Source organism: Enterococcus sp. RIT-PI-f (assembly GCF_001297065.1).
In the GTDB taxonomy this organism is placed as follows: domain Bacteria; phylum Bacillota; class Bacilli; order Lactobacillales; family Enterococcaceae; genus Enterococcus_D.
This window is the reverse complement of the sequence record NZ_LHOX01000010.1, coordinates 57,672-115,342: the sequence shown is the minus strand read 5'-3', so window position 1 is coordinate 115,342 and position 57,671 is coordinate 57,672. Positions and strand designations below refer to the sequence as shown.

At 43.1% G+C, this 57,671-nt stretch carries 56 protein-coding genes and 2 other annotated features (2 of these 58 cut by a window edge); of the genes, 26 read left to right on the top strand and 30 right to left on the bottom strand.

Annotated features, from left to right (window positions below; all coding sequences use genetic code 11):
- From AEQ18_RS03660 to AEQ18_RS03650, 3 genes are all read left to right on the top strand, one after another.
- Nucleotides 1-883, top strand: the final stretch of a protein-coding gene (locus AEQ18_RS03660; protein ID WP_054115009.1) for a SpaA isopeptide-forming pilin-related protein. The gene continues 2,255 nt to the left of window position 1, outside the view; 883 of the gene's 3,138 nt are visible here — the last part of the coding sequence; its start codon lies off the left edge, out of view; the stop codon is at nucleotides 881-883.
- A gap of 1 nt (nucleotide 884) precedes the next feature.
- Nucleotides 885-3,128, top strand: coding sequence for a pilin N-terminal domain-containing protein (locus AEQ18_RS03655; RefSeq protein WP_054115008.1), 2,244 nt, complete (start codon nucleotides 885-887; stop codon nucleotides 3,126-3,128).
- Nucleotides 3,129-3,267: 139 nt separating this feature from the next.
- On the top strand, nucleotides 3,268-4,164 hold the full coding sequence (locus tag AEQ18_RS03650; protein ID WP_160316049.1) for a class C sortase: 897 nt from the start codon (nucleotides 3,268-3,270) through the stop codon (nucleotides 4,162-4,164).
- A 49-nt stretch (nucleotides 4,165-4,213) separates the two neighbouring features.
- On the opposite strand, the gene AEQ18_RS03645 is transcribed toward AEQ18_RS03650, so the two are convergent.
- Nucleotides 4,214-5,161, bottom strand: a complete 948-nt coding sequence (locus AEQ18_RS03645) for a Gfo/Idh/MocA family protein (RefSeq protein ID WP_054115006.1) — start codon at nucleotides 5,159-5,161, stop codon at nucleotides 4,214-4,216.
- A 12-nt stretch (nucleotides 5,162-5,173) separates the two neighbouring features.
- A complete protein-coding gene (locus tag AEQ18_RS03640) occupies nucleotides 5,174-6,049 on the bottom strand; it encodes a MurR/RpiR family transcriptional regulator (protein WP_054115005.1) in 876 nt (291 codons plus the stop codon).
- A gap of 206 nt (nucleotides 6,050-6,255) precedes the next feature.
- Between AEQ18_RS03640 and AEQ18_RS03635 the strand changes: the two genes are divergently transcribed.
- From AEQ18_RS03635 to AEQ18_RS03600, 8 genes are all read left to right on the top strand, one after another.
- Nucleotides 6,256-7,278: a Gfo/Idh/MocA family oxidoreductase gene (locus tag AEQ18_RS03635; protein ID WP_054115004.1), complete on the top strand. Its 1,023-nt coding sequence runs from the start codon at nucleotides 6,256-6,258 to the stop codon at nucleotides 7,276-7,278.
- A 15-nt stretch (nucleotides 7,279-7,293) separates the two neighbouring features.
- On the top strand, nucleotides 7,294-8,643 hold the full coding sequence (locus AEQ18_RS03630; protein ID WP_054115003.1) for a PTS sugar transporter subunit IIC: 1,350 nt from the start codon (nucleotides 7,294-7,296) through the stop codon (nucleotides 8,641-8,643).
- Between the two features lie 4 nt (nucleotides 8,644-8,647).
- The gene (locus AEQ18_RS03625; protein WP_082348591.1) at nucleotides 8,648-9,106 is read left to right on the top strand and encodes a heme-binding protein; all 459 of its coding nucleotides are present in this window, start codon (nucleotides 8,648-8,650) and stop codon (nucleotides 9,104-9,106) included.
- Nucleotides 9,103-10,080, top strand: a complete 978-nt coding sequence (locus AEQ18_RS03620) for a Gfo/Idh/MocA family protein (protein WP_054115002.1) — start codon at nucleotides 9,103-9,105, stop codon at nucleotides 10,078-10,080. The genes AEQ18_RS03625 and AEQ18_RS03620 overlap by 4 nt, the downstream gene beginning before the upstream one ends.
- Nucleotides 10,081-10,093: 13 nt before the next feature.
- Nucleotides 10,094-11,527, top strand: coding sequence for a 6-phospho-beta-glucosidase (locus tag AEQ18_RS03615; protein WP_054115001.1), 1,434 nt, complete (start codon nucleotides 10,094-10,096; stop codon nucleotides 11,525-11,527).
- 24 nt (nucleotides 11,528-11,551) lie between these two features.
- Nucleotides 11,552-12,598: an NAD-dependent epimerase/dehydratase family protein gene (locus AEQ18_RS03610; protein WP_054115000.1), complete on the top strand. Its 1,047-nt coding sequence runs from the start codon at nucleotides 11,552-11,554 to the stop codon at nucleotides 12,596-12,598.
- Nucleotides 12,599-12,757: 159 nt separating this feature from the next.
- Entirely contained in the window at nucleotides 12,758-14,083 is a 1,326-nt protein-coding gene (locus AEQ18_RS03605) for a dihydrolipoyl dehydrogenase family protein (protein WP_054114999.1), read from the top strand.
- 370 nt (nucleotides 14,084-14,453) lie between these two features.
- Nucleotides 14,454-15,998 carry an AbgT family transporter gene (locus tag AEQ18_RS03600; protein WP_054114998.1) on the top strand — a complete coding sequence of 515 codons (1,545 nt, stop codon included), beginning with the start codon at nucleotides 14,454-14,456 and terminating at the stop codon, nucleotides 15,996-15,998.
- A gap of 441 nt (nucleotides 15,999-16,439) precedes the next feature.
- Here AEQ18_RS03600 and AEQ18_RS03595 read toward each other — a convergent pair whose 3' ends face one another.
- On the bottom strand, nucleotides 16,440-16,799 hold the full coding sequence (locus AEQ18_RS03595) for a hypothetical protein (RefSeq protein WP_054114997.1): 360 nt from the start codon (nucleotides 16,797-16,799) through the stop codon (nucleotides 16,440-16,442).
- Nucleotides 16,800-16,972: 173 nt separating this feature from the next.
- Between AEQ18_RS03595 and AEQ18_RS03590 the strand changes: the two genes are divergently transcribed.
- The 8 genes from AEQ18_RS03590 (at nucleotide 16,973) to trpA (ending at nucleotide 25,288) form a co-directional block, all read left to right on the top strand.
- A complete protein-coding gene (locus AEQ18_RS03590; protein WP_054114996.1) occupies nucleotides 16,973-18,235 on the top strand; it encodes a glycosyltransferase in 1,263 nt (420 codons plus the stop codon).
- A gap of 50 nt (nucleotides 18,236-18,285) precedes the next feature.
- Nucleotides 18,286-18,498 (top strand) — a binding site (T-box leader).
- A gap of 49 nt (nucleotides 18,499-18,547) precedes the next feature.
- Nucleotides 18,548-18,819, top strand: a binding site (T-box leader).
- A 62-nt stretch (nucleotides 18,820-18,881) separates the two neighbouring features.
- On the top strand, nucleotides 18,882-20,270 hold the full coding sequence (gene trpE, locus AEQ18_RS03580; protein ID WP_054114994.1) for an anthranilate synthase component I: 1,389 nt from the start codon (nucleotides 18,882-18,884) through the stop codon (nucleotides 20,268-20,270).
- The gene (locus AEQ18_RS03575; protein ID WP_054114993.1) at nucleotides 20,267-20,854 is read left to right on the top strand and encodes an anthranilate synthase component II; all 588 of its coding nucleotides are present in this window, start codon (nucleotides 20,267-20,269) and stop codon (nucleotides 20,852-20,854) included. Before trpE ends, AEQ18_RS03575 begins: the two co-directional genes overlap by 4 nt.
- 3 nt (nucleotides 20,855-20,857) lie before the next feature.
- Nucleotides 20,858-21,907 carry an anthranilate phosphoribosyltransferase gene (gene trpD / locus AEQ18_RS03570; RefSeq protein ID WP_082348589.1) on the top strand — a complete coding sequence of 350 codons (1,050 nt, stop codon included), beginning with the start codon at nucleotides 20,858-20,860 and terminating at the stop codon, nucleotides 21,905-21,907.
- A gap of 23 nt (nucleotides 21,908-21,930) precedes the next feature.
- Nucleotides 21,931-22,689, top strand: a complete 759-nt coding sequence (trpC, locus tag AEQ18_RS03565) for an indole-3-glycerol phosphate synthase TrpC (RefSeq protein ID WP_054114992.1) — start codon at nucleotides 21,931-21,933, stop codon at nucleotides 22,687-22,689.
- Nucleotides 22,686-23,348, top strand: a complete 663-nt coding sequence (locus tag AEQ18_RS03560; RefSeq protein WP_054114991.1) for a phosphoribosylanthranilate isomerase — start codon at nucleotides 22,686-22,688, stop codon at nucleotides 23,346-23,348. Before trpC ends, AEQ18_RS03560 begins: the two co-directional genes overlap by 4 nt.
- The gene (trpB, locus tag AEQ18_RS03555) at nucleotides 23,329-24,522 is read left to right on the top strand and encodes a tryptophan synthase subunit beta (RefSeq protein ID WP_054114990.1); all 1,194 of its coding nucleotides are present in this window, start codon (nucleotides 23,329-23,331) and stop codon (nucleotides 24,520-24,522) included. Before AEQ18_RS03560 ends, trpB begins: the two co-directional genes overlap by 20 nt.
- A 1-nt stretch (nucleotide 24,523) precedes the next feature.
- Entirely contained in the window at nucleotides 24,524-25,288 is a 765-nt protein-coding gene (gene trpA, locus AEQ18_RS03550; RefSeq protein ID WP_054114989.1) for a tryptophan synthase subunit alpha, read from the top strand.
- Nucleotides 25,289-25,318: 30 nt separating this feature from the next.
- Here the strand turns inward: trpA and AEQ18_RS03545 are convergent, their stop codons facing one another.
- Nucleotides 25,319-25,807: an AmiS/UreI family transporter gene (locus AEQ18_RS03545; protein WP_054114988.1), complete on the bottom strand. Its 489-nt coding sequence runs from the start codon at nucleotides 25,805-25,807 to the stop codon at nucleotides 25,319-25,321.
- A 93-nt stretch (nucleotides 25,808-25,900) separates the two neighbouring features.
- Nucleotides 25,901-26,242, bottom strand: coding sequence for a helix-turn-helix domain-containing protein (locus AEQ18_RS03540; RefSeq protein WP_054114987.1), 342 nt, complete (start codon nucleotides 26,240-26,242; stop codon nucleotides 25,901-25,903).
- Between the two features lie 204 nt (nucleotides 26,243-26,446).
- On the opposite strand from AEQ18_RS03540, the gene AEQ18_RS03535 reads away from it, so the two are divergent.
- Nucleotides 26,447-26,689 carry a LexA family protein gene (locus AEQ18_RS03535; RefSeq protein ID WP_054114986.1) on the top strand — a complete coding sequence of 81 codons (243 nt, stop codon included), beginning with the start codon at nucleotides 26,447-26,449 and terminating at the stop codon, nucleotides 26,687-26,689.
- Nucleotides 26,690-26,766: 77 nt separating this feature from the next.
- Here the strand turns inward: AEQ18_RS03535 and AEQ18_RS03530 are convergent, their stop codons facing one another.
- Complete coding sequence (locus AEQ18_RS03530; protein ID WP_054114985.1) at nucleotides 26,767-27,723, bottom strand: DNA/RNA non-specific endonuclease; 957 nt, start codon at nucleotides 27,721-27,723, stop codon at nucleotides 26,767-26,769.
- Nucleotides 27,724-27,915: 192 nt separating this feature from the next.
- On the opposite strand from AEQ18_RS03530, the gene mgtE reads away from it, so the two are divergent.
- Nucleotides 27,916-29,274, top strand: a complete 1,359-nt coding sequence (gene mgtE, locus AEQ18_RS03525) for a magnesium transporter (RefSeq protein ID WP_200908890.1) — start codon at nucleotides 27,916-27,918, stop codon at nucleotides 29,272-29,274.
- A gap of 169 nt (nucleotides 29,275-29,443) precedes the next feature.
- Here mgtE and AEQ18_RS03520 read toward each other — a convergent pair whose 3' ends face one another.
- The 4 genes from AEQ18_RS03520 to AEQ18_RS03505 form a co-directional block, all read right to left on the bottom strand.
- Nucleotides 29,444-29,797, bottom strand: coding sequence for a DUF2200 domain-containing protein (locus AEQ18_RS03520; RefSeq protein WP_054114983.1), 354 nt, complete (start codon nucleotides 29,795-29,797; stop codon nucleotides 29,444-29,446).
- 74 nt (nucleotides 29,798-29,871) lie between these two features.
- Entirely contained in the window at nucleotides 29,872-30,159 is a 288-nt protein-coding gene (locus tag AEQ18_RS03515; RefSeq protein WP_054114982.1) for a hypothetical protein, read from the bottom strand.
- Nucleotides 30,156-30,431 carry a hypothetical protein gene (locus tag AEQ18_RS03510; RefSeq protein WP_054114981.1) on the bottom strand — a complete coding sequence of 92 codons (276 nt, stop codon included), beginning with the start codon at nucleotides 30,429-30,431 and terminating at the stop codon, nucleotides 30,156-30,158. The genes AEQ18_RS03515 and AEQ18_RS03510 overlap by 4 nt, the downstream gene beginning before the upstream one ends.
- A 35-nt stretch (nucleotides 30,432-30,466) precedes the next feature.
- A complete protein-coding gene (locus AEQ18_RS03505) occupies nucleotides 30,467-30,835 on the bottom strand; it encodes a hypothetical protein (protein ID WP_054114980.1) in 369 nt (122 codons plus the stop codon).
- Between the two features lie 496 nt (nucleotides 30,836-31,331).
- On the opposite strand from AEQ18_RS03505, the gene AEQ18_RS03500 reads away from it, so the two are divergent.
- The 3 genes from AEQ18_RS03500 to AEQ18_RS15670 all read left to right on the top strand — a co-directional run bounded on the left by AEQ18_RS03500 (nucleotide 31,332) and on the right by AEQ18_RS15670 (nucleotide 33,926).
- On the top strand, nucleotides 31,332-32,123 hold the full coding sequence (locus AEQ18_RS03500; protein WP_082348594.1) for a WxL domain-containing protein: 792 nt from the start codon (nucleotides 31,332-31,334) through the stop codon (nucleotides 32,121-32,123).
- A 28-nt stretch (nucleotides 32,124-32,151) separates the two neighbouring features.
- A complete protein-coding gene (locus AEQ18_RS03495) occupies nucleotides 32,152-33,219 on the top strand; it encodes a DUF916 and DUF3324 domain-containing protein (RefSeq protein WP_235505481.1) in 1,068 nt (355 codons plus the stop codon).
- A gap of 560 nt (nucleotides 33,220-33,779) precedes the next feature.
- Entirely contained in the window at nucleotides 33,780-33,926 is a 147-nt protein-coding gene (locus AEQ18_RS15670) for a hypothetical protein (RefSeq protein WP_160316048.1), read from the top strand.
- Between the two features lie 320 nt (nucleotides 33,927-34,246).
- Here AEQ18_RS15670 and AEQ18_RS03490 read toward each other — a convergent pair whose 3' ends face one another.
- The 18 genes from AEQ18_RS03490 to AEQ18_RS03405 form a co-directional block, all read right to left on the bottom strand.
- Complete coding sequence (locus AEQ18_RS03490) at nucleotides 34,247-35,098, bottom strand: sce7725 family protein (protein WP_054114977.1); 852 nt, start codon at nucleotides 35,096-35,098, stop codon at nucleotides 34,247-34,249.
- A 4-nt stretch (nucleotides 35,099-35,102) separates the two neighbouring features.
- On the bottom strand, nucleotides 35,103-35,783 hold the full coding sequence (locus AEQ18_RS03485; RefSeq protein ID WP_054115028.1) for a hypothetical protein: 681 nt from the start codon (nucleotides 35,781-35,783) through the stop codon (nucleotides 35,103-35,105).
- Between the two features lie 188 nt (nucleotides 35,784-35,971).
- On the bottom strand, nucleotides 35,972-38,257 hold the full coding sequence (locus AEQ18_RS03480) for an AAA family ATPase (protein ID WP_054114976.1): 2,286 nt from the start codon (nucleotides 38,255-38,257) through the stop codon (nucleotides 35,972-35,974).
- A gap of 17 nt (nucleotides 38,258-38,274) precedes the next feature.
- Complete coding sequence (locus tag AEQ18_RS03475) at nucleotides 38,275-38,745, bottom strand: DUF6530 family protein (protein ID WP_054114975.1); 471 nt, start codon at nucleotides 38,743-38,745, stop codon at nucleotides 38,275-38,277.
- Nucleotides 38,746-38,923: 178 nt separating this feature from the next.
- A complete protein-coding gene (locus AEQ18_RS03470) occupies nucleotides 38,924-39,772 on the bottom strand; it encodes a DegV family protein (RefSeq protein ID WP_054114974.1) in 849 nt (282 codons plus the stop codon).
- 93 nt (nucleotides 39,773-39,865) lie between these two features.
- On the bottom strand, nucleotides 39,866-41,128 hold the full coding sequence (locus tag AEQ18_RS03465) for an LCP family protein (RefSeq protein WP_054114973.1): 1,263 nt from the start codon (nucleotides 41,126-41,128) through the stop codon (nucleotides 39,866-39,868).
- 228 nt (nucleotides 41,129-41,356) lie between these two features.
- Nucleotides 41,357-42,208, bottom strand: a complete 852-nt coding sequence (pheA, locus tag AEQ18_RS03460) for a prephenate dehydratase (protein ID WP_054114972.1) — start codon at nucleotides 42,206-42,208, stop codon at nucleotides 41,357-41,359.
- 1 nt (nucleotide 42,209) lies between these two features.
- Nucleotides 42,210-42,716, bottom strand: a complete 507-nt coding sequence (locus AEQ18_RS03455) for a shikimate kinase (protein WP_054114971.1) — start codon at nucleotides 42,714-42,716, stop codon at nucleotides 42,210-42,212.
- Nucleotides 42,713-44,002: a 3-phosphoshikimate 1-carboxyvinyltransferase gene (gene aroA / locus AEQ18_RS03450; protein ID WP_054114970.1), complete on the bottom strand. Its 1,290-nt coding sequence runs from the start codon at nucleotides 44,000-44,002 to the stop codon at nucleotides 42,713-42,715. The genes AEQ18_RS03455 and aroA overlap by 4 nt, the downstream gene beginning before the upstream one ends.
- Before the next feature lie 9 nt (nucleotides 44,003-44,011).
- Entirely contained in the window at nucleotides 44,012-45,097 is a 1,086-nt protein-coding gene (locus tag AEQ18_RS03445) for a prephenate dehydrogenase (protein ID WP_054114969.1), read from the bottom strand.
- A gap of 43 nt (nucleotides 45,098-45,140) precedes the next feature.
- Nucleotides 45,141-46,307 carry a chorismate synthase gene (gene aroC / locus AEQ18_RS03440; RefSeq protein WP_054114968.1) on the bottom strand — a complete coding sequence of 389 codons (1,167 nt, stop codon included), beginning with the start codon at nucleotides 46,305-46,307 and terminating at the stop codon, nucleotides 45,141-45,143.
- An 18-nt stretch (nucleotides 46,308-46,325) separates the two neighbouring features.
- Nucleotides 46,326-47,384 (bottom strand): 3-dehydroquinate synthase, encoded by a 1,059-nt coding sequence (aroB, locus tag AEQ18_RS03435; protein ID WP_054114967.1) that lies wholly within the window; start codon nucleotides 47,382-47,384, stop codon nucleotides 46,326-46,328.
- Between the two features lie 30 nt (nucleotides 47,385-47,414).
- Nucleotides 47,415-48,434 (bottom strand): 3-deoxy-7-phosphoheptulonate synthase, encoded by a 1,020-nt coding sequence (aroF, locus tag AEQ18_RS03430; protein WP_054114966.1) that lies wholly within the window; start codon nucleotides 48,432-48,434, stop codon nucleotides 47,415-47,417.
- A gap of 50 nt (nucleotides 48,435-48,484) precedes the next feature.
- The gene (gene aroE, locus AEQ18_RS03425; RefSeq protein WP_054114965.1) at nucleotides 48,485-49,354 is read right to left on the bottom strand and encodes a shikimate dehydrogenase; all 870 of its coding nucleotides are present in this window, start codon (nucleotides 49,352-49,354) and stop codon (nucleotides 48,485-48,487) included.
- A gap of 408 nt (nucleotides 49,355-49,762) precedes the next feature.
- On the bottom strand, nucleotides 49,763-50,521 hold the full coding sequence (locus AEQ18_RS03420) for an ABC transporter ATP-binding protein (protein WP_054114964.1): 759 nt from the start codon (nucleotides 50,519-50,521) through the stop codon (nucleotides 49,763-49,765).
- Nucleotides 50,521-51,405, bottom strand: a complete 885-nt coding sequence (locus AEQ18_RS03415; protein WP_054114963.1) for an ABC transporter permease — start codon at nucleotides 51,403-51,405, stop codon at nucleotides 50,521-50,523. Before AEQ18_RS03415 ends, AEQ18_RS03420 begins: the two co-directional genes overlap by 1 nt.
- Before the next feature lie 68 nt (nucleotides 51,406-51,473).
- On the bottom strand, nucleotides 51,474-52,529 hold the full coding sequence (trpX, locus tag AEQ18_RS03410; protein WP_054114962.1) for a tryptophan ABC transporter substrate-binding protein: 1,056 nt from the start codon (nucleotides 52,527-52,529) through the stop codon (nucleotides 51,474-51,476).
- Between the two features lie 373 nt (nucleotides 52,530-52,902).
- A complete protein-coding gene (locus tag AEQ18_RS03405) occupies nucleotides 52,903-53,481 on the bottom strand; it encodes a hypothetical protein (RefSeq protein ID WP_054114961.1) in 579 nt (192 codons plus the stop codon).
- 154 nt (nucleotides 53,482-53,635) lie between these two features.
- On the opposite strand from AEQ18_RS03405, the gene AEQ18_RS03400 reads away from it, so the two are divergent.
- Entirely contained in the window at nucleotides 53,636-54,022 is a 387-nt protein-coding gene (locus AEQ18_RS03400; protein ID WP_054114960.1) for a DUF1622 domain-containing protein, read from the top strand.
- Between the two features lie 108 nt (nucleotides 54,023-54,130).
- Entirely contained in the window at nucleotides 54,131-55,828 is a 1,698-nt protein-coding gene (gene efbA, locus AEQ18_RS03395; RefSeq protein WP_054114959.1) for a fibronectin-binding protein EfbA, read from the top strand.
- 85 nt (nucleotides 55,829-55,913) lie between these two features.
- On the opposite strand, the gene AEQ18_RS03390 is transcribed toward efbA, so the two are convergent.
- Together AEQ18_RS03390 and AEQ18_RS03385 are read right to left on the bottom strand one after the other, a co-directional pair.
- The gene (locus tag AEQ18_RS03390; protein WP_235505479.1) at nucleotides 55,914-57,077 is read right to left on the bottom strand and encodes an MFS transporter; all 1,164 of its coding nucleotides are present in this window, start codon (nucleotides 57,075-57,077) and stop codon (nucleotides 55,914-55,916) included.
- Between the two features lie 176 nt (nucleotides 57,078-57,253).
- Nucleotides 57,254-57,671: the 3' portion of a hypothetical protein gene (locus AEQ18_RS03385; RefSeq protein ID WP_054114957.1), read on the bottom strand. The gene runs 326 nt beyond the window's last position; the window shows 418 of its 744 coding nt (coding positions 327-744); the start codon falls outside the window, past its right edge; it ends in the stop codon at nucleotides 57,254-57,256.

Here is a 57,671-nt window from a genome sequence, read left to right as displayed (position 1 = left end):
TGAAACAAGTGGCCCTTGGACAATTTCTGTCAAAGAAGGTCAAGTCACTATCAATGATGGTGAAGTTGACGTAGATGCGAACGATCACTTCACTTACACGATCGAGAATAGCTTTGTACCATTGAACTTGAATGTAACAAAGGTGAGTGCAACGGATGAAAAAACGCCACTAGCTGGTGCAAGATTCGCGCTTTCTAGTCAAGGTTCAAATACGAAGTACGGAGTAAGTAATGAGAATGGAAAACTATCATTCACAGGATTGATGCCTGGAGACTATCTACTTGAAGAAACCGTAGCGCCAAATGGCTATCAAATCAGTGCGTCAACATGGACCTTCACGATTGATATCAACGGACAAGTTACAGATGAGCAGAACGAATTCAGCGTAGATTCTGATGGCATCACCATCAACAAAGAAGTAACCAATCCGCTGAAAGCTTTTGATCTAGTTGTCAAAAAAGTAAATGAAGTTGGAAAAGCAATTGAAGGTGCAACCTTCACCTTAACAAATCAGGAAACCCAAGAATTGCTTGAAGCAACTGTTCAAACCAATACCTTCACATTTGTTGGATTGACACCTGGTATCTATGAATTAGAAGAGACCGAAGCACCAGAAAACTATATCGGTTTGAGAGAAACCATTACGGTTGAGATTGCTGAAAATGGCGAAGTATCCGTTAGCGAACAAGCGAACAAGGTTGAAACAACCTTGAATCAAGAGGGCAATAACAAAGTCATTTTTGAGGTAGAGAATATTCATGTCAATTCGTTACCAGCAACAGGGGGACCTGGTATTTGGGCCTTCTTGATGGTCGGTGGGTTGATTATCGGTGGAGCGTTTATTAAAAGAAAAGGACTAGTAACTAAAGGAGGAAGAAATTAACATGAAAAAGATGATGAAATATCCAATATTATTGTTCTTCCTTGTTTTGGGTTTGATCACTGTATCTGAGCTGACTGCGCAAGCAGCCAGTGCAGATACACAAAATATCTTGCTTCATAAACGTATTTTCCGTGATCGGGATTACGCGGAACAATTCGATGATGCGAAATACCAAAATACAGGGGATGTTGTTAGTGGAGCCAGTCATAACAATATTGAGATGTTGACTTTGTCCAGCGGGCTGAACGGGGCGACATTTGCCTTGGTCGATGCAACTGATTACTACTATGCTAAAGTAGCAGAAGTTGGCCATGATCAAGCTGCAGAAGAACTTGATCAGAAGTTGACCCGTACGTTGGTTAGAAAGCATCTTGTAGAATCATCTGACAATTTTATAATCGAAGAGGGGTATCCAGAGGTATCAATCGTTGACTCGGGCACAACGGCCAATGAATCTTCATTACCTGTTCACGTGGATCGTTCAGAATTTGAAGATGAAAATGGCTTCTTATACTTCGAAGATGTACCTAAGAAGTCAAATGGAAAAAATGCGGTCTATATGATCGTTGAAACAGCGGTAGAAGAGCAAGAGAATGTCGATCTTCAGGAGTGGGCATCTAAGATGATGGTGTCATTCCCAGTCATTCAAGATTCCGGGGAAGAATTCGATTCAGATATTTTACACTTGTATCCAAAAAATATTGGTTACGTTCGGGATCCTTGGTTTATGAAACTCGGCCGCAACATTGACGGTGAGTATGCACCGTTAGAAGGGACTGAATTTGTCTTTTACCGCCTAAATGAAGCTGGTGAGAGAGAATACTTTATTCCTGATTTAACAGAGGATATGAGCTTAGACCATCAATGGATTTCTGATGTTGAAGCAGATAGTCAAGGAAATGCTGTCTATGAAAGTTTGCTTGATAAAGGTATCGAGATCTATCGTTCAGATGAATATGGTATCGTCTCCATGGATGGGGTCTTGATACCTAGTGGCACTTACTACTTTGAAGAAGTGAAATCTGTTCCAGGGTATTTGCCGACAGAAGAAACGTTCCAAATCGAAGTAGAGATTCCAAGTAGTTGGTGGAATGAAGAAACAAATGACTATCAACCAGTAATGATCAACGGCCAAGCAATGGCCGAGCCAGAGCCGGATTGGGCAACAGTCTTTAGCGATGGTTTCAGTTTTGAAAAAGCATTAGAAGCCGCTTATATTAACGAGTCAGGTTATGAAGGTGATGGCTTACCATATGTCTTTAATGACCAAGTACCTTTATTCGAAAAAAGTTTAATGGAAGATAAAGAAGTGTTCGCCTATGGTGAAGTGATTAATTACCAAATCGACACGTGGATTCCATTGTTCCCAGAATTCTACCAATATGTTCAGATCAAAGATTATTCTGACGGAAGTTTAGCCGTGATCGAAGATTCGATCAAAGTCAAAATTGGCGCTTCTCAAGAGTATTTGACAGCCAGCGAGCTGGAAGCAATGATGGATATCACTATTTTACCTGATAACGCTGGATTTATTGCGACCCTTGATTTGGACTATATTACAGAAGAACGCCATTTCAATGGGCAAGAAATGATTATTGAGTATCAAATGTATATCGTTGAAGGTGCAAATGCCGACCAAGCGCTGGACAATCATGCGGAATTGATCTTCAAACATTCTGATTATGAGTACGAAGAAATTACCGAAAAGAAAACCGTCTATACTGGTGGTCGCACATTTACCAAAGTTGATATGGATGATACAGAGCAGACCTTGGCTGATGCGAAGTTTATGATTCAAGATGAAAATGAACAATATCTGACCATCATTGATGGTGTTGTTTCTTGGGCTGAGACTTCAGATGAAGCAGTTGTGATGATCTCTGATGAAAATGGCGCCTTCGAGATTCAAGGTTTGAACTATGGTGACTACCAATTGGTTGAAACTGAAGCACCGGAAAATTACCAACTATTGACAGAGCCAATCACGTTCACTATTGAAAAAAATAGTTATCAATTGAATGGTGAAGCAACGATTTCCTTAGCTGTCGGCAATAAAAAAATCACCGACACAGATGATCCAAGTGATGAGCCAAAAACCCCTTCAGATAATACGCCAAATGAAGATACTAAAGAATCAGGATTTTTACCGCAAACGGGTGAAATCACCAATATTTTCTTGGTTCTACTAGGCTTGTCTCTTGTCTGGGTAGCTGTGAAATACTTTAAAAAGAACACAGAAAACTAATTTCCACGCATCATCAAAAAGATAGAGCTAGTTGATTGAAAGAGGCGAAGCCACTATGCGCATGAATATATACGATTAGTGGCTTCGGAAAGGAGAAAGCATGAAAACGAGACAATCACGCAACAAACAAAGAATTCGAGTGAAAAAAAACCAACTGTTTGCGACACTTCTTTTCTTAGTTGGCTTTGCGATCTTTACTTATCCGTTTTATCAGAATGCTTTCTCTCAATATCTTGATCAACAAGTGATTCGGCAGTTCCAAAAAGAAAGTGCCGCAAAAAATCAGGCTGAGTTGGCAGCCATTCAAGCAGAAATGGTTGCTGAAAATGAGCGGAAACAAGCGGATACAGACCTTTTAGCAAAAGAACTGGCGGCATCAGAAGCGCTTCTGGCCAATGGTGCAAGCGACACAACCTCCAATTCAACCCAAGATTTTTTTGTGGAACATACGTTAGGTGTCTTAACGATCCCCGCAATCAACGGTGAAATGCCCATCTATGACCGCGGCACTGAAACATTTTTAAATAGGGGGGCGGCATTACTCAATGGGTCGTCCCTGCCTGTTGGTGGCGAAAGCACCCATGCGGTGATCATGGCCCATCGCGGCATGCCAGAAGCTGAATTGTTTTCCAAATTGCCAGAAATAAATGAGGGCGAACTCTTCTTTATTGAAATCAATGGAGAAAAATTGGCCTATGAAGTGGATCAAATCAAAATCATCGAACCTACAGAAATCGATGACCTCCAGATCGTGGAAGGTGAAGATTATGTGACGTTGATGACTTGTACACCTTATATGGTCAACTCTCATCGCTATCTGGTCAGAGGGAAGCGCACAACTTATTTAGAAGAACATGCACAGTTAAAAGACACTGTTCGTTGGAAAACTTGGTTGAAAATCATCGGAACGATCGTCGGGATCCTCGCTATAGCGGGTTTAGTTGTTTTTTGGCTCAACCGAAAACAAAGAACCCCGCAAGGAAGCACCAAACAAAACCACAGGTACGTTGGTAAGACATTCCCCAATGTCAAATAGAAAAAAGGTCAAGCTGGGCACTTAAACTGCCCAGCTTGACCTTTTTAGTTTATAATAATGCTTTTAACTGATCTGAAAGAGCGATACTGGCAAGACTATCGTTGAATGGCATCAATGGGTGTTCGATCTGGCCTTCTAATAAAGCTTTTGTGACGGCTTCGATCTCAGAATGAAAATCATCCACATTATAGCCGATATCATAAACAGTTTCCTGCCCATCTTTAGTCAACACGAACATTTCCGGGCGATGGAAATTCGGAATCGTGATGTATCCTGTTGTGCCAACGATTTCGGCGGTGGTGTCTTTGGTCGTATCAAAGCCGGTTTCAATGAAGGCCTCAAACTGATCGTTGTAGAATCGGGCGTAGACATAGGTGTCGACACCGTTCTCTAAAATCGTGCGATCCAAAACTTCAGCAGATAATTGATTTGATGGTGCGAAGTCTTGAATAAATGCCAGATTATAGATACCCATGTCTAACAAGGCACCGCCTTGTTTAGGCAGATAATGATAGGAGGCATGTTCTTGCGGCAAGTCACGACGAAATGTCGTAGAGACGCGCTTGATTTCACCAATCAGGCCTTCTGCGATCAAGGCTGTCAATTTGCGATACGCTGGTGTGAAGCGTGGTTTCATGGCTTCCATAAAGAAGACCTGTTCTGCCAACGCTTTTTCCTTCACTGCTTGCATTTCTTGCGCCGTCATGGTAGCTGGTTTTTCACATAAAACAGCTTTTTTGGCTGTCAGCGCCTTGATGATCCATTCATAGTGATAAAGATGCGGTAGTGCAATATAAACGACATCAATCGTTGGATCATCCAGCAAGTCTTGATAATCATCAAAGGCCTTTTCACAGGGGAACTTTTCCCTAAAAGCATTGGCTTTCTCCATGGTTCTACAAGCGACCCCATATAACTGTGCATTTTCAACATGCGTTAAACTTTCAGCAAAGCGTGCAGCAATATTGCCCGCCCCAATAATTCCCCAATTGATCATCATCATTCTCCTTTATTCTTCCCGCGGATATTCAGAGAGAATACCCAACTCTAATATTTCTTGTTTTCTGCGTAATTCAACGATATTTTTTTGATATTCTTTGGCATACATGATGGCAAATAAGGCATCTAGAATATATTCAAAGGCCACTTGCGAAGAAAATGTGCCGACTTTCAAGAAATCCAATTCATCATGAGAAGCTACGATGGCATGAGTGGCCAATTTGTTGATTTTCGCTTTCGGATTGCCTGTGATCACGATTGAAGGGACACCCACTTCAGCCATCAGTTTCAAGATCTTTTGATACTGGGCATTCTTGCCGCGATACGTGATAAAAATCGCGCAATCATTGGGACACAGATTTGCGGCATTCCATGCATCGTCGCCATACTCATCGGCGACGATCAAATATTTATTGATCTTGACCAGTTTATTTTGAAAACTGCGGGCGCGAATCTGGGAATCGCCCAATGCAAATAGAAAGACTCTTTGGGCTTGCTCAATCAGTTGTGCCGTCTGTTCCATTTCAACACTATCAATTTGTGCGTGGGTCTTATGAATGGTATTGATCGTCAAGTCTGCCATTTTCTTCAGGATGTCTGTGGTGGGATCCGTTGAAGCGAAGGGGAAATTGGCATCGACAAAGCGTGGATGAAACATTTGGTTGTGCGCCATTTCCGCAATGCCTAATCGGAAGTTTTTGAACCCATCGTAGCCCATTTTTTTCGCTAATCGAATGACAGATGAGTGTGACGTATAGGTATGTTTGGCTATTTTTTCGACATTTAGCGAAGGAATATCTGTCAAATTTTGCAGAATATAATCAGCGATCCTTTTTTCTGTATCGGTCAATCCATCTTGCAATCGTAATTTATCGATCAGTAACATCTAACCACCTCACTCTTTATGATAGCTTACTTCGGTGCAAATCAGAAGCAGAATTTGTTTACGCAATGAAATTCTGGTCAAAATGTTCAGACTTTTTCGTGTTTTTTTAAATAGCCTGTTCAAATCAACCCGATCAACGAGAAACCCTTTTCATTTTGACGAATATAGCCAATAATGAGGGCATCAAAAGATTTGGAGGGACATACATGTTAACAATTGCTTACATTGGCAATGGGAAAAGTGCCAATCGCTATCATTTACCTTTTTCTACGAAACTGAAAGACAAGATCAATGTCAAAACGATTTATTCTCCTGTAGAAGAAAAGAATTGGGCTAGGATCGAAGGGGTCAATTACACGACGGATATCAATGACATTTACGGCGATCCGGAGATTCAGCTAGTCGTGATCTCTACACCCAGTCATTTACACTATCCTCTTGGGAAAGAGGCGTTGCTGCATGGCAAACATGCATTGATCGAAAAGCCATTTGCAGAGACGTCGGCACAAGCCAAAGAGTTATTTGCACTCGCAAAAGAAAAGGGACTGTTGGTACAGTGTTATCAAAACAGACGCTTTGATTCTGACTTCTTGACAGTGCAAAAAGTGATTGAAAGTGGCGTGCTTGGGGACTTGATCGAAGTGGAAATGCACTACGATTATTTCCGCCCGGAAGTACCTCGTTCAGTCCAAGCGTTTTCTTTGAATACGAGTTATTTATATGGACATGCCTGCCACACACTCGATCAAGTCATTTCGTATTTTGGCCGGCCAGATGATGTCCATTATGAAGTACGACAATTACTAGGAAAGAACCGCATGAACGATTATTTTGATTTGGATTTGTTTTATGGCCGCTTAAAAGTGTCTGTCAAGTCTAGTTATTTCCGCTTGAAAGAACGTCCTAGCTTTGTCGTGTATGGAGAAAATGGTGTCTTTGTCAAAGAAACCAAAGACCGCCAGGAAGAGCACCTAAAAGCATTCCATATGCCTGACAATGCAGATTTCGGCATCGATTTGCCGCAGCATTATGGCACATTGACGTATATCGATCAAAATGGCGATTATCATGAAGAAAAAGTCATTTCTGAAGTTGGGGGTTACAGCCGAGTGTATGAAGGATTATACGAATCGATCATCAATGGCAAAGACAAGATCGTCAAAGATGAAGAAACGATTTTGCAAATCGAGATGTTGGAAACAGGTATTCAGCAAATCCAAAAAGGATAAGGGAGCGTTCATAGAATGGATAAATTTATTGGGATTTTTGAAGAAAAATTAACACCCATTGCAATGAAATTAGATAGCAATCGTTATTTGTCAGCCATCAAAAACAGTTTTATGGCAGCGATGCCGTTATTGATCATTGGTTCATTCTTTATTCTTTTTGCCTATATGCCGATTCCTGCATATACCACCTTCATGGAAAATACGCTAGGAGAAGGGTGGCAGCGATTATTTACGGTACCAAATGACATTTCAATGAGTATGATGACCTTGTATGTCGTGATTGGTATTGCCAATGACCTCGCCCATAGTTACAAGATTGATCGAATTGGGGCGATCTTTTCTGCACTGGCAGCATTTCTCGTGCTGACGCCATTATATGCTTTTCAAGATGCCGATCTAGGTGTCGGTATTCCCTTATCAAACCTTGGTGCAGCTGGGCTATTTGTCGGAATGATTGCTAGTATTTTGGCAGTAGAATTGATTTATTTCGCAGACCGCAAAGGCTGGGTCATCAAAATGCCTGAATCCGTACCAGCAAATGTATCCAAATCATTTTCATCATTGATTCCGATCTTAGTGGTTATTGTGATTTTCAATTTTGTTCGAATTGGCTTTGAATTTACTCATTTTAATGATGCCCAAAGTTTTATCTTCCAGAATTTGCAGACACCTTTGACTCGTTTGGGTAGTTCGTTGCCGGCAACGATCATTGTGATCTTGGTTGAAGGGGTTTTATGGGCATTTGGTATCCATGGGGCCAATATCGTTGGTAGTGTGATGCAGCCGATTTGGTTATCTTTGACCGCTGAGAATGCGACTGCTGTAGCAAGTGGCTTGGATATTCCGAATATCGTCAACTATCAATTTTATTCCAACTTTATCAAAATCGGCGGCTCTGGAGCCACTTTTGGCTTGGTCTTCTTGCTCTTGTTCTTATCAAAATCAAAGCAATTCAAGGCAGTCGGCAAGTTATCGATCATTCCCGAGATTTTCACGATCAATGAAACGATGATTTTTGGGATTCCAATCGTGTTGAATCCTATTTTATTGGTTCCTTTTATTCTGACACCGGTGATTATGACGTTGATGGCTTATTTTTCAATGAGCAGCGGATTGGTTCCTTTGACCAACGGGGTCAATATTCCTTGGACAACACCGCCAATTATATCAGGTTTCTTAGTATCTGGCTGGCGTGGGGCCGTCTTGAATGTCGTGCAGATCCTCGTGTCTGCAATGGTGTACTACCCATTCTTCAAAACCGCCGACAAATTAGCTTATGATGCAGAATTGGCAAACGAGCGTCTAGAGGAACAAGAAAAAATCAATACACAATTTGCCGAAGAAGGCATTGTAGAAAAAGGATGATTTGATGGATTTTAATGAACTACTGGAACAAGAAAGCCGCTTGCATTTCACGTATTTTGACAATGATTTGGCGTTGCGGATCGCTTCTGAAATCAATGATTATGTCACAAAAACTTATCCAAAACCAGTAGGCATAAAAATCTCACATCGTGGATTACCCGTTCTTAGATTTTTGATGAATGGGCGTGAAGAAAGTCCTTGGTTGGAAAGAAAAGAAACAACTGTATTAGACAGTGGTCACAGTTCGCTTTATACCTTTTATCAAAAAGCGCAAAACCCGCTTTTTGCGCAATGGGAACAGGATAGCCGTTATGCCGTTTGCGGCGGCGGCTTTCCGATTGTCGAAAATGGGGAAGTGACGGGTACGATCTGTGTGTCCGGTTTGGATCACATCGAAGATCATTTGATCATTGTCCATGTCTTAACGAAACTATTAACAAAACAACTGGGGGAAGTAATATGAAATTAGCTATATTTGGTGCAGGCATGATCGTTCATGATTTTATGACTTTTGTGCATGAACTGCCAGAAATCGAACTAACCGCTATCTTAGGCACAGAATTAGATTTGCCTGGGATGGCCTCTTTGCAGGAAGCACATGGCATCAAGAAAATCTACACGGATTTAACGGAATGTTTGGCTGATGACGAAATCGATACAGTCTATATCGCACTACCGAATCATTTGCATTATACTTTCGCAAAAGCCGCTTTGCTGCAAGGCAAACACGTGATATGCGAAAAACCGTTTACCTTGAAAAAAAGCGAGTTGCTGGAACTCGCTGCCATTGCCAAAGAAAAACAGGTGATTTTGATCGAAGCAATCACCAATCAATATCTAGCCAACTATAAAGCCATTCAAGAACAGCTGACCTCTTTAGGTGCGTTGAAACTGATTGAGTGCAACTACTCGCAATATTCTTCTCGCTACGATTTGTTCAAAGAAGGAACAGTACTGCCAGCCTTTAATCCGAAAATGGGGGGTGGGGCATTGATGGATATCAATATTTATAACATCCACTTTGTGATTGGCCTGTTAGGTGCACCCAAAGAAGTTCGTTACTTTGCGAATATTGAACGTGGGATCGATACATCAGGTGTGCTAATATTAGACTATGAAGAAACCAAAGTCGTCTGTATCGGTGCCAAAGACTCGACGGCAACGATTCGCTCGACGATTCAAGGGACAAAAGGGTCAATTATCGTGAATGGCCCAACCAATGTGTTGGACAGTTATGCGTATGAGGCCTTGAAAACACCTGCAGTTATATTGGACCATAAAGTCAATCAACATCGGATGTATGAGGAATTCAAAAAATTCCAACAAGTGATTGCAGAAAATGATCAAGCCTTTGCGGAAGATCGCATGGCACATAGTCAGCGGGTGATGGATGTCGTTGAGGCAGCACTCGCAGACGCGCAGATTACTTTAGGATAGGAGCGACAAAAAAATGGTACAAGAAAATTTCCTCTGGGGCGGCGCGTTGGCCGCCCATCAGTTTGAAGGTGGTTGGAACGCCGATGGCAAAGGCCCCAGTGTGATCGATGTGATGACTGCAGGTGCCCATGGTGTGCCGCGGAAAAACACGGAAACGATCGAACCAGATACGTTTTATCCCAATCATGAAGCCATTGATTTTTACCATCACTATAAAGAAGATATCGCGTTATTTGCTGAGATGGGGTTGAAATGTTTGCGGACTTCCATTGCTTGGAGCCGTATTTTTCCAAATGGTGATGAAGAAGAGCCAAATGAAGCTGGATTGGCTTTTTATGACAAGGTTTTTGATGAATTATTCGCGCATGGAATCGAACCAGTCATTACATTGTCCCACTTTGAAATGCCCCTGCATTTGGCACAAGCCTATGGCGGGTTTCGCAATCGCAAAGTCATTGATTTTTTTGCTCGTTTTGCAGAAACGGTCTTTACGCGTTTCAAAGACAAAGTCACTTATTGGATGACCTTCAATGAAATCAACAATCAAATGGATACCGACAATCCTTTGTTTCTATGGACCAATTCTGGTGTCAAAGTCGCTGAAGGAGAAAATCCGCGGGAAGTGATGTTTCAAGTTGCCCATCATGAATTGGTTGCCAGTGCGAAAGCTGTCATCATCGGTAAAAAGATCAACCCTGACTTTCAGATTGGCTGTATGATCTCTCATGTACCGATTTATCCATTTTCATGTGATCCAGCAGATATCATGGCTGCACATGAAGCGATGCATCAACGATTTTTCTTCTCTGATGTACATGTCCGCGGCACATACCCTAGTTATGCGTTAAAGGAATTTGCCCGTGAAGGCTATGACATTCAAATGGATCCAACAGATGCCGCTGTTTTGCGTCAGGGGACAGTGGACTATGTTGGTTTTAGTTATTATATGTCTACAGTGGTGAAACATGGTGTCAGCAATCAAGCTTCTGATAATGTCAACGGCGGCTTAGCGAATTCAGTTGAGAATCCTTATATTCAAGCTAGTGATTGGGGATGGTCCATCGATCCTACTGGTTTGCGCTATACATTAAACCATTTATACGAACGCTATCAACTGCCGTTATTCATCGTAGAAAATGGCTTTGGGGCCATTGATCAACCGCAAGCAGATGGGACGATCCATGATCAAGAACGAATCAACTATCTGCGGGCCCACATCGAAGCATTGCAAAAAGCTGTGGACTATGATGGCGTTGATTTAATAGGGTATACGCCTTGGGGGATCATTGACCTTGTATCATTCACAACAGGCGAGATGAAAAAACGCTACGGTATGATTTATGTAGACCGTGATAATGCCGGACACGGTACGATGGCCCGCAGCAAAAAAGATTCTTTCGACTGGTACCAGCGGGTCATCGCCACAAATGGCGAATCATTAGACTAAATTCGTAGAAGGTAGAGGTGCATCATGAAAAAAGTATTGATCATTGGCGGAACGGGTACGATTTCATTGCCAATTACCAAAAAATTAGCTGAAAATCCAGACAACCAAGTCTATGTCTTGAATCGCGGCAACAAAAATGACGTGCTGCCGGAATCGATCCATATGCTTCGAGGTGATATCACAAATACAGACGCAATGGCGCAGCTTCTTGCAGACCGCTCCTTCGATTGTGTGATCAACTTTATTATATGGAACGCCAAAGATGCAGAAGACAATATCGCCTTATTCACCGGAAGAACAAAGCAATTTGTCTTTATCAGCACCGTTGCTGTCTTAAATCATGAAGCCACCTGTTTGATCAATGAAGCCACACCGATCGGCAATCGGTATTCTCCCTATGGACAAAATAAAGCTGCTGCAGAGGCACGTTTTTTGGCGGCTCATGACACAGAGGGCTTTCCAGTGACGATCATTCGGCCAACGCAAACCTATTCGAAAGATCGGATCCCACTCAGTATCAAAGGCAAAAATTGCTGGGGTGTCGTTCAGCGCATGATCGAGGGCAAAGAAGTTATTATTCATGGTGAAGGGCAGTCAATGTGGGCAAGTACCCATGCGGAGGATTTTGCGGAAGGATTTGTTCCCATCGTGGAACAGCAAGCCTTCATTGGCGAGATTTGCCAAATCATGAATCCTGCAAGTCATACATGGGATATGCTGTATCAAACATTGGCCGATTTATTAGGTGTTGCGTATCGGCCGGTGTATATACCCACGGATCTCTTGCGTCATGCCGCAGATTACGATTTTGACCAATCGATTCAAGGGGACAAACGTTGGGCCAATCTCTTCGATATCAGCCGATTGAAGACGGTCGTTCCTGATTTTTCTCCACAGGTTTCCTTAGAAGAGGGATTGAAGCGTTATTTGGCTTACATGACAGATCATCCAGAATTAAAACAATCTGATGCACATTTTGATCAATGGTGCGATCAAGTAATTACCGAATATCGCGGTATTCAGAAAGATTTTCTGACAAAATTGACATTGATTGAAGAAAAACTAAGCTAACACCAGAAGACGTCATGTATGTGGCGTCTTTTTTTGTATGTCCTCTCTCAGCGCAGAAGTGAATAGGCGAGGTGTCAGCGAATCCTTTCTTGTCTGAACGTATATTCGATATACTGAGAATAGCGAATGATTTGATCAACAATCAAAAGGAGTGGTGAAATGAAAACATATGATGTCGTAGTTATCGGGGCAGGACCGGCTGGATTGGCTGTTGCGTACCCATTACGAGCAGAGGGAAAGAAAGTCGCCATCATTGAACATGATTTGTGGGGTGGTACGTGTCCAAATCGAGGCTGTGATCCGAAGAAATTGCTGATGCGGGGCGTTGAAGTCATAAAAGCGGCAGAAGCGATGGCTGATTCCGGGGTCTCTGGTCAATTAACGCTCGATTGGCCGCAACTGCTCGCGTTCAAAAAAACCTACACAGACGGCGTGCCAAAAAGCACCAAAGAAGGGCTGGATCAAGAGGCAATCGCTACGTATTACGGACAAGCATCCTTTGTTGATGCCCACACAGTTGCCATCGATCAAGTACAAATCCGTGGCGAAAATATTGTTTTGGCTACTGGGCAACGACCAGCTGTTTTGGCTATACCGGGAAAAAACTTTATCCGCTCTAGTACGGATTTTTTAGCACTGGAAGAGATGCCTGAAGAGATTGTTTTTATCGGGGGTGGCTATATTACCTTTGAACTGGCCGTCATCGCGCAGGCTGCAGGTGCCAAAGTCCATATTCTTCATCATAACGAGCAGCCTTTAAAAGGATTCGATCCAGACTTGGTACAAGACTTGATGGGCTATCTTGCAGGACAAGGGATGATGTTTCATTTAAATACTGCCCCTAAAGAAATAAAAAAAGAAGGCAATCACTTTGTAGTTGAAACGGATCATGGCAGCGTTAGTGGTGCGTTGGTGATTGGTGCCACTGGCCGCATACCGAATCTTGAATCTCTAGCACTAAAAAACACAGCGATTGCCTATGATCCTCATGGTCTCTTGGTTGATGATCATTTGCGGACAAAAGAGTCCCATATCTATGCAATCGGCGATGTCTTGTCTAAAAAACAGCCCAAGTTGACCCCTGTCGCTAGTTTTGAAGCGGCATATGTCGCAGCTTCCTTGTTGGGGAGTCAGGAAGCAATTGACTATCCAGTGATCCCGACGGTAGTATTTGGTCACTTAAAATTGGCCCGAATTGGCGTCAGCGAGGCCGTATTGCAAGAAAACAGCGAGGCTTACCATAGTGAAGTCATCGATCTGTCCACGTGGTATACCTACCGCAGAATCAATGATTCGCAAGCAAAAATAAAATTGGTTTATGACAAAGAGGACAACCTTGCCGCAGTGACGATTCTAGCAACGATCGCTGATGAAGTGATCAACGATTTTGTTTATCATTTAGGGTTGAACATCAGCTCAAGTCAATTAAAGAAAATCATTTTCGCGTATCCGACCCCATCAAGTGATCTGACTTCTCTGATTTAGAAAGGGAACAAATGGTTATAGCTCGAGGATCAACCAATCCAGATTTTTGGATTGGTTTTTTTATACGTGAGATGCAAAAAAATTTAAGCTTTCTTGGCGTAATAAATAGAAAAAAAGTCCATACTAGTTTCCGCTAGTACAGACCCAATTATTATGTCATGTTTAAACTAGCACAAGAACCTTAAATCAAACTTAAATAACGATAGTTTTAAAACTTTCGTTATTTAAAGATTCTTTTAAAGTTAATAAATCGTTATATAAATACTCTTAAAAACGGTTGTTAAAGATAATTATATACACTTTTATGTTATACTATTCTCGAAAAGGATGTTTTTATAAATCTGAAACAATTTGTGAAGGAAGTGACAATATGCAAGAAGAAAATAAAGTCAAAAGGATGGATCGACTACTCGATACGGTTGAACGGTTTGGCAATAAAGTCCCGCATCCGGCAATCATTTTCCTTATATTGATCGCAGGTGTGATTGGCTTATCTGCTGTTTTTCAATTGACAGGTGCTTCGGCAGTTCTGGAATCGATCGATCCAGATACCCATCAAGTGACGGAATCGGTTGTTGCGGTGGAGAGTCTTTTAGGAGTTGACGGTATTCGATTTATGTTAACTTCCGTCGTGCAAAACTTAATGAGTTTTCAAGCACTAGGGGTTACCTTGGTGGCGATGATTGGGGTAGGATTTGCGGAAGAAATCGGGTTGATTGCATCTTTGATCCATAAACTGGTGAAAGTCGTGCCCAATCGATTATTGACAGCCATCTTAGTCTTTCTAGGTGTATTGTCAAGTATCGCTTCTGACGCAGGTTATTTGGTTTTGATTCCTTTGGGTGCAGCAGTTTTCTACAAAGTCGGACGACATCCGATTGCCGGCTTATCCGCTGCTTTCGCAGGTGTTGCTGCAGGATTTGGTGTGAATATTTTGATTACGCCGATCGATGGCATGTTGACAGAGATTGCGAATGATGCGGTACAGATCGTTGATCCTACTTACCATATCGATTTAATGGCCAATATTTATTTTTCGATTGCTTCAACGATTCTAGTGGTAATCGTCTGTACACTGATTAACGAGAAATTGATCGAACCTCGATTAGGGTCATACGATCGAAGTCAATTTGACGGCAATTTAGAGGAACAACCTGATGATCGTCGCGGATTACGCTATGCGCTTTATGGCTTTATAGCGGTCGTTGTGTTGATCATGGCGATCACGCTGCCTTCTGGTGCGCCTTTACGTCATGCTGAAACCAATCAGATCATCGGTTCAACCCCGTTCATGGATAGTTTGATTGCTATCATTATGTTGCTTTTTTTGATCCCGTCGATCTGCTACGGTCTAGGGGTAGGGAAAATCAAGTCGAGTTTGGATGTTGTCAATCCCATCGTGAAAGTCTTCAGCAATCTAAGCGGTATGATCTTTCTTTTGTTGATCATTGCTCAGTTTATTGCTTACTTCAACTTTACAAATATGGGAACTGTCTTAGCGATCAATGCTGCGTCAGTCATTGAAAGCATGCAGCTCGGTGGCTTGCCCTTATTGCTTAGTTTTATTTTCTTGATTTTGCTTTTAGATTTTATTCTGGTAGGCGCTGTACCGAAATTTGCCATCTTAACACCTATATTCATCCCATTGTTGTATCAATTGGGTGTTGCACCAGAGGCTGTGCTGGCCGCGTATCGTGTCGCTGATTCCCCAGTCAATATCATTACACCTCTGATGCCTTACTTTGCCTTGATCGTCACGTTTGCTGCAAGGTACCAGAAAAAGACAGGAGTCGGAACAATCGTAGCTTTGATGCTGCCGCATACAATTGTCTTAACGATTGCTTGGATCATCTTATTCATCATCTTCTATGTATTCAATATTCCATTGGGACCTGGAGCAGGTATGTATTTATAAACGCAAAAAGGAGAACGCTGCGGTTGCGTTCTCCTTTTCGTTCATTTATACACAAGTTTTCGTATCTTAGCGCTTTTTACTTAAAAATCGAATAGCCATAATCAGCAAAACCGCTGATAAAAATAACCCAATCAAATAGTAAACCAACACACGGTAAGGTTCATAGTGACGATAAGTAAAAATCTTGAACATGAAGTAGGCCATTGGTACTGCCGAAAGAAATGTCGGAAAGATTTTTTTGCGCCATCGGATATAAAATGAGCCGATTACAATAAAAACAAAGGCTGGTATCCAAAAGATAAGATGTCCAATAAGTTCGATCTTTCACACCTCCAGTGATATAAAACTAAGCATACGCTTTATTTTTAAAATCAAAGGGTGAAAAAAAGGAAAATCTGATGAATTTGTTATGAAAACAACTAGAGAAAAAGGCTCGATCGTTTAATTAAATAAATAAGTGCTAGCAAGCAGCTCCCAAAGGATACCACCGAAAAAAGCACCAATAAAGTAAAGCATCAGTGTTTGTGGCACAAAAGGGACTTGACTCCAAACAAAAGCAAATAGAAAGCCAACGATAAACATATAACTTGAATACATCATCATGCGGGTCATCTTCTTGAAAGAATCCGGCATCCAAAAGGTCAATGCGAGAAAGACGATTAAGTTGATCAACCTTAATCCATCAAGCGTTGTAAAGGTGCCTTGGAAAAACATTTTGAGGCCATCGACCAAATAGAATAATAGGAATAGAGAGATAAACGTAGAAAAAAAATTGCGTTGGATCCGTTTTTTATGCGCCATGATCGAACTCCTTCTCTTTTTCTCTCTATTATACCAAATAATTAGCCTTTCAGTATTTAAAAATCCCCATACGTCATTTAGCCAACAATCGTCAAATAGAAAGGTTTTCTTAAAGACTTTGAAAACTTTATAATGTTGATAACATAGTAAGAAGTAAAGAAAGGAGCAAAGAGATGAAAACCATTGTTTTTGCGCCAGCTGTTTTCAATTTAGCTGAAACCACAAGAATGCTCGAAGTAGCCAAACAATTGCAGTACACGTATCATTGTCAGTTCATCGGTTTTTCACGAACCTTTGCCTATTTGATCAAAGCAGCTGGTTTTAGTTATGACCTGCTGAGGCCAACCCTAACTGTGGAACAAGAAAAACAAATCATGGCACTGGATCAAGGGAAGTCTTTAAAAAATCCTTTTACACAACAAATGGTTGCTCAGCGAGTAAAAAGCGAACTCGCCTGTCTGGCAGCCTATCAACCCGAGCTGGTCATCACAGGGTCAAATGTGACAATTTTCTTATCTGCAAGAATCAAACAGATCCCCCTAATCTATATCAAGCCTTATGCGGGAAGCAGCGCATTTTGGTCGGATCCAAATGTGCCTTTGCCTTTATTTATGCGCTATTTTGGCCCATTGAAGACATCCCTATGGGCATTGATCCGTCATCTAATCGTCAACAGTACTTGGAAACCTGCAGCCTTTAAAAAGACTGCAGCAGTCTATGGTCTTCAATTGCCCCACAGGAGTCTAGCACTAATGGATGGTGATCTTAACCTAATCACAACGCCAGCGCTTTTTATCTCATCAAAAGAGTTGCCAGCCCAGGATCACATTGTAGGTCCAATCTTTGCTGAAATTGACGGGTCACTACCCAAAGAGGTGACCAAGTTTATCGCTCGTCAAAAAAAGAGGGGGAAAAAAATCATGTATTTGGCGATGGGAAGTTCCGGTGATCCTCAACTACTGCAAAAAATCATCCACTATTTCGCAGACAAAAAAGAGATTGCCATCATCGCACCGATTAAAAAACTCATGAGACAAACAACCGAACCTCCTTCGAATCTCCTCATTTGCGATTATCTGCCTACCAATCTTTTAAAAGACTTGATCGATTTTTCCTTGATCCATGGCGGGGAAGGAACCATTCAGACGGCTTGTGCGTCAGGGAAACCCTTTATCGCCATTGGCATGCAATACGAGCAGCGGTGCCATATCGTTGCCTGTGTCAAATATGGGCATGCAGTAGAATTGACGAAGCCTGTAACCAATAAGAAATTAGATCGGGCATTACAGGCAATGGATGCGGATACGTATAGCAGAGCAGCTGAGTTGCAACAATCTTTCGAGGTCAATGGCGCAGCCAATGCTGCAGCGATGATCCAAGACGTCATCACAAGCACTGAATGGGCACAAGCAACAGATTCTTTTCGAAAAAAATAATTTTTCTATTGACAGACTATTCAGAATCAAGTAACATTGCTAGCAATAAGAGCAAGGCAAGACAAAAGAGAAGTATGTAAGTGCGGTTTTTCAGAGAGCTGGTGGCGGTGAGAATCAGTAAATTAATCTTTCAGAAATGGACTTTTGTGTCGAATGATTGAATGCAGTAGGTTATTCCGGGTACTCCCGTTACAGGGTGAAATCGTTGTTTGACGATGAAGAGATGAAATTTGAGGTGGCACCGTGAGCGATTCGCCCTCATGCAGACAGTTTGTTTGCATGAGGGCTTTTTTTATATCAATAATTGAATAGTCATTATCATACTAAGAGAAGTACCTGTTGATTCTTTTGTTACAGAAAGCCAGTCCTGATGAGAATCTGGCACAAAAGAGATAGGGAAATGGCCTTAGCCGATCATGTTTTGAAACCAGAGTAGGAACATGCGGGGATGCCCGTTAACGCAGAAGGTCGTTGTTAGACGACTGATAGAGATGAAACAATACTTTATAGAACTGTATCCAAGTAAAGCTTCCAGTAAAGCATTGTTTCAAATTGAGGTGGTACCGCGATCATTCGCCCTCAAGCAAGTTTTTTTCCGCTTGCTTGAGGGCTTTTTTTTATTTTCAATCAGAAAGGATGGACAACTATGTATTTGACTAAAAAAATCACTAGCGATTGCTTGACACCCGTATCGGTGTTCTTGCGGATACAAGATCGGTATACCTGCTTATTGGAAAGTATCCCACGAGAAGAAGATACCGGTCGATACTCGATCATCGCCTTTGATCCGGTAGCAAAATTAACTTATCAAGAAGAGGTGTTTACAACAGTCGATTTATTGACGCAGACAACAGTTGAAACACCTTGTACTGATCCGCTAAAAGAAATGGAACAGCATGTGCTGCGCCCGTTGCCGCCCATTCCGGGTCTTCCGATACAAAGTGGTGCCATCGGTTATGCCGGCTATGATATCGCGGCATGCTACGAAGATATCGGCCATATGCCACAAGACGAATTAAAGATTCCTGATTTGGCTTTTTTGCTCTTCGAAAGCTTTATCGTGATTGATCATCAACAAGAGACGTTAACGATCATCGTGGAGAACTGTTACAGCCAACGCAGCGAGGCTGAAATGTCCGCCGTCTTTGAGAAGACCCAAGCATGCGTACAGCGCCCTCATCCTTTAGAAAATCGACCGCCGGCTGAGGAAACACTGCACTTCACAAGTAATATGACCCAGAAACAATATGAAACGATCGTGAACCAAGCCAAAGAGCTGATACGTGCCGGTGATTTATTCCAAGTGGTTCCCTCTCAACGGCTTAAGACTAAATTTAACCAACCGCCTTTTGATTATTACCGCAAATTGCGGCGCACCAATCCTTCAGCCTATCTCTATTATTTAGATCTTGGAGATGGATTCAACGTGATCGGCAGCTCACCAGAAAGCCTGATTCGCGTCAAAGGTGACGAAATCATTACGAATCCGATCGCTGGAACCAGAAAACGCGGTCAGACGAAACAAGAAGATGAGGCATTGGCTGAAGAACTATTGGCGGATGAAAAAGAACGCGCTGAACATTTGATGTTGATTGATCTTGGCAGGAATGACTTAGGCAAAATCGCGGAAATCGGCACGGTCAAAGTGCCTTTATATATGGTCGTGGAAAAATACCGCTATGTGATGCATATTGTTTCTGTTGTGACTGCCCGCCGCCGTAAGCAAGTCACCGCCATGGATGCATTACGCTCAACCTTACCCGCAGGTACCGTCAGCGGCGCCCCAAAAATCAGGGCAATGACGCGAATCTATCAGTGGGAGCCAGTACGTAGAGGTGTATATGCAGGCGCCGTTGGCTATTTTTCCAGAAATGACCAAGCTGATTTTGCCATTGGGATTCGCACATTGGTGGTCAAAGATGGCTATGGTTATGTGCAAGCCGGTGCAGGCGTCGTTTATGATTCAGAACCAACCTCAGAATATCAAGAAACGCTGCATAAAGCGAAAGCCCTATTGGAGGTGGCAGCAAGATGATCCTTTTGATCGATAATTATGATTCTTTTACATTTAATTTAGTCCAGCTATTTCCCAAAGGTACAATTCAAGTCATGCGCAATGATGATCCAAGATTGTTCGATGCTGCGGAAACATCTTCAGGGATCGTGCTATCCCCAGGACCTGGTCGACCAGAGGAGGCTGGCCAAATGATGGAGATACTGGCAGCCTTCAAAATGAGCAAACCGATTTTAGGAATTTGTCTTGGTCACCAAGCCATCGGTTTGGCTTATGGTGCTGCGGTCATAGGGGCTGCACAAGTGATGCACGGCAAGCAATCAGTCGTATCCTATCAAAAGACGGGGATCTTGAAAGGTTTTTCTGGAGAGATGACAGTGATGCGCTATCACTCACTGATGATCGATCCAGCTACGATGCCCTCGGAATTCGAGGTGTTGGCTGTAGTTGATGATACGATCATGGCCATCCAGCATCGCGAAAAACCGATCATCGGCCTGCAATTCCATCCGGAATCATTAGGGACGCCCCAAGGTGCCTATTTTATCGATGCATTTCTTGAGCAAACCAAACGCAACCAACAAAACCAACCATTGGAGGGATAAACCATGCCAACAAATCATATCGAAGAGGGCAGGATTCGACTGAATGAGATCCAGCAACAGTTATTTGCCGGTCAAGACTTAACACATCAACAAATGCGTTGTTTTGCGCAAGGGGTGCTCACTGGCACCTATACAGAAAGTCAATTAGGTGCTGCGTTGATAGCACTGAAAAACAAAGGCATTACAGCAGAAGAACTGACCGCACTGGCCCAAATCATGCGGGAACACGCGATAGCGATTCCTTATCAAGGGGAGGCCATGGACAATTGCGGGACTGGCGGAGACCACGCCAATAGTTTCAACATTTCGACGACTACCGCTTTTGTTTTGGCGGCAGGGGGGATCACGATGGCCAAGCATGGCAATCGCAGTGTGTCTAGTCGTTCTGGTAGTGCAGATGTTTTAGCCAGCTTAGGTGTCAATATCATGTCGGCGCCGGAACAGATTGCGGATATGTTGTCTTCTATTGGGATTGCCTTCTTATTTGCGCCATCTTTACATCCAGGCATGAAAGCTGTGATGAAAGTCAGGCAAGAGTTAGCTACACCGACGATTTTTAATTTATTGGGTCCACTGATCAATCCAGTCCCACTTACAACCCAATTAATGGGCACCTATGCTGGCGAAACCCTTGCAGATACGGCCCAAAGTTTAGCTGCGCTAGGGCGCAAGCGAGGGATGGTCATTCACGGTCATCAAGGGATGGATGAAGCCAATTTAGCCGGACCTGTCCAAATCAGCAGCTTTCATGACAACAAGGTTGAACATCTCGTTCTTGACCCAAATGAGTACGGCTTTGCGCCCACACCGATTGCAGCGATCGTTGGCGGAGATGCCACCCGTAACGCAGCAATCTTGACCGATGTGTTACAGGCTAAGCCTTCCGTATACTTAGAAACGGTTGTGTTAAATGCCGGATTGGGTTTCTATGCCCACGGCTCCGTCAAAACATTTTCAGAAGGATTTGCCTTGGCTAGAGCATGCATTGCTTCTGGCGCTGCCTACGACAAATTACAAGCTTTGATCACAGCATCTACTAAAAATATTGCCTAATAAACCAGCAAAGGAGCGCTAAAATGGATTTTTTAACACGTATTTTAACCACGAAAGCCGAAGAAATAGCCAATATGCCTGAGGAACCGCTACTGGATACAAAAAATCGTCCATCCTTGTATCAAACGATACAACAATCCCCAGCGCATATGCATCTGATCGGTGAGGTCAAACGCGCATCTCCATCCAAAGGTGTGATCAATCAGACTGTTGATTGTGTTGCGCAAGCCATCGCCTATCAACAGGCAGGTGTCAGCGGGATTTCTGTCCTGACCGACGAACAATACTTCAATGGATCGATTGAAGATTTGCGCAAAGTCAGTCAAGTTGTGGACATCCCTTTATTGTGCAAAGATTTTATCATCAGCAAAAAACAATTGCTGCGGGCAAAAAATGCAGGGGCAAGTATCGTTTTACTGATCGTTGCGGCGCTATCTGATCACCAACTTGCCAATTTGCATTCAGATGCCTATGCGCTAGGACTGGAAGTACTGGTTGAAGTCCATGATCAGCAAGAGCTGCAACGGGCACTAGCGATAGGTGCCAAGATCATCGGTATCAATAACCGTGATCTGCGGACATTCAATGTGTCCATCGACGTAAGTGTCGCCATGGCACCGAAACAAGCCGATACGATTTTTATTAGTGAATCTGGGTTTCGAACAGACCGTGATGTGGCTCAGGTGGCACGGGATTATCAAGGGATATTGGTGGGGGAAACCCTGATGCGCAGCACGGATATCGCAGCGACCGTCAAAGAACTGCAGGTACCTCGCCCATGACGAAAGTGAAGATTTGCGGATTGACCCAATCCGTTCATGTTGCCGCCTCGGTTGCTGCCGGTGCTGACTATCTGGGTTTTGTATTCGCCAAAAGCCGGCGTTCGATCACCCCGGAAGCCGTGCAAGCAATCACTCAGCATGTTCCGCAACATATCGCAAAGGTCGGTGTTTTTGTCCAGCCGACTTTTAGCGAAATAAAACAGGTGGCGAAGATCGCTGGCTTAACGCATATTCAACTGCATGGCCGATTGACAGATTCTGTCCAACAAGCACTTGCTGTCGGTGCTTTTCAGCAGTTACACCTGTCAGTCATCCAGTCTTTCAATGGAGAAGCAGCCACCTTGCAAAGGGAATTGACCCAGTCGCCAGCCGATTTTGTGTTATTGGATGCGCCTGCTGAAGAAACTGTCTACGCTGGAGGGAATGGGCAGACTTTCGACTGGGATACATCTGCTAAGGCAATCACCGTCAGCAAACCCCTATTTATTGCAGGTGGCTTGCATCAAGACAATGTCCAGCAAGCCATCAGCTGTTTTCATCCGTATGCTGTCGATATCTCTAGCGGGGTCGAGACCAATGGACAAAAAGATACCGCTAAAATCACCGCATTTATCAAAAAAGTGAAGGAGTTGTCAATCAATGAAACAACCAACAAATAAAGGCTTTTTCGGACCCTTTGGCGGTCAATTCGTACCAGAGACCTTGATGTTCGCCCTACAGCAATTAGAAGCAACCTATCGCGAGGCGCAAGCGGATCCTGTCTTCCAAGCAACTTTGGCAGCATATCTGAAAGAATATGTCGGGCGGGAAACACCGTTATACTTTGCTGAAAATCTGACAAAAGAACTAGGGGGAGCCAAAATTTATCTCAAGAGAGAAGATTTGAACCACACCGGGGCGCATAAAATCAACAATGCGCTAGGACAGGTTTTATTGGCCAAGCGGATGGGGAAGCAGAAAGTAGTCGCAGAAACGGGTGCTGGTCAACATGGCGTCGCTACAGCCACAGCTGCGGCACTCTTCGGCATGGAATGTACGATTTTCATGGGGGCTGTCGATGTCAAACGGCAAGCGTTGAATGTGTTTCGGATGGAGTTATTGGGCGCGAAGGTCATTTCGGTCACATCAGGGAACCATACGTTGAAAGATGCTGTCAACGAGGCCTTGCGGTATTGGGTTGCGGCAGTTGAGGATACACATTATGTCATGGGCTCTGTGTTGGGTCCTCATCCTTTCCCAGAAATCGTCCGTGATTTTCAAAGTGTGATTGGCAAGGAAACGCGGCAACAGATTTTGGCTAAAGAAGGCCGCTTGCCTGACTTGGTGATGGCTTGTGTCGGCGGCGGCAGCAATGCGATGGGGATGTTTTATCCATTTGTCAGTGATTTGTCTGTTCAATTAGTCGGTGTTGAAGCAGCTGGCCTAGGGATTCAGACCGCTGAACATGCAGCGACGTTGACCAAAGGCAGTATAGGGATTCTCCATGGTGCCAGGATGCACTTACTCCAAGATGATGATGGCCAAGTCATTGAGCCCTATTCGATTTCAGCTGGATTAGACTATCCAGGGGTCGGTCCTGAGCATTCCTACTTAAAAGAAATCGAAAGAGCAACCTATCAAGCGATCGATGATCAAGAAGCTGTCGCAGCTTTTTATCGCTTGTCACTTACGGAAGGCATCATTCCGGCACTAGAAAGTGCTCATGCCATCGCGCAAGCCCTTAAAACAGCCCCTCAGATGCGAAAAGAGCAGTTATTAGTCATTTGTTTGTCTGGTAGAGGCGACAAGGATGTGCAACAAATCAAAGAACGTGAAGAAAGGCAGGGGATTTAAGATGGCACGATCATCATTTACCACATATATGTCTCAGCAAGCTGTAGAAAAACCGCTTTTTGTTCCTTATATTATGGCTGGTGCCAATGGATTGTCGCGACTGCAAGCAGAGATCGACTTATTGGTTTCGTACGGTGCGACAGCCATTGAAATCGGTATTCCTTTTTCTGATCCAGTCGCTGATGGACCGATCATCCAGCAAGCTGGTATTCAAGCACGGGCACATGGCACAACGTTCAAAAAGATCATTCAAAGTCTGCAGCAGTTAGAAACGGAGGTTCCTTTGATCTTGATGGGGTATGCCAATTCATTTTTTCATTATGGTTTCCCAACTTTGCTTACGGATCTTGAAGGAACCGCAGTCAAAGCATTGATCATTCCTGATCTGCCTTTTGAGCATCGTGATTTAGTCGCGCCATTATTGGCGTCAACCGATATCGCTTTGATCACCTTGATTTCTCTTACCAGTCCCATCGCAAGGATCAAAGAATTGACTGAAGAAGCTGAAGGGTTTATTTATGCCGTTACAGTGAACGGCGTGACCGGAAAAGATGCCCAGTTTTCAAATGGTTTGGATGCACATTTACAAGCAGTTTCCCAAATCAGCCCGATTCCAGTATTGGCAGGATTTGGCATCCGTTCTAAGGCTGATGTCGACCGCTTTAGTCGTATCTGCGGCGGCGTAGTGGTCGGTTCTGCCATCGTGGCCGCTTTGAATCAGTCTTTGTCTGAAGCCGAAAATGTTCTCAACAAATTACGCACATAAAAAAAAGCGATCACTTAAGATCGCTTTTTTCTATGCGTACAAACCAGTCAGCATCAAAATACCTGGCAGCCAGGTTGTAAAGACCCCGCAAAAGATCGCAAAATAGTGGATTGACTTGCCAAAAGCAACATGCATCACAGAATCTAAAAATCCACAGAACCACAATATGCCCCAAATCAACCAAATGAAGGCAAAGGCCCAGTCATTTTCCCATTGCCAACTGATCCAGGCAAAAGGAATCGTGTTGATTGCGACGAACAACGCATAAATGCCATAAATCCGCATGTCTAAATCAAAGAGATACAAGATGCCCACTAACAGATACGTAAAGGCAAAGAGAAAGCCTGTACCTGCTTCGTAATAAGCCCCTTGAAACATGTATATGAGGTTGATGATGAATGATAACGAGCCAGTACATAAATTGATCAATGATAATGAACGATGATCAACAGACAACAAACTGCCCCAACCATTGATTATTAAGGTAATTCCAACGAAAAATAATCCAATACCTAACATAAATACCCTCCCTTATTCTTTATTTAGAATAACAAAAACAGGGAGGGATGAAAAGAGTTGTAAAATTAAAATCATTTTTATTAAAAAAAATAACTATTTTTGACTTTTTTTACGCTTTAATTTGATAAAATCAATATAATCAAGGATGTCGGCAATTTCTTCTTCGGACATGGCATCATCGACCACACTGATTATTTTCTGTTGTTGTGCATTTAGCTCCTCTGGAGAATAATACACTGGTTCTCCAATAAGCAAGGGTAAGGGGACTGAAAGTGCATCTGCAAGTTTTTTGGCGGTATCGATGTGGGCTGTTTTACGCTTGCCGTTTTCAAAACGTGAGATTTGGGCCGCACTGACGCCAGATTTCAACGCCAACTGGTTGACGCCTAGTTGTTTGTCTTCACGGAATTTTTTTAGATTTTCGCCAAAACTCATGTATGTTCCTCGTTTCATTTGCTTGTTAATTTTATGATACGGGCTAAAGAATTGAATTGCGATGAAAACTATGGCTGAAAAGAAAAAACTGTTGTTCACTGGTAATATCTCCTTTATACTATTACCAAAGGGCAACGGAGGTATCCGAGATACAAGGTAAAGGTTCAAATCACACAAAACTATCTTTTAGAAAGGGGACGCTACATGTTACGAAGAGATCGAATTATTGTATTTATTGATAGCTATATGCGAGAACAAGGTTGTTCACCTACTGTCAGAGAAATTTGTGCCAACGAAGGAATCAAGACGACTTCTCTGATTCATCGTCATCTGGTTCGGATGGAAAAAAAGGGACTGATTTATCGCGAGCGCCGCTTCCAATCCCGGGGGCTGCGTTTTACGGATAAAGGACGTGCTTATGTATCAGAAGTCAAGGCAGCTGAGTAAGCAACAGCGTAAGTGGACGCGTGAAGCAAGTACAAAAAATCGTCCTTATGCCAAAATAAAAAAGCCCAGTGGCTTTTTTATTTTGGTGCACGATAACCAGCCGCTTTTGCTTCAGCAATCGTCTTGAACCATTCTTTGGGATTGGTTGTTTCGTCATAGTAGTTTGAACCCGGCAGGTGATAGATCCCGCTTTTTGAGCCTTTGATCAAGCCATTTCCTTGCTGATCGACATAACTGACTTGATCCGCTGAAGGACTGGTATCAGTATTATCGGCGCTTACAGTTGTTTCACTGTTATTCGTCGTAGAAGTCGTCGGGTTTGTTTCGTCAGAAAGGCGGCTAGTACCATCTTGGTAGTTGATCGTAACACCGTTTTGGATATTGAAAATATAGATATTGAACTGAATCGTGTCATCTCCAATAGATTGGGCTTGCATGTGTACCCCGCGGGCCACCAATTCATCCCCGCGATAAATAGGTGTAACAGCATAGCGGACATAGTGACTGGCATTTTGTTTCAAATAATGATTGATATCCATTTCAAAACGCAGCATTTCAGGATTGTTCAATTGACTAGTACCTGTGATCAAGTTTTTCCAATTGGCATTTTCACCAGCCAATGCAAACCCAATCAAATGGGTTCGATTGTATAGATAACTGCCGCTGGGTAACTCTTTGTTATGCCAACCTGTTGGTTTGACACTTGAAATGTCGCCACGTTTTTCTGTAGGCATCAACGATTGATTCAGCATCGCTTCAGCGGCTGTCGCTCGATTAAGGGTGTCTAAATCGCCGTAGCGTGCCCAAGCCCCTTCAGATGTAGACAGTGCTTCTTTTGAAAAGGTCGGTTGATTGTTGTTGACTTCAATCGTCTGGGTGCCCTCATAGGACAACTGTGCCAATTCTGACTCAGCGGCACTGATGGTGGCTTGCGGTTCTTCAGCAGGAGAGAAGAACGTTTGTTGTCCCCAAAGTGCCAAACCAACCAGTCCAATTGCGATCAAACTGTGGATCTTATGTGTCTTTTTTTTCATATCGCTATCCTTTGCTTTTTTCTTTAACCTCGGTTTATTATATAACAAATCCAGATGAGTTCAAGCACAACCTTACTTGTTGTATTTGTTTAAGCAACACATTATTATTCAATAGAAAGGATTTGTGTTGCGTATAGAATTTAGTTGCGATAGGATGACATAGAAGATACATGGAAAAAGGAGATGAGATACATGGAAGATACACTTTTACATCATTTGCATACAAACGACACGGAGGCGTTGAAAACATTCCTTTTCACGATTGAAGAATTGCCTTTATTACAGGTTTTCACATCCTTATCCGCCAATGAGAAAGCCATTGTTTTTCGCTTATTGCCAAAGGATAAGGCGTTGGCCTTGTTTGAAGCGCTACAACCAACTGCGCAACACCATTTATTGCGTTCTTTCACGGATGAAGGCGCAACTGAATTTTTCAACGACATGGCACCTGATGTTCGGGTCCGGTTATTGGATGAATTGCCAGCAAGCGTCACCAAGAAATTGCTGCAATCATTGACGGCTTCTGAAAGGGACGCAACCAATTTGCTTTTAGGCTATGAACGAGAAACTGCAGGCCGTTTGATGACACCAGAATTTATTACCTTAAAAAAAGAAATGACAGTAGAGGACGCTTTAGCAAAAGTACGCCTGCAAGCCAGAGAAAAAGAAACGATCTATACACTCTATGTCACTGATCAAACGAAAAAATTACAGGGTGTTTTATCGTTGAAAGAATTATTGATTGCCGAAGGCCCACAATTGATTGCAGACATCATGTCCCATGAGGTCATTTATGTTGCGACGGATACCGATCAAGAAGAAGCAGCTCGTTTGTTGAACGAGATCGATGTGATCGCACTTCCTGTCGTGGATCGTGAATCCCGGATTGTCGGTATTGTCACTGTCGACGATGCCATCGACATTCTGGAACAAGAAGCGACAGAGGATATGTTCAACCAGGCTGGGTTAGCGGATGTTGCCTCGAATGAAGCTGATCGCAGCAACGTCTTGATCAATGGCAATGTTTGGCAAATCTGGAAAGTACGGCTGCCTTTCTTAGTCATTACATTGATTGCTGGTTTGTTAGCCGGTGTCGTGATCGATGAATTTGAACAGACATTGGAATCAGTTGCAGCCGTCGCGATTTTTATTCCATTGATCATGGATATGGGCGGGAACGTCGGCACACAATCGTCGACAGTATTCGTTCGGGGGATGTCTTTAGGGCATATAGATCTTTCATCTTTCACTAAATACTTTTTAAAAGAAATCTGGATCGGCTTGAGTTTGGGTCTGATCGTGGGCGTTATTTCTGGTGTAGCTGCTGCTTTTTGGCAAGGTATCCCGATGCTAGGCGTCGCTGTCGGCATCTCATTGGTCTTTGCCATGACATTGGCTGCAGCATTAGGCTTCCTAGTTCCTTTTGTCTTGATCAAATTGAATATTGACCAGGCAGCTGGCTCAGCACCGATCATTACTTCAATCAAAGATATCGCAGGGTTGTTTATTTACTTTGTATCGGTGAATGCATTACTGGGACATCTGTTGTAAAAAGCTATCCAAAGATGATGGAAGATGTTCACATGAATAACCAAAAAGAGACACCCTCACTACAATGGTAAACGTAGTGAGGGTGTCTTAGGCGTATGCCCCTGCCAAGGTATGTCTAGTATAGTTGCTTTGTCATAGAAACACAATCCTATTTTGAAAAAATGATCGATCAGCTTTCTCGCAAAATCTTTTGCAGCGCTTTGCCTTTGGCCAATTCATCGATCAGCTTATCTAAATAACGAATCTCTTGCACCATAGGCTCTTCGATCTCTTCGACACGGATCCCGCAAATAACGCCAGTGATCATTTTTCTAGCTGGGTTCAAGCGCGGGGTTTGAGTAAAAAAATCAGCCATTGACACTGCGCTTGAAGCTTGTGTGTCAATGCCGGTTTGGTCATACCCAGTCAACCACTGAATAATCGCATCTACTTCTGCTTTAGACCGCTGCTTTCTTTCGGCTTTAGCGATATAGAGGGGATAGACCTTTGCAAAACTGATTTCGGTGATATGTTGTCTAGCCATTTGTCTGCTTCCTTTCTTTTTCTTCAGCATACGTGATTGCGCTAGAATTGTCGAGTGTCAGTATAAAAGATATGTCAGAAAATGATTTTCCCATCTTGTTCACGAAATCCATACACTGGTTGCCGTTGCGCACCATCCCAATAACGCAGGGTCAAATTTTTGTGCAGCATCAATTGCGTATACAATTCCTTTAGCGTCAAGGCGGATTTGTGGGGTTCAAAAAACAGGATCAATTGATCGTGACTATCCACAGCGATCGTTGTGAAAGGAACTAGTTTCGCCTTGTATTGTAAGTATATACCAGTCAATTTTTCTGGATCGGCGCCATTGGATAAAGCAGTGAGTAAATCACGGGCTTTCATGATTGTTCCACCTTTACAGGTCGTTGGCAGTGATCCATGTCCAACATGATTTTTGTCTTGCCATACACAGTATATTTTTGGACCACAAACTGTTTACGAGGGTTCCAGTAGCCGCCGACGACTACATACATGCCTTCATCCACATCACCTAAGAAGTTCAAACTATGTTTAGCGATCAGGCAATTGGTCGTACCAATCGTAAAACGCAAGAGGGGAGGTGCCCCAAAAGACAACATTTTGATTTTTGAAACTGTTCCTTTCATCGTTTCCAAGATCAATCATTCCTTTCTATGCCATAGCCTGCTCTTTAACCTTCCACATCAAACCATTTTTTTTCTTCAAAAAAAGCCGCGTGCCGAATTTCATCATAATGCACCTTTTCCGTCGTTTCTCCGCTGAGATAGATACCAAGGGAATCATAGCCGCTGATTTTGCCTATGATGTCTGGTGGATAGTGCCCCTCTGGATCGACTTCTTCCCGTTGGATCGCTACGGTGTAATTCTTTTTCATCGCTTCAAATAAACACTGATTGATTTCTTCTGGTGTGAGTGCTTGCTTTGGCGGACAGTGAAACTGCCGTAAAGCTTCCGTATCGATTTCCGTTGTATGTTCAGAAAGAAAAAAACCTTGCCATTTTAATTTTTTCCGATCTTCATAAGGTTGTATCATACCCATCACGATCACCTCTTAGCTATATCATACAAACATTTGTTCCCTTTTGTAAAGCGAACAGTTTTTTAAATTTACGTTTTACGCAACAATAGCATCGATTCGGGCAAAACTTGTATTCAGCATGATAGAAGGTACATGTGGGGATGAGAAAAGAGCGTTGTTTTCTCAGAATAGGCTAATGTCTGAAAAAAAATCCTTTAGAGAAAGCAGTATTATACGTTGAATCATTATCAGAAAAGTTATTTAAAAATCATTGGATACTGACAGTATCGCAACAAGTAGTTCTTTTCATTTCTTTTTGTTTCATTTTAAAAAAACAGGTTTTTTAAAAATAACTTTCCGAATGTATAGTGAATGGTGTGCCAATGTTTGCGCTCTTGCGACGTAAGCTTGTTTGTTGACCAAGAGGGCATCTTTGGGACTAATTTAGATGATGCAAGGCCATCTGTTTCATTATGTTCACCAAAAAAGTTCAAAAGGAAAGAAGGAGAATGAAATCATGAAAAGTCATCAAATTGCAACCGCAGCAACCATCACAGCCCTAGCTTTGGGCAGTACTCAGACCATTTTTGCCGAAGAAACGACGGAAACCGAACTGAAATCTGTGCAAACGCAAGGAACGATCACGTTCGAGAGTCCAGATGGGCCTTCGATCATTGTTCCGCCAGTTGAAGAACCAGACATTATCCCAGAAGAACCAGATGAAACTGCAGGGCCTTTGGCCATCGTTCATGCGCCGAATCTAGACTTCGGGACGCAAGAGATTTCAGTTCAAGACGAAACATATACAATGCTGGCAGAAAAAGCAAAGACTAAAGATGGAAAAGAGGTACCCTATGTCAGTTTTGTTCAAGTACAAGATTTACGTGGTTCAAATGCTGGATGGAGTCTAATGGTCAGCCTAAGTGATTTTACATCAGACAATACCCAAAATAATATTCTTAAAGGTGCTGCACTGACATTTACCCCCGGTGTACTGAATTATTCTGGGGATGACATCAGTAAACCAGGATTCGTTGAAACATTGGAAATAGGTGCGAAAAGTTCCAACACTGTAGTAATAGATGCGCAAACCAAAGTCGTAGAGGACAAAACAGTCGGGGAAGGGGCAGGTGTAACATCGTTGGTTTGGGGGGATCAAGAAAAATTGAACAAAGCAGAGCCTGATGAACAGGTATTGAATGACGCGATTACACTCTTTGTACCAAAAACAGCCACCAAAGATGCTGCAGAATATACAGCAACGCTGACGTGGGAGTTAACAAGTACACCTGCAAATGTCATCGACTAGTAGAAAATAGGAAAGGAAATTCTTCGGCATGCGATTTTTTAGATTAAACAATGTATTCGAAAAGAAGTCCATCATTACTATAAGTATGCTGATTTTTTTCTTCTTCGGAAGTAGCTTAACCCATGCGGATGACAGAGCTGACTTTTATGTCACACCAAATTTACCGAAAAGTCAGCTTGCCGATAGTGAAAATTATTTCAATGTATTGTTGGCGCCTCATACAAAAGAAGCTTTGAAATTAACCTTGATCAACGCAAAAAATGAACCGTTGACCATCAATGTTACAGCCCATACAGCCTATACGAATAACAATGGCGTCGTAGAGTATGGGAAAGATGCGGACACCGCGGATGCGTCATTGAACTGGTCGATCGCAGCGTTATTGGCAACCCCAGGTATCGTTAAACTGAAAGCCAATGAAACAAAAACGATCGATATCACCCTTACAATGCCAAAAGAACCATTCTCTGGCGTATTGGCAGGAGGAATCAGACTGCAAAAAACAAAAGAATCTGAAGGCTCTGAAGACACAACAGAAGAAACCGATGAAAGCCAACAACTGTCCATCGAAAATGAATTTGCTTATGTGATTGGTGTGGTGGCCAGAAATGAACAAGAAAGCATGTCGCCTGATTTGACGTTGCTGGATGTATTCCCTGATCAACTGAACTATCGCAACGTCTTCAGTGCAACGATACACAACAGCTTACCCACTTATGTGAACCAACTAACTGTTGCGGCAAAAATAAAACGTAAAGGCAGCAATGACATACTGTACCAAACGAAAAAAGAAACGATGCAAATGGCGCCCAACTCATCCTTTGATTTTCCAATTTCTTTAGCAGGGGATTTCTTCAAAAGTGGCAGCTATGTCGCAGAAATCAGTGCTTCATCCGGAGAAAACACATGGGAATGGACCAAAGCATTTACAGTCAAATCAGAGGAAGCAAAGACATTCAACCAAAGCGATGTGACCATCGATCATTCTCTAAACTGGTGGTGGATCATCCCTGCTGTGATAATCAGTTTGTTGAGCATTATAGTTCTTCTTTTGGTCAAGCAAAGAAATCTCAATCACATGAGCCCAGATAACTAATGTCAGAATGGAATTGAAATCAAAAAAGGAGCAGTAAATCCTGCTCCTTTTTTGATTTTTAAACTTTTGAAAAAAATTATCTTCCGGAAGAGTAACAGATGCTTCGCTTCTTTTTGTTTCCTATTATTTTGCCATAAATATGATTTAAATAGAATTCATATTATTAAAATTGATAAATATGTTATAATTTTGAGGGGAGGGCAGTAAATTGCTAAAATTCATTATTGAGCATGTGCTCTTACCGCTTGCAGTTAGTTTGCTAGCGGTGTTGTTTGGCTATTGGCTAAACAAAAAACAAGACTAAAGTCGACGCATGACATCTAGTGGCAGCAACTGCTAGATGTCTTTTTTTGCACAAAAAAACGTAACTCGCAGCAACGAGTTACGCAAAGCAGTAAATGCTAAAATTCATTTCACAGATAGTATATATTATTTCTGTTAATTCGTCAATTTATCATTATCATTAGTCATATGTTGTAAGCCGAATGAATCGATCAATATCGGCGACAAGCTGAAAAACTCGATATCAAATTAAAACGATTATCCTCAAAGATATCAAATTGTCAATCGACCAGCAACGCTTAGAAATCATTCATGGTCAACAAATGCACATCAATGCAATCATTGATGATTTGTTAGCGCTGGGACCACAAACGTATCAAACAAATTTCAAGTTGATCATGAAAACACTAAAAAGAAGAACTTGAAACAACAAGTAACGAATTTGGGCTAAAAAGAGAGGTTTCTATGTAAAAATACGATTAAGAGGGACCATAAAAGGATAAAAACAGACTTGTTGGCGTCTTAACTTTTTTCTACATAACTTTGTATAATATATATTATGTAAACTAAAATAAATAATTTTTCTTACTGTCCCAGATTTGTTAAAAAATGCCTACATCCTCCCTCTTAGAACCACTTATTTGCCCTTGATATCTCTAAAACAACGCTACGTGCGAAAAAATTCGTAAAAAATACATAAGTATAACAAATATATCAATCAAATCACGTGCAAGCAAATGCCTGCCTAGGTCCACAAGCGACTGACGATTTCCAAGTGGTTCATGACTGATGCTTTGCGAATAACACCCATGCCTGGGAATTTTCCTTGATCAACAGCATTTTGAAGCAATTGCAATCCAGCGGTATTTGTCGGAAATCGTTGTTCATGATCAGAAAGTTGTGCCATTACTTGGAAAAATTTATCTTTCTGACTAGGCAGTTCGTCATCAGAAACCAAATGTGCGAGCTGTAGATCAGCCGTTTCATCTAAAAAAATCCAGTGAAGTGCGATACGATTTGACGGATAACTTGATTCGTAATATATTTTGCTATCGATCGAAAAGTCGCTGTATCCGTTAAATCCCAGTTGATGAAAAGACTTTTTTCGTGAAGAAAAAAATTCTGTGGCATATTCTGTGTAAAATAGATTTTTAGGTAAGCGCGTAAATGGATCTTCCAAAAGGATTTTGGGACCTTTCACATGTGTTAACAGACGAAATTCTTTGCTTACTAATGTTGGAATATGATTCGTCGACCAATCACTTGCTAAAGCAGCCTCAGAGTGATGAATGATCCACATATCAGGTTGTGTGTCATAGGTTTCGATGGGCTGTTCAACGATTCTTGCTTTGGCTAATGGAATGGCCGCCAATGCTTGCAATCCGTCATCCGTCAAGAAATCACCTGCACTCGGGTTGTCGATGATCAAACAAGGATGATTTTTTTGTTTAAACAAATCAATCAGTGTCCAAAAAGTTTTTGATTGTTTGACTGGTTCAATGATCGGTTGGATTTGTTTTGATAGCAGATCTGCTTCTAACAATGTTTTCAATGCCAGCAAATCAAATTGTTTGCCCCGTAAATATGGATAATACACCCGCTCACCTTCCCTCTTGTTGGTTGTGCAAAAATCGATTTTCCAATGCTTCATAGGCAATCCTTGTTGCAGCCAATTCTTCTTTTAGCGCTTCGATTGCTTGATTTTGGGTATCTTCAATGAAGCGGTCATAATAATTGACGCCTCCCCCGAACAAATCGTATTCCGGTTGTCGTTTCTTCAATTCCTGGTATAAACGTTCCGTCGAAAAGACTCTTAATCCACGGGCAGTTTGCTTGGCTTTGCCAACTTCCCTAGCTTGAGCTGAAATCAAACGAAACAAGAGCGCTTTTTCGGAAACTTGCAGTAGTTGCCGCTGCGGCTTCTTTTCGACGCTGAAATAGCCTTTCCTGCCACTTTCTTTGTCTATAAAAGAATGATAAACCAGTACTCCGATTGCTGGAAGGATTTGGTCTTTGACCTTTTCGTAGAGTGCTTTTGGCAAGACAAAATAATTATAGTGACCGATAAAAGACAATTTTGCTTTTGACCGAAAATCTGCCAAACTGACTTTTAATTCATAACAGCGCCATTCAAATTCGTTTTCTGCAGTCAAACGGCAGCTTAACGTATCGACAATGCCTTGGTCATCTGGCATCACGACTTCTTCAACCACGATGTCGCTGTTCTCACGGCAATAATAATAGAGTGCTTCTTCCATTTCGATCGTTAACGGGGTTTTCACAGCAATGCCTACTTTCTCAAATGAAAAATAATCTTCCATAAGTATAAAACATACGTTCCCTTTTTGGAAGTGTCTGACATAAATTTTGACTATTTCTTTCGTTTTAACAAAGTTTACATAATTTAATTATTGAAAACACGCAAACAAAGACCCGTTAAGGGAGCTGTTTGCGTGTTTTCACGGTGTCTTTATAGATACCTCACCAAAAGTTGCAACAACTGTTGCGGGAATGCGTGTAAATCAGACAAGTCGATGAAGCGTTCTGGGCCATAGATCGATTTGATGACATCTCGATCTTGACCGATGGCAGCTGCCAAAAACAACACCCCTTGACGTTCATAGTCTGCAATCACCTGCTGAATATCGCTCTTGGCTTTTTCCCCAGTATAATCAGGCAATGCTTTTGGTTGTCCGTCGCTGATATTCAAGACGAGTTTGGTTGTCGCTGCTTGTTGGCTGACGTGATGTGCTAAGACGCGTAACGCTGCGCCATCTCGATTGTTTTGCCGTGGTTTCATGGTCATGAGCTTCTCTGGGACAAAATCATATCCTTCGTGAAATTCCTTATAGGCATACAACGAGGTCTTTTCTCGTGCTGAGGTATCCGCTGTATCGCCGTAGATCATTAATGGTATTTGGACTTGTTGGGCAAACTCGGTCAACGCTAAGACTGCTTGTTGGGCATATTTGATGCGGTCTTCTCTGACCATAGATCCTGATTCGTCGATGCGGATCGCTACTGCCAAAGATGGTGTTTCATTGGGCGGATTCTTTTTGTCGAAGGTGCGTAAGTCTTGATAAACGACTTTACTCGCATCAAAACGTGTGCCGGTATATTGGCCCTTTTGATAGACACTTCCCTCTTCGTTTTCCAACAATTCTTTCGTTTGTTTCACCAAAGCATCAATCACAGGGTGTAAGGGTTGAATGAGCGCTTGTGCGGCCTTTCGCAGATGTAAATCTACAGCTGGTCGATGGACGATCAGCCCTTCTTTGGCATGGATCGATTCTTTTAACGCTTGGCGTGCTGTTTTTGACGCGTGGGCTTTTTCTTCTTTGTTCGTTGCCTCAAAAGCTTCAAGGGTCAATGAATGATCTGCAAGCTCCTGGTTGTCTGATTCAGTGCCGGTTGCGGCTTGTCCAGATTGACTTGCTGTCTCTGTATCCTCGAATAATCCAGCCGTATCTTGCGACGCTGTTTCTTTTTCTGAGACTGTTTCCTCAAGGGTTTCATCAGACGTTTTCTCAGGCAAGGTGTCGTTTTCTGCAGATGTAGAGGGTTCTTCCTCATTGAAAGCTGCTGTTAACTGAACATGTCCCTCGGTCGTGATATTTCTTTCTTGTGCTTCCACATCTGAAATACGGCGGCCAGCTGCTTTCTTGAAGTCTTGCAGTGGCTGTCCGTGGATCAGCAAGCGCAATTGTGCCAAAAGACCTGAAGTATCGAGAGCTGTTTGCAATAGTTGTAATTCGTTGTTGTCGGTTGTGACTTTGTATAATACTTTTTGATGGATCGTTTGCAAAGGATCTTGTCCTCGTTTGACTGCTTTTAGCCAATAAAAATAGGAACGCATGCCAGCTGCACCTTTAATAGCGTTCGCTTTAGCTGAGATGTCTAAGAGGCGAATGATTTCAGCCATTTTCTCTGCAACGGCTTGATTTTGGTAGCCGGTTTTGGCCATGCCGCGGTCAACCATCACACCTAAAGGCGGCAGATCCATTTTCTCTGCATGCTGCATCCGATCCCGCAAAGACTCATTCAGCGGTCGATTGCCTTGATAATTGCGATTGGTGGTGATTACAACCACACAATCTGGATGGCGTTGTACAAAACCCGTCGGAATATTCAACATGCCATTTTGTTCCAATGCTGAGTTTAGCGCCACCAACACTGAAGCATCGCGTATTACTGTTGGTTCCTGTATTTCTAAAAGATAGCCTTTCTCCATTGCTCGTACAATCTCAGAAGGATAGTATTTATAACGAACGATTGGCTGGTCCTCAGCGTCCTCTATACGCTGGATCAGTTCAGCAAACTTTTCTTTCCCACGTTCAGGTGTGACTGAAAAGTGACGTTCGATCAATTGCAGGACATCATCAAAACAATCGCTTTGGTAAATGGCATCCAGTAAGTCTTTATCCTCTTCTTGATCCGTATTGATCACAGGCAGCAGCGCACCGAAGATGTCTGATTTATCCATATCGGCAAAGCAGGTGATTTTTGTATAAGGCAACTGTAGATCCGCGGACAATGCTTTGGCCAATTGGGTTTTGCCTGAACCTGCATCACCTTCTAACAAGATATTGAATAATTTCAGTTCAGGGTCATCCCAATTACCGGCAATCTCTGAGGCAATCCGCAATTCTTCAGCACTCGTCTGATGGCTCGCTGGTTTTTGCCAGATCATCATTCGTTCCAACTTGCTGAAGTCGCGCCCGGTTGTCACTGCATAGGGAAAATCGGGTTGTTTCATATGTATCGGCTCCTTTCTTAATAACCCAAATCTTCAAGCAACCGTTTGAGTATTTTATATCTTTCGCCAATCAATTCGCCATTTTTTTGCAAGGTATCGTAAAAAGTCAAAATATCGGGATCGATAGTAGGATTTTCTGTATTGATTTCTGCTGTCATTCGATTGCCTTGGATACCAATAATATCGATCAATGGATTTTCTGGATCATAAAATTTTTCGTGACGATAGGCTTCTTGAAAGTATAAGCTAGACTGCGCAGTCAAAATCGCCATGTCTAAAATTCGTGTCAAAGGCATTTCTTCTGCCGCCATGGATGAATCAGCATGTTCATGCCATATTGCACCGATGATATCATTGGGATTTTTTTCAGGATCTAGCCCTAAGGATAGTGCTTTGGCATCTGTATGCAGGGCATTCCGACCATCGATTTGATCGTAATGCTCAACTTTTACTACAGGTTTATGTTGTTGATCTTCAGGTATTTTCACATGAACACTCCTTAACTAAATGCGTTTGATGCTACTTATCAGTATAGATATCTACTAGCGGATACTCAAGCAATACACTTACATGCAACGAGGCGTTCACTAGATAAAAAGCGTCAATCAGGTGCTCGACCTGATTGACGCATGCGCTTAGGGATAACGATAAACTTGATCCAGTCGCTTATTGTGCAGAAAGTGCAATACCGATTGCTTTTTCGCCTAAATGAGAACCAATGACTGGTCCAAAATGACCAATTTCAATGTCGGCATTGGGGTATTTGACTTGCAGTTTTTCTTTTTCTTCTTCGGCAACAGCCAAATTATTGGCATGGATCACATAGAACTTCACTGGATAAGCAATATCTGCTTCTCGCTGGCCGATAATATCTTCTGCGCGATTGAAGGCTTTTTTACTGGATCGCACTTTTTCATGAAGAACGATCTTTCCTTCATCAAATGTGAGTATCGGTTTGATTTTTAAGAGTCCGCCAATCAATGCTGCACCATTGGTCAAACGTCCGCCACGAACCAAATTGTTCAAATCATCGACGATCAAATAGGCATAGGTGTTTTCTTTGATGATGTCTAAATGAGCCAAAATATCTGTCAAGGATTGGCCTTGCTTTGAAAGATCCAACGCAGCTTCTACCATGTGTCCCATAGGCATACTGGTGATTTTTGAATCGTAAGGAATGATCTCAACACCTTCGATTTCATCTTTGATGCCATATAATGTATTGATAAATCCAGAGATACCACTAGATAAGTGGATACTGATGATCGTGTCATACCCACGATCACGCAAAGAAGTATATAGATCCATCACTTCTCCTAAAACCGGTTGTGAAGTGGTGGGGAATTCTTTGCTGTTTTTTAAAAGTGCATAATATTCATCCGCTTCGATGTCGATTCCCTCATTGTAGATTTTTCCATCTAAGATAACAGGTATCGGGATGACAAACAAATCCTCATGATTCTTGATCCGTTCCGGCAGATAAGCGGTACTGTCAGTTACAACGGCTAATTTCATTCTTTTTCCTCGTTTCAAGCTATTTCAAACGTCATTAATAATATAGCACAATTTTGCTTGCTTTCAAATGATTTTCAGAAGATTTCCCATTTCCTACTGATTGAAGAAATCAGTGATTGCTTGCTGATTTGTTGGTAAATCTACGACCAATACACTGCCTGCTGTGGCCGAATTTCCATACTGCCATGAGTCATCGACCGGAACAGTCAAGCGCTTAATACCAGCGGCGCCCCGCGCAATGGAGAAGGTATTCTTTAGTAAAAAGGTAACTGGCAAGTTGGTTGAAGCGTAGCCGAGTACTTTACCCGCAGCATATGGCAATTTGGCGATCGACAATGGATTTTTCATCTCGCTGAAAATGGCATCAATCACTTGTTGCTGACGACGCACCCGACCAAAATCGCCTTCTTCATCCATGCGAAAACGCGCATATTGCAGCAATTCTAACCCATTCATCTGCTGCTGTCCTTTTTTGATGGCTACTTCCAGATTTTTGCTCATATCTTTTTCGGCATTGATTGAGACACCAGAAGGGAATAATGTATCAATCACTTTCTCAAATGATTGGAAATCAACCTTCGTGTAGTATTTGGTCTCAACACCAAAATTTTGAGCCAACGTTTGTCGCACCAGTTCGGCACCGCCAAAAGCGTATGCCGCATTGATTTTGTTTTCCCCATATCCAGGAATCGTCACCAATGTGTCACGCATAAATGAGACCAGCTTAGGTTGTCCTCCGCCATCTAGTTGCAGTACCATGATGGTATCTGCACGGCCCGTCTCCCCTTCGCGGCTGTCACTACCAATCAGTAAAATGTTATTGCTGCCGTCTGCTGATGTGACACCATTAAAGGTTTCAGCGTCATCTTTTGGAATCGATGCGTCGCTTCTTGCTACCTGTTGACCAATAAAAAAGGCTCCGACTGAATAAATCAATAAAAAGAGCAGTATGCGGATAACAATTCTTAAAAATGGTCTTTTCTTACGTTTTTTCTGTGCTTGTTTTTGCTGATTCTTTTGTTTTTTTGCTTGTTTTTTGGTTTCTTGATTTGTCGATTGCCCACGATTGGCTGAATCGGTGCCGCGGGCAGTGCTTTGCTTCGTATTTGACTCTCGGTTGTGTTGCGTATGGCCTTGTCTGATCTGCGTATGCGGTACGCGAGGATCAATAGACACCGACGATGAACGACGATGTGTGTTTGATTGATCTTCAAGAGACTGATCATAGGCAGCGTCATCTTCTGGATCCTGCGCCTCTTGCGCGATGGTTCTGCGGGCAAAAATACTCTCTTTCGATGTCTGTTTCTCTTCTGCCAATTTTTTATGTAGTTCTTTGTTTCGTTCCATCCGACTCATTGCGGTTTTCCTCCAATAAAATAGCTTTCTATCTATAAGGATACCTTACCCCTCACAGAAAGAAAGCTGTTTGTTTAAAATTTAATCTTTTTCTAGGAAAACAGACGCGCTTCACAGGTGTTTTATAGCGCCGTGACGCAGCTGACGCACTGTTTGAACCTCTTGGTAAAACCCTGTCAATGCCAACGCATCGTTAGACGCTTTAAGGATGAAAGACTGTGACATGGTCTACCTCACTTTCTTTTCTTCAACTGGATAAACACCCAGTAGATGGACCCCACTGCCTAAGAGCTGAATCTCCTCAAACGCATTGGCTATCAATTGGATCGGTTTATCCACGACCAAGTCGATCACAAAAAAATATTCCCCTAGCGTTGTTTTTGACGGTCGGGACTCGATTTTACTCAAATCGATATCACGCCAGCCAAAAGCAGCCAAAATCTTGTGTAAAATGCCCGGTTGATTGGCTGGCAATGTAACAAAAATCGTTGCTTTAGCAGCATCGTCAGAAACAGCATCCAACTGAGCTGCTCCTTGTTTCATCACCCAAAAACGGGTTTGATTGAAGGAGACATCTTGGATATCTTCCGCCACTACGTGCAAGTCGTAGAAAGTTGCCGCTTCTTTGGAGGCAATCGCGGCCACCGTTTCATCGGGATGGTTTTTAACATAGAGCGCTGCAGTCGTGGTTGAAGCAACTGCTTCGATCACAGCGTGTTGATAATGGCTGTTTAGAAAATTGGTACATTGCGCTAGTGCTTGAGGATGAGAAATAATTCTTGTAATCAATGGAGAAGAGCCATTGCCAGCATCAGCTGTCACCAATTGATGGTTGATTGGCAGAATGAGTTCTTTCTCGATCGACAGCTGTTGTGCTCTAAATAGCGTGTCGATCGTCGCATGCACAGACCCTTCCAATGAATTTTCATTTGGCACGACGCACCGATCCACGACGCCGTCTACCAATGCTTGGATACACAAATGGATCGAAGGGTATGGCACCAATGTTTCATGGGCAAAGGCATCTTTGGCAGCAAGATATGTGAAGGAGTTCTCCGGACCTAAATAACCGATCTGCATACTATTCACCTACTTTTGTTATAATTTCTGCAACGATCTCCTGAGGTGCTTTGTTTGTCGTTTCCACCACCAACGTGGCACTTTCTTCATAAAAAGGAATTCTTGGTTGATAGACAGCCAGAATCTCAGCGGGTGTTTTTGATAAAACCAACGGGCGGATGTTTTCAGCATCGCCTTGCAGTCTAGTGATCAATTCTGCCGGATCAGTTTTTAGATAAACGACGCGAGGCATTTCTTTTAACAAGCCTCGGTTTTCTTCCTTCAAGACAATCCCGCCACCGGTTGAAATGATGGCTGATTTTGTCAAAGTTTCTGCTAATATACGGGTCTCGATTTCTCGAAAAGCTGGTTCACCATGGATAGAAAAGTAATCTTGGATACTCATGCCTATTTCTTCAGTGATCAAATCATCAAAGTCAATTTGCGGCAAGCCGGTTTCTTCAGCCAATAATTGGCCAATCGTCGTTTTGCCAGCACCCATAAAACCAATCAATACGATGCCATTCATTTTACTTCACCACCTTGTGCTAAAGTTGTGACATCATCAAAGAAATGAGGGTAAGAAACTGCCACAGCTTCTGCCCAATCCAACTCAACATCTTCATCTGTTAGCAATGCAGCGATCTGCAGCATCATACCGATGCGATGATCGCCTCGACTAGAAACTTGACCACCATGCAGTTTTGTCGGTCCATGGATAATCAGTCCATCGGCAGTCGGTGTGATATCCGCGCCTAACTTTTGCAACTCCTCGGCGGTGGCGTCGATACGGTTGGTTTCTTTGACTTTTAATTCTTCGGCGTCTTTGATCACAGTCGTACCATTGGCTTGTGTGGCTAAGAGTGCGATGATCGGCAATTCATCGATCAAGCGTGGAATGATATCTCCGGAAATCGTGATGCCTGTCAATTCAGATGAACGTATAGCGATCGTAGCAGATTGATTTTGCATATCTTGGTCATGGATAGACATGTCTGCGCCCATTTCTTCCAATACATCTAGGATGCCTGTTCTCGTTGGGTTGATGCCGACATTGGTCAATGTGACGTCGCTTTTCGGCATGATTGCTGCACCGGTCAAAAAGAATGCGGCGGAAGAAATATCTCCTGGAACGATCACTTCCTGTCCTTGCAGTGTTTGCGGACCCGTGACGGTGATTTTTTTCCCTTCAGTACTGATATTTCCGCCAAATTGACGAATCATCTCCTCGGTGTGATTGCGGCTGGCTTCTTTTTCGATAATCGTAGATGTACCTTTGGCTTGTAAGGCCGCAAAAATAATCGCTGATTTGACTTGGGCACTGGCTACAGGCATCGTATATGTGATGGGCAGCAGCGATTCTTTCCCGGCAACAGTGATGGGTGGAAATTCTGTGTTTTGATCGCCAGATAAGATTGCGCCCATTTCTCGTAAAGGCAGCATCACACGGTTCATTGGCCGTCGATTCAAAGAATCATCGCCATACAGGGTCGTTTCGAAAGACTGGCCAGCCAAGATCCCCATCATCAAGCGAATCGTCGTACCGGAATTGCCGATATCAATCGCCGTTTCTGCAGGTTTCAGCCCGTCAAATCCTTGGCCTTCGATGGTGATCGTTTCCCCATCATCAGTAATTGGTACGCCTAATTTTTGGAAAGCGTGCAAGGTACTGAAACAGTCCTTTCCCCTTAAAAAATTGCGAACGGTTGTCGTACCTTTAGCCAATGCACCGAACATAATGCTGCGGTGAGAAATGGATTTATCAGCGGGTACAGCGATCGTCCCGTTTAAATGCGTAGCTTTGACTAATTTCATCGTATTCTCCTATTTGATCCGACATGTGTAGGTCGTTTTTTGGTTGATTAACTGTTCTGCTAACAGTAAATCGTTTTGGCTTTTGAAGGAGATCTGCAGGACACCGGTGATCTCTTCACGGCTTTCTAAAATTTTCAAATTGATCAATGACAGCTGATGCTCCCCTAACAGTCCGGTGACTTCTGCGATCACGCCTGAATAATCGGGCACATCGATAAATAAATCGTAAAACGCTGGAATAGCGCCATTTTGATGGACTGGCAGTTGATCGCGGGTTTCTTTTGCTGATTCGAAAAAGGCATAAATCGCCTGTTCGTCTTTCGTTTGCAGCCAGTGAGAGACGGTGGACATCCGCTTTTGCCAATCATCGATCATCGTCAGCAGTGCCTGCTGATTGCTTAATAAAATATCAGTCCACATGCGCGGGTCAGACGAAGCGATTCGCGTGATATCCCGGAAACCTCCGGCAGCCAATTGTTGTGCCCGAGGATGCGCTTGGTTGAAAGTATCCGCTTGATTCACTAAACCAGAGGCAATGATGTGGGGCAAGTGACTAAGCATACCGGTGATTTGATCATGCTCTGCTGGTGTCAGTGTCACATACTTCGCCCGTGTTCCTTGAAATAATGCTTCCAGTTCGTTGATACGGGAAGCATCGTTCGGCGTAAAAATATAATAGGCATTTTCAAACAAATCTCCATTTGCGGCTTGAATTCCGGATTTATGCGAGCCAGCCATTGGATGACCGCCGATAAAATCAAAGGAAAACTGTTGCGCAAATTGACTGATCTCTGATTTTGTACTGCCGGTATCTGTCACCAATACATTCGGCTTGAGGGGTAGTTGCCCTAAGCGCGCCAAATAACTTTTCGTGATTTCCACGGGTAATGCCAACAGAATGATATCTGCCTGGACGGCTCCTTCATCAAAAGAAGCTGGGACTTCAGCAACGAGGTTAGTCTGACGGGCGATCTCATTCGTCGATGGACAATGATCCCAGCCCATCAGGTAGCTCTCGGGATGTTCCTTCTTTATACATATTGCCAGTGATGCACCGATCAGCCCTAGACCTGCGATCATAATCCGTTGCGTCATATCCCTTGTCCTCTCCTTCATTCATTTTTTTGTCAACCTGTATTTAATACTGTAGTAAGTATGCGCGGTATTCTTTGACTGCCGCTTGTAATTCTTCGTATGAATCACTTGGGAATTTCTCTAAGATCTCATTGGCGACAACTGTAGCAACCACACTTTCGCAGACGACACTTGCTGCTGGTACTGCAGTACTATCAGAGCGTTCGACACTTGCTTTGTAGGGTTCCTTGCTGTCGATATCTACGCTTTGCAATGGTTTATACAACGTTGGGATTGGTTTCATGACGCCGCGTACCACGATAGGTTCTCCATTGGTCATTCCACCTTCAAAGCCGCCTAAATTATTGCTGCGTCGGGTATACCCGGATGTCGCATTCCACAAGATCTCATCCATGACTTTGGATCCTGGCAATACCCCAGCTTCGAAGCCGACCCCAAACTCAGCGCCTTTGAAAGCATTGATGCTGACAACAGCTTGGGCAATTTTGGCATCGAGTTTTTTATCCCATTGCACATAACTGCCAAGACCTGCTGGCACGCCGCCAACTAAGACTTCTACAACGCCACCAATCGTGTCGCCATTTTTCTTTGTTTGATCGATCAAGGCCTTGATGTCTGCTTCAACTGAAGGATCAAGGACTCGGACTTCGGATGCCTCAGAACGTTCAGCAATTTCTTTGACAGTCAAGCCGTCAGGAATCTCAGCCTTGATCCCGCCTAGCATGGTGACATGGCCAGCGACATCTATCTCTAACTCTTTCAATATTTTCTTAGCAATTGCACCAATTGCTACCCGCATCGTCGTCTCTCTAGCAGAGGAGCGTTCAAGGACGTTGCGTAAATCTTTATGATGGTATTTCATCCCTCCGACCAAATCTGCATGTCCCGGTCTAGGCCGTGCAACACGCCGCAACTTGCGGTCTTTTTCAGGCACTTCTTCAATGGCCATGACTTTGGTCCAGTTTTTCCAGTCTTTATTTTCAACGATCAATGTGACGGGAGAACCTAACGTTTTACCATGGCGAATCCCGGAAGTGATCTTGACTTGGTCTTTCTCGATCAGCATGCGGCCGCCTCGACCATAACCAGTCTGCCTTCTTGCCAATTCATGATTAATGTCTTCAGCCGTCAATGGCAGGCCAGCGGGCAAGCCTTCGATGATTGCTGTCAATTCTGGTCCATGGGATTCCCCAGCTGTAATATAGCGCATGTTGGATAACCTTCTTTCTTATTGTATGTAGTCTCTGATTTTTTCAGTCGGTATCGTGACGATTTTCGCCTTGCCAATTTCATCTAACAAGATAATTTTGAGGTGACTGCCTCTGGCTTTCTTGTCATGGCTGATTGCTTCAAACAATGTCGATTGTGCCACTTTAGGTGCCGCAATAGGCAAATTGAATTTGCGTATCATGTCTATTAATTGGTCAGTTGTTCCTTTAGGCGAAAGTCCGATCTTCTCCGCATGGCGTGTGATCATCACCATACCGATCGCCACACCCTCACCGTGACTCAACGTGCCGAATCCAGATAACTTTTCCAATCCATGGCCAATGGTATGACCAAAATTCAATGTCAATCGGCTGCCATGATCAAATGGATCTTCTTCCACAACCTGTTGCTTGATTTTCAACGTTTCAGTGATGATTTCTGTTGCATGTGCTAAGAGATCTTCTTCATCCGTTAATGCTGCAAGTCTTTGCCATAGAATTGGATCTGCGATAGCCGCTGATTTGATGATCTCAGCTATGCCTTCTCGCACCCTTTGGATGGGCAATGTAGTCAGCAGCGCTGGATCAATCAAGACGCCTTCTGGCTGAGAGAACGTCCCCACCAGGTTTTTGGCTGAATCGGTATTGACGGCTGTTTTGCCGCCAATACTCGAATCTACTTGTGCCAATAAACTCGTTGGGATTTGCAAGAAATGGATCCCTCGCATATAGGTAGAGGCCACAAAACCAGCCAAATCACCGATCACACCGCCTCCTAACGCAATGATGCCATCGCTGCGGGTCATGCCGAATGTTGCCAACTGATCATAAAGGGCCGTAGCTTGCAGCAATGATTTGCTTTTTTCCCCTGCGGGCACTTCGAGCAATGTCGCATCAAACCCATGGCGCTTCAAAGCTGTCATTATGGCTTCTCCATACAAAGGGGCAACATGGCTATCGGTGATCACCGCGACTTTTTGTGCTTGCCACAAGCGACTGACCCAACTACCGACCTCTTTAAAGGCGCCTGACTCGATGATGATATCGTATGATTGATCTTTTAAATTTATGTGTAACATCTACCTACACCTCACGATTTGTTCTTCAGATTATAATGCTTTGATTTCTTTCATCGCTTTTTCCATAATATTGACTTCTTGCATCATTCTCATGTATGTTTTTTCATTCAATGATTGCGGACCATCTGACCATGCATTCGCTGGATCAGGATGGATTTCGACGATCATACCATCTGCCCCAGCAGCGACACCCGCTCTCGCCATTGGCGGAACTAGATCCCAAATGCCTGTACCATGACTAGGGTCAACAATGATTGGGAAGTGACTTAGTTTCTTGATGATTGGCACCGCACTGAGGTCGAAGGTGTTTCGTGTAGCTGTTTCGTAAGTCCGAATCCCCCGTTCAATGAAAATCACTTCACTCTTGTCTTGTACGGCAATGTATTCAGCTGCATTCAACCACTCATCGATCGTACCTGAGATTCCGCGTTTCAAGCCGATTGGTTTGCCTGTTTTCCCAACAGCTGATAGTAATTTGAAGTTTTGCATATTGCGGGCACCAATCTGTAAAATGTCGCTGTATGCAGCAACCATATCGATATGGCCTTCATCCATGACTTCAGTAATGACTTTCATACCCAACTCATCTGCTGCTTGACGGATGTATTTCAAGCCTTCTTCTTCTAATCCTTGGAAAGCGTATGGTGACGTCCGAGGTTTGAAGGCACCTCCACGTAAGATCGTTGCACCGCCGGCTTTCGCGATCCGGGCACATTCACGGATTTGATCAAGGCCTTCGATTGAACATGGGCCAGCCATTGTAACGAAGTTGCCACCACCGATTTTTACCCCATCAACATCGACAACTGTATCTTGCGGATGGAATTCACGTGAAGTCAATTTGTACGTATTTGAAATACGAATTGCGTCTTCAACGCCTTCGTAACTGCGGAATGCAACATCTTGGATCAAGCGGGTATCTCCTTTAAGGCCGATCACGACTTGTTCTTTTCCTTGGTTGACTTGAACATCCAAGCCTTCTTTTTTGATTCTTGTTACAACAACATCCACTTGTTCGGCAGTTGCGCCTGGTTTCATAATTACGATCATTTTCATTTCCTACTTTCAGTTTTTATAGTTTATAATTTATAGTTGCTTTTTTATAATGTTTCGATCAATGCTTGGACTTTCTTCACGGGCATTTCTTTGCCTGTCCATAATTCAAATGCTGCAGCACCTTGATAGAGCAGCATGCTCAATCCATTTGCTGTTTTGGCACCGGCTGCTTTAGCATCCCGCAACAATTGGGTTTCACGGGGATTGTAGATCACATCGTAGACCGCCATTGACGCCCGTAATAGCGATGTGTCTTTTAGCGGACTCTCTGATTCATTGGGTTTCATCCCAACCCCAGTCGCATTGACCAGCAACTGACTCTTATTCAAAGCGTCTGCCAAAGCTGAATCATCTGCTAAGTCTTGCAGTGTGATGTTGCAGCCTGTTTGTTGCGCAATTTCTTGTAATTTGACTTCGATCACTGGATAAAAAGCATCTTTTCGATTAAATACTTGGATCTCTTTGACACCATCCAAAGCTGCTTGACTAATGATCGCTGTTGCTGCACCGCCGGCTCCGATCACTGTGATCGTTTCACCGATGATCGACACATCGATTGCCTCCAGTGCTTTCATAAAGCCGATGCCGTCTGTATTGTGTCCAGTTAAGTGACCGTTGTCGTTGACGATCGTGTTGATCGCACCAATCAAAGCCGCTGCTGGTGAAAGTGCATCTACCAATGGTACAGCCGCCATCTTGTGGGGCATTGATAGATTGACACCTAACATATCTAAGGTACGGATACTTTCAATGCTAGTTGCCAAGTTTTCTGGTTCAACATCAAAGGCAAGATAGACTGCATCAATGTTGTTTTCTGAAAAAGACAGATTGTGCATTGCTGGTGAGATGCTGTGTCGTGCTGGCTTAGCGAACAGTGCGGCTAAGCGGGTATGACCGGAGAACATTTGTTCCATTTGATTCATTCCCTTCAACAAAAAAGATGTCCACCGTAAATTGTCAGAATCTACAGTGAACATCTTTAAACATTACATATCAGCTGATATGCGAATATAAAAAATAGCCACTATAGATTTTACGATCTACGTGGCTGCGAATTCATTACGAAATGCCCTAGCCATCATAGATACAAACGTGTAGTTTGCATCCATGCTTTCATGAATACAAACCTATCTAAAATAGCTAAAGTAATAATTATTCAGTTGTGAGGGGTTCGATTGCAATTGTTTTTGCATAATAGTTCGCTCCAAACTGATGTAAGATTGACCTTAGTATAGGATTTCTCGTGAAAGTTGTCAATGATTTTTTCTGATTTTTTTCAAATATTTGCATTTCATTTAGCTGAACGCTGTAATAGCAACGTTTTACAAATCATCTTCAAAGAACAATAACAGTTCAGGCAAGCTAAGCGCCGCTTTTTCTGTTGCGGACAAATCTTTGACGATTTCTCCTTTGCGCAATAAAATCAAACGATTACCGTATTTTAATGCATCGTCCATGCGGTGGGTGATCATCAAGCACGTCAATTGCTGTTGGGCCACTCTCTCAGCAGTGATCTGCATCAGTTGTTTGGATGTCTTGGGATCCAAAGCCGCGGTATGCTCATCCAATAGCAGCAATTTTGGTGTTTGGATCGTGGCCATCAGCAAACTTAACGCTTGTCTTTGCCCACCTGACAAATTTCCCGTCGGTGTGTCCAAATGTTGTTCCAAGCCATTGCCAACTTGTTGGCACAAAGTATAGAAATACTCCCGTTGATTTTGCAGCTGTCGCAATTTCAAATTACGCTTTTGCCCTCTTTTTTGTGCCAACAATAAGTTTTCTGCAACGGTCATCCGCGGTGCAGTACCCATTTTTGGATCCTGAAAGACCCGCGCCAAATAGCGGGCTCTTTTTTCTTCCGATAGCGTGGTGACCTCTTGGTCATCGATCTTGATCTGCCCGCTTGTTAGTGGCAGTGTGCCAGAAATACAATTGAACAAGGTACTTTTCCCTGCGCCATTGCCGCCTACCACCGTGACGAACTCACCTGGTTGTAATGTCAAGTCAACTTTATTCAGTAGGACTTTCTTTTCATGGGGACCATTGCCCACCACTTTGGTTGCTTTGCTGATCTGTAACATTACTCATCCTCCGTTTCGAACCCTGTGCGTAAATGCAGGGCTTGCTTTAGTTGCGGGATCAATAGGCAGATCGTCAATACGATGGCAGAGAATATTTTCAAGTACGTCGTATCAAAACCAGCTTTAATCACAAATAAAATCAATAATTGATAGATGATACTACCAATCACGATCGCAATCAAGCGTTCCACTAGGGTCAATTCTCCATATAGAACCTCACCGATAATGATCGATGCCAATCCGATCACGATGACCCCAATCCCTTTGCTGACATCCGCATAGCCGTCATTTTGGGCAATCAATGCCCCTGACAATGCAATGACCCCATTAGATACGATCAAACCCAAAATCTTCATCCGATCAGTGTTGATACCCATTGATTTGGCCATGTCTTCATTGTCGCCTGTTGCAATATAAGCTTGACCAAGATTGGTATGGAACAGATACAACAAGATGCCGCCAATCAATACGACCATGATCAACCCAATGATGACCGTATCGTAATAGTTTGGCAAATTCATTTTTGTAAAAAAGTCTTGAATTTTCGGTTGATTCAATAAAGACAGATTCGGTGATTGCATGACAAACAACATGACAGAATTCAAGGCTGACATCACTAGGATCCCTGCTAAGATCACTGGAATCTTACCTTTGGTGTAAAGCAGACCCGTGACACATCCTGCACACATACCAGCCAGTACACCCAGTACAGTCGCCAAAACAGGCGAAACGCCATGGGTGATGGCTGTGACACACACGGCCCCTCCTAGAGGAAACGAGCCTTCAGTCGTCATGTCTGGAAAATTTAGAATGCGATACGTCATAAAAATACCTAAACCAAGAATGCCCCATAATAGCCCTTGGCCGATTGCTGATACGATCATGTTGATTCCTCCATTATTGCGCACTGCCAGATGCCGCTAGCGACATTGGCAGTGCCTAATCCGTTACGTTACTCTGCGCTTGATGATGTGGTTGCATCATCGCTGTTGACCATTGTCGCATCCGCTTTGATGCTGTCAGGGATCGTGATGCCTAAAAACGCCGCTTGTTCTTCATTGATGATCGTTTCCCCATCACTGAATGTGTAGATTGGTGTCGTTGCTGGTTCTGATGTCCCATCTAAGATTGCAGCCACCATTTTTCCAGTTTCCACCCCAATCGTAAACTGGTCTTGCCCAACAGTAGCTAGGCCCCCTTGTTCGACCATGGTGTCCACAGATGTAATGATCGGTGTTTTGGTTTTATTGGCTTCGCCGACAACAGTTTGCATCGCATTCGCAATCGTATTGTCTAATGGAATATAGATAAAGTCAACTTCTTGCGCCATGACTTGAACTGTTTGTGCAATCTCATTACTTGAAGGAACCGCATATTTTTTCGTGGTCAAACCATTATCTTCCGCTGCTGCTTCTGCCTCAGCCACTTGATACTTCGAATTGTCTTCAGTCGACGAGTATAAGATTCCGACAGATTTGGCATCCGGCATGAGTTCTGTAGCCAATTTGATCTGTGCCCCAACAGGCGCTTTGTCAGATACCCCGGTGATATTGCCGCCAGGTTCGTCCATATCAGCAACCAAGTTTGCCCCAACTGGATCTGTGACAGCACCTAATACGATTGGCACATCTTGCGTCACATTTGCTAAGGCTTGTGCCGCTGGTGTCGCCACACCCACCAACACATCTGCATTTTTGTTCAACAGCTGCTGACTCATCGTGGCCAATTTACTTTGATCCGCTTGTCCGTTTTGAAACTCGATCGTTAAATTATCGCCTTCAGTATAGCCCGATTCTTTCAATCCCTCTTTGATGCCATTCGTAATGGCATCTAATGCTTCATGGCTGACATATTGCAAGATTCCCACCGTTTTGTCCGCTTTTTCACTTGTCGTTGCTGTCGTGGCTGCTTGATCATTGCCGCGGCTCATGCCTAATTGATACACCAATGTTGCCCCCAAAAATAGTAAAATAACAATAACTGTAGCCATTAATCCCTTGTTTTTCATGTGTATTTGCTCCTTTTATTTTCAAGTATATTGATATGATTGCCAGACGAATGTTGAGAACAAAAAAAGCAACTGCCTATGGTTGGGCAATTGCTTGTAAGCAAAAGCCGCATAGAAGCTCGTCCTATGCGGCGGATATGTCAACTACCAGCATAGATACAGCACTTTAGAAGGTTCTCTAAAAAGTTGTATCTATGGAATGAGGTCCATCAATACAACTATCTACGCCAGATTTGCCATGATTTGACTTGCAATGGAATAAATAGTTTCATGATTGTTCCTCCTCTTCCTGTGATCGATTTCTTGATTTGAATTTAGTTTAGCTTATTGATAAAAAAACGTCAATAGAAACTTTGCAAATTGTCAGATTTTTTTATTCATCCTCATCCAAGGAGCGTATCGTCCACATTGGCAAGCGATTCAATTCAGGAATAAATTCAGTTTCCGGATGTTCAAATGAGTCAAATGTAAAGCGGTTCTTTTCAACCCCTTCTTCATAGAAGACAAAGGTCACTTTATTCGGATCTACTTGATACGTGTCGGTGAAAAAGCCAGTGTCATAAACAATCGGGTAATAATAAAACGTCCGATTCAATTCATCTTCCTGGTCAGCAATCAACTGATACACCTGGTCTAATGCTTCTCCATGTGGTTGACTGAACATGACCGAGATGGCTTTTGTCTGCTGGATAGTTTGATCCGCAGATTGATAATGCAATGGTTGCACTTTTTCTGAAGGGAGCTGATCAAAGGCCATGCGGTCTACCAATGATGCTTTGATTTGCTTTTGAGAAAAAAGGATAATCCCCGCAAAAACCACTGCCAATAGGATCCCAGTGCTTAAGATAATCAGCGTTTTACGTTGATTACGATAGACATCATCCACGAAATCATGCCAAATATCCGCACCTTTACGTTTCATTTCTTGAAAATAACGGGCGGCTTCTGCCATAAGTCCCCCTCCTTTGATAATATATTTATGTAAAAATTCGTCGGTTCATCTTCTGTATCATACTAACAAGATGCGTCCAACACGTCAAGAAACTTCACATATTGGCCTATTTTCGGTATGATAGACAAAAAGGACAAAGGAGTAAAAATAACCAATGGCAGACAAACTGATGGATATAGCCGCACCAATCTTCAATATGATCGTGGTCTGTTTGAATTTCTTATCGATCTTCGTTTTGGTTTGGGGTGTTGTCATGGCGGGGATTGATTTTATTCGTTATGAATTAACCGAAAAAGACCGACTGGTTGCCGCAAGAGAAAACAATTTTATCCGTAATTTCTTAGGCAGTTATGTTCTATTAGGATTGGAAATCTTGATTGCTGCGGATATTATTGAAACGATCATTCACCCAACTTTTGAAGACATCGTCCGCTTGGCCGCTGTCGTGATCATTCGAACCGTGATTTCTTATTTTTTGAACAAAGAGATCGAACGGGCGTTGCAAACCACAGATCATCACTCCATCAAGAAAGACAAGTAGCCGTTGTCCATGGCTTTTGTCTTTCTTTTTCGGTATAATAGATAAGAGTTTACGCGATAAATGACTGCTTCCAAGTGACAATGGAATGCGAGAAAAGAGGAACCAATCATGTCTTTTGATGGTGTATTTACCCATTTAATGGTTTCAGAGCTCAACAACTTGTTGATCAATGGCCGTGTCAATAAGATCCATCAACCTTACGAAAACGAGGTTGTCTTTGTGATTCGTTCTCAAGGGAAAAACCACAAACTATTATTATCCGCCCATCCAACCTATGCCCGCGTGCAATGCACGACGATGACATACCAAAACCCAGACACACCCCCTAACTTTTTGATGATGCTGCGCAAATATTTAGAAGGTGCGATCCTAGCCCGGATTGATCAAATCGACAATGACCGGGTGATCCATTTCCATTTTAGCAGGCGGGATGAGTTAGGTGATCTGCAATCATTGGTTTTAATCGTTGAATTGATGGGACGCCACAGCACGATTCTATTAATGAACAATGCCACAGGGAAAATCGTCGATACGATCAAACATATTGGGCATGCACAAAACACGTATCGTACCCTCCTCCCCGGTGCAGTCTACATTGCACCGCCAAAACAGACAACACTCAATCCGTTCACTGCTGCCGACACAAAAATTTTTGATGTATTATCAAGGATCGATGACTGGCAGCCGAAAACGCTGCAGCAACAGTTCCAAGGACTCGGCAGAGATACTGCGGATGAGTTGATCCAGCGCATCACTGCCAATCCCAATGACAAATTACGTCAATGGACCCAATTCTTTACAGCAGTCACGGATCAATTACAGCCCAGTTACATTGAAACCAATGGCAAAGAATTCTTCACCCCGATCCCTTATCATTCCCTATTGACTGAGGGAAGCCAAATCACAAACTTTGCGTCACTAAGCGCCCTGCTTGATCATTTTTATCATGACAAAGCCGAACGGGACCGTGTCAAACAGCAAGGCGGCGAATTACTCAAAAAAATCGAGAATGAGCTGAAACGCAATCAAACCAAATTGCAAAAACGGCAACAGACATTGCGTGATTCGGAAAATGCCGAAGCATTCCGGCAAAAAGGTGAACTGTTGACCACATTTATGGCACAAGTGCCACGAGGCGCACATTCGGTGACATTAGAGAACTATTATGAGGAAAATCGCCCACTAATCATTGACCTTGATCCGGCATTGACCCCCAATCAGAATGCCCAGAAGTATTTCCAGCGTTATCAGAAGCTGAAAAATGCCGTCAAATTGATCCATCAGCAAATTGCCGAAACCAAAGAAGAAATCGACTATTTAGCCTCCGTGCTGGCACAATTAGAAATTGCTTCTCCATTAGATCTGGCGACGATCCGCGAAGAGTTGGTGGTACAAGGCTATGTCAAAAACCGCAGCAAACAAAGGAAAAAAGCTGCGCCTTCACAGCCCGAACGTTATCTGTCATCTGATGGTACCGAAATCCTAGTCGGCAAAAACAATTTGCAAAACGATCAGTTGACATTAAAGACAGCCCGTAAAACAGATTACTGGCTCCATACGAAGGATATTCCAGGTTCTCACGTGATCGTCCGATCTGATGATCCAAGTGAAGCCACCTTACTGGAAGCCGCCGAACTAGCTGCTTATTTTTCTAAATACCGACAGTCAGCGCAAGTGCCGGTTGATTATGTTCAAGTCAAACATATTCGCAAACCTAATGGTGCCAAACCAGGTTTTGTGATCTACGAAAATCAAAAAACACTGTATGTGACACCAAGTGAATCAATTTTGCAGTTACGACAATAAAAACAAGACCGTTCAACGCAGGAATCCTCTGCTTCGAACGGTCTTGTTTCATTTAACGTAGAGATCTAGATAGACTACAGGAGAATCAGGCTTGACTTTTCCTAAAGAAAAACAACGCAATGACCCCGAAAACGACCCCCATAATGGCTGGAGCAACTGGGGCAAATAAGACATATAACTGTCCACCCAGCAAAGGTCCGACCACCCGTGCCAGCGACTGCATGCCTTGGCTGCTTCCCAGCACCATACCTTGTTCTTTGTGGTCCACTTGCTTTGATAACGCGCTATTATAGGCAGGCGCAAAAATAGCATCCCCCATTCCGTATAGAAGCAAACCTAGTACAAACAAGATCGGTGCTGCAAAGAAACCGGATAAGCAGATGAAGCAATAACCACTGACCTCGCCTATGATCCCCCAGCGAAGAATCGCTGGCTCACGCATTTGTTTCAGCAGCCACGGCATCAAAAAACTTTGTGCCAAAATATCTTGAATCCCAATGATCGAGAACATCAAGCCGATCAGCGTTGGCGACCAATTGAAGGAATCAATGGTGAATTGCGAAAATATGGCTTGCAATCCACCTGCAGGGATCCACAGAATAAACGCCATGAAAACAATGCGTCCAATCGCTGGATGGGTGAATACATAGCGAAATTGCCGAAATGGATTGATTGCTTTCAGACTAGCTTTCTTACGCAAAGATGTTGGCAAACTTTCAGGCAAGCAAAGCCAGGCATATACACCATTGACGATTGAGACCAACGCACCGACAAACATCGGCACAGCATAGCCGAAATGTGCCAAACCACCGCCAATGATCGGACCAAGCGCCGTACCGGCACCAGCTACCGCACTCATCCACCCAAAATATTTCGTTCGTTGATCAGGGGATGTACTATCCGAAAAGTAAGCATACAATGTGCTGATACTGCCACCAGTAATCCCTTCAATGACACGACTAAAAAAGAAGACCCACAATGCACCGCCAATGCCAAATAAGAGATACCCAAGTCCGCCGCCGAATAAGCAAAGAATCAAAATCGGCCGTCTGCCGATTTGATCACTAAAAGCCCCCAAAACAGGCGCAGCAAGAAAGACACATCCCGCATAAACAGCCGTCAATGCACTAATCACAAATGCTTGCTGACTGGGATCTTGAACATAAGGTGCCACCAAGAATGGCGTCACAGGTGCGATGATCGTAAAGCCGACCCCGCAAAGAAAAACCGAAATTAAACCTAAAGTCAAAGCATGTGGTGAGAGTTGTTGATTATTTGTAATAAGAATCAGTCCTTTATATTTAATGTTTCCTAGGAAACAAATGTATCATACTGCAATATTGTTCCCTAGTCAACAATAAAAGGCACACTTCTGTCAAAGAAGTGTGCCCTGTTATGATTTTCCAATGAGTAAACCAAAACCAACTATATGAAAACAAACAGCATTCCTGAACAAAGGGTACCAATCAAGAAAATCTGAATACTTCCTTCCCCACCTTCTGGCAACTCAAATTTAATGATATTCATGAGCAACGCACCCGTAATGATTGCCTCAATCGACACCAGTACAAAATAAGGCAAAATCAAGAACATCGAACATACGGCACCAGTGAGAATCGAACCTACGAGTAGAAAGCGTCCAATCTGAGTGAAGCGCGTCCCATGATGATGAAACAAATGCCAGTCATTCATCAAAAAATGCAACCCAAACGCGACAAAATAGGTCAATACATAAAAAGGCGCATCTAAAATATTCGCAATCACCAAATAACCAATCATCACATTGTACAGCATATGAAAAGAAATATCCGACCAAAAATACGCTTTTTCTGCAGAAGCAAGA

Coding starts and splice junctions, on each gene's coding strand:
- trpE (WP_054114994.1), top strand. CDS start 18,882: ATGTATTTGACTAAAAAAATCACTAGCGATTGCTTGACACCCGTATCG.
- AEQ18_RS03415 (WP_054114963.1), bottom strand. CDS start 51,405: ATGATCGTATCAGCAATCGGCCAAGGGCTATTATGGGGCATTCTTGGT.
- aroE (WP_054114965.1), bottom strand. CDS start 49,354: ATGGAACAAATGTTCTCCGGTCATACCCGCTTAGCCGCACTGTTCGCT.
- AEQ18_RS03605 (WP_054114999.1), top strand. CDS start 12,758: ATGAAAACATATGATGTCGTAGTTATCGGGGCAGGACCGGCTGGATTG.
- AEQ18_RS03515 (WP_054114982.1), bottom strand. CDS start 30,159: ATGAAAGCCCGTGATTTACTCACTGCTTTATCCAATGGCGCCGATCCA.
- AEQ18_RS03645 (WP_054115006.1), bottom strand. CDS start 5,161: ATGATCAATTGGGGAATTATTGGGGCGGGCAATATTGCTGCACGCTTT.
- AEQ18_RS03610 (WP_054115000.1), top strand. CDS start 11,552: ATGAAAAAAGTATTGATCATTGGCGGAACGGGTACGATTTCATTGCCA.
- AEQ18_RS03595 (WP_054114997.1), bottom strand. CDS start 16,799: ATGGCGCATAAAAAACGGATCCAACGCAATTTTTTTTCTACGTTTATC.
- AEQ18_RS03600 (WP_054114998.1), top strand. CDS start 14,454: ATGCAAGAAGAAAATAAAGTCAAAAGGATGGATCGACTACTCGATACG.
- AEQ18_RS03655 (WP_054115008.1), top strand. CDS start 885: ATGAAAAAGATGATGAAATATCCAATATTATTGTTCTTCCTTGTTTTG.
- AEQ18_RS03535 (WP_054114986.1), top strand. CDS start 26,447: ATGTTACGAAGAGATCGAATTATTGTATTTATTGATAGCTATATGCGA.
- mgtE (WP_200908890.1), top strand. CDS start 27,916: ATGGAAGATACACTTTTACATCATTTGCATACAAACGACACGGAGGCG.
- AEQ18_RS03635 (WP_054115004.1), top strand. CDS start 6,256: ATGTTAACAATTGCTTACATTGGCAATGGGAAAAGTGCCAATCGCTAT.
- AEQ18_RS03530 (WP_054114985.1), bottom strand. CDS start 27,723: ATGAAAAAAAAGACACATAAGATCCACAGTTTGATCGCAATTGGACTG.
- aroF (WP_054114966.1), bottom strand. CDS start 48,434: ATGATCGTAATTATGAAACCAGGCGCAACTGCCGAACAAGTGGATGTT.
- AEQ18_RS03575 (WP_054114993.1), top strand. CDS start 20,267: ATGATCCTTTTGATCGATAATTATGATTCTTTTACATTTAATTTAGTC.
- AEQ18_RS03495 (WP_235505481.1), top strand. CDS start 32,152: ATGCGATTTTTTAGATTAAACAATGTATTCGAAAAGAAGTCCATCATT.
- AEQ18_RS03545 (WP_054114988.1), bottom strand. CDS start 25,807: ATGTTAGGTATTGGATTATTTTTCGTTGGAATTACCTTAATAATCAAT.
- trpA (WP_054114989.1), top strand. CDS start 24,524: ATGGCACGATCATCATTTACCACATATATGTCTCAGCAAGCTGTAGAA.
- trpB (WP_054114990.1), top strand. CDS start 23,329: ATGAAACAACCAACAAATAAAGGCTTTTTCGGACCCTTTGGCGGTCAA.
- AEQ18_RS03455 (WP_054114971.1), bottom strand. CDS start 42,716: ATGAATGGCATCGTATTGATTGGTTTTATGGGTGCTGGCAAAACGACG.
- AEQ18_RS03420 (WP_054114964.1), bottom strand. CDS start 50,521: ATGTTACAGATCAGCAAAGCAACCAAAGTGGTGGGCAATGGTCCCCAT.
- AEQ18_RS03560 (WP_054114991.1), top strand. CDS start 22,686: ATGACGAAAGTGAAGATTTGCGGATTGACCCAATCCGTTCATGTTGCC.
- trpX (WP_054114962.1), bottom strand. CDS start 52,529: ATGAAAAACAAGGGATTAATGGCTACAGTTATTGTTATTTTACTATTT.
- AEQ18_RS03505 (WP_054114980.1), bottom strand. CDS start 30,835: ATGGGTATGATACAACCTTATGAAGATCGGAAAAAATTAAAATGGCAA.
- AEQ18_RS03445 (WP_054114969.1), bottom strand. CDS start 45,097: ATGACGCAACGGATTATGATCGCAGGTCTAGGGCTGATCGGTGCATCA.
- AEQ18_RS03540 (WP_054114987.1), bottom strand. CDS start 26,242: ATGAGTTTTGGCGAAAATCTAAAAAAATTCCGTGAAGACAAACAACTA.
- aroA (WP_054114970.1), bottom strand. CDS start 44,002: ATGAAATTAGTCAAAGCTACGCATTTAAACGGGACGATCGCTGTACCC.
- trpC (WP_054114992.1), top strand. CDS start 21,931: ATGGATTTTTTAACACGTATTTTAACCACGAAAGCCGAAGAAATAGCC.
- AEQ18_RS03625 (WP_082348591.1), top strand. CDS start 8,648: ATGGATTTTAATGAACTACTGGAACAAGAAAGCCGCTTGCATTTCACG.
- aroC (WP_054114968.1), bottom strand. CDS start 46,307: ATGCGCTATATTACAGCTGGGGAATCCCATGGACCAGAATTGACAGCA.
- aroB (WP_054114967.1), bottom strand. CDS start 47,384: ATGTTACACATAAATTTAAAAGATCAATCATACGATATCATCATCGAG.
- pheA (WP_054114972.1), bottom strand. CDS start 42,208: ATGCAGATCGGTTATTTAGGTCCGGAGAACTCCTTCACATATCTTGCT.
- AEQ18_RS03480 (WP_054114976.1), bottom strand. CDS start 38,257: ATGAAACAACCCGATTTTCCCTATGCAGTGACAACCGGGCGCGACTTC.
- AEQ18_RS03640 (WP_054115005.1), bottom strand. CDS start 6,049: ATGTTACTGATCGATAAATTACGATTGCAAGATGGATTGACCGATACA.
- AEQ18_RS03630 (WP_054115003.1), top strand. CDS start 7,294: ATGGATAAATTTATTGGGATTTTTGAAGAAAAATTAACACCCATTGCA.
- AEQ18_RS03405 (WP_054114961.1), bottom strand. CDS start 53,481: ATGGCAGAAGCCGCCCGTTATTTTCAAGAAATGAAACGTAAAGGTGCG.
- AEQ18_RS03615 (WP_054115001.1), top strand. CDS start 10,094: ATGGTACAAGAAAATTTCCTCTGGGGCGGCGCGTTGGCCGCCCATCAG.
- AEQ18_RS03465 (WP_054114973.1), bottom strand. CDS start 41,128: ATGAGTCGGATGGAACGAAACAAAGAACTACATAAAAAATTGGCAGAA.
- AEQ18_RS03400 (WP_054114960.1), top strand. CDS start 53,636: ATGGCAGACAAACTGATGGATATAGCCGCACCAATCTTCAATATGATC.
- efbA (WP_054114959.1), top strand. CDS start 54,131: ATGTCTTTTGATGGTGTATTTACCCATTTAATGGTTTCAGAGCTCAAC.
- AEQ18_RS03520 (WP_054114983.1), bottom strand. CDS start 29,797: ATGGCTAGACAACATATCACCGAAATCAGTTTTGCAAAGGTCTATCCC.
- AEQ18_RS03590 (WP_054114996.1), top strand. CDS start 16,973: ATGAAAACCATTGTTTTTGCGCCAGCTGTTTTCAATTTAGCTGAAACC.
- AEQ18_RS03470 (WP_054114974.1), bottom strand. CDS start 39,772: ATGAAATTAGCCGTTGTAACTGACAGTACCGCTTATCTGCCGGAACGG.
- AEQ18_RS03620 (WP_054115002.1), top strand. CDS start 9,103: ATGAAATTAGCTATATTTGGTGCAGGCATGATCGTTCATGATTTTATG.
- trpD (WP_082348589.1), top strand. CDS start 20,858: ATGCCAACAAATCATATCGAAGAGGGCAGGATTCGACTGAATGAGATC.
- AEQ18_RS03500 (WP_082348594.1), top strand. CDS start 31,332: ATGAAAAGTCATCAAATTGCAACCGCAGCAACCATCACAGCCCTAGCT.